At 61.8% G+C, this 57,456-nt stretch carries 54 protein-coding genes (2 of these 54 only partly in view); 24 read left to right on the top strand and 30 right to left on the bottom strand.

What is annotated here, in order from left to right; genetic code table 11:
* The 10 genes from CLV41_RS09070 to modA all read right to left on the bottom strand — a co-directional run.
* A protein-coding gene (locus CLV41_RS09070) for a TRAP transporter large permease (RefSeq protein ID WP_103221975.1) crosses the window boundary here: on the bottom strand, positions 1–383 show its 5' end (the start). 1,021 nt of this gene lie to the left of the window's left edge; only the first 383 of its 1,404 coding nucleotides appear in the window; the start codon lies at positions 381–383; its stop codon lies beyond the left edge, outside the window.
* 10 nt (positions 384–393) lie between these two features.
* Positions 394–1,014, bottom strand: coding sequence for a TRAP transporter small permease (locus tag CLV41_RS09065; protein ID WP_103221974.1), 621 nt, complete (start codon positions 1,012–1,014; stop codon positions 394–396).
* A gap of 158 nt (positions 1,015–1,172) precedes the next feature.
* Entirely contained in the window at positions 1,173–2,180 is a 1,008-nt protein-coding gene (locus tag CLV41_RS09060; protein ID WP_103221973.1) for a DctP family TRAP transporter solute-binding subunit, read from the bottom strand.
* A gap of 257 nt (positions 2,181–2,437) precedes the next feature.
* A complete protein-coding gene (gene sigJ / locus CLV41_RS09055) occupies positions 2,438–3,352 on the bottom strand; it encodes an RNA polymerase sigma factor SigJ (RefSeq protein WP_103221972.1) in 915 nt (304 codons plus the stop codon).
* The gene (locus tag CLV41_RS09050) at positions 3,353–3,784 is read right to left on the bottom strand and encodes a carboxymuconolactone decarboxylase family protein (RefSeq protein ID WP_103221971.1); all 432 of its coding nucleotides are present in this window, start codon (positions 3,782–3,784) and stop codon (positions 3,353–3,355) included.
* A 97-nt stretch (positions 3,785–3,881) separates the two neighbouring features.
* Positions 3,882–5,216: a sigma-54-dependent transcriptional regulator gene (locus CLV41_RS09045; RefSeq protein WP_103221970.1), complete on the bottom strand. Its 1,335-nt coding sequence runs from the start codon at positions 5,214–5,216 to the stop codon at positions 3,882–3,884.
* An 11-nt stretch (positions 5,217–5,227) separates the two neighbouring features.
* A complete protein-coding gene (locus tag CLV41_RS09040; protein ID WP_208987389.1) occupies positions 5,228–7,048 on the bottom strand; it encodes a sensor histidine kinase in 1,821 nt (606 codons plus the stop codon).
* Between the two features lies 1 nt (position 7,049).
* Positions 7,050–8,156 carry a molybdenum ABC transporter ATP-binding protein gene (gene modC, locus CLV41_RS09035; RefSeq protein ID WP_103221969.1) on the bottom strand — a complete coding sequence of 369 codons (1,107 nt, stop codon included), beginning with the start codon at positions 8,154–8,156 and terminating at the stop codon, positions 7,050–7,052.
* Positions 8,149–8,856: a molybdate ABC transporter permease subunit gene (modB, locus tag CLV41_RS09030; protein ID WP_103221968.1), complete on the bottom strand. Its 708-nt coding sequence runs from the start codon at positions 8,854–8,856 to the stop codon at positions 8,149–8,151. The genes modC and modB overlap by 8 nt, the downstream gene beginning before the upstream one ends.
* 91 nt (positions 8,857–8,947) lie before the next feature.
* Positions 8,948–9,709, bottom strand: coding sequence for a molybdate ABC transporter substrate-binding protein (gene modA / locus CLV41_RS09025; protein ID WP_103222039.1), 762 nt, complete (start codon positions 9,707–9,709; stop codon positions 8,948–8,950).
* Positions 9,710–9,875: 166 nt separating this feature from the next.
* Between modA and CLV41_RS09020 the strand changes: the two genes are divergently transcribed.
* The 3 genes from CLV41_RS09020 (at position 9,876) to CLV41_RS09010 (ending at position 12,673) form a co-directional block, all read left to right on the top strand.
* Complete coding sequence (locus CLV41_RS09020; protein ID WP_103221967.1) at positions 9,876–11,042, top strand: hypothetical protein; 1,167 nt, start codon at positions 9,876–9,878, stop codon at positions 11,040–11,042.
* 101 nt (positions 11,043–11,143) lie between these two features.
* Entirely contained in the window at positions 11,144–11,608 is a 465-nt protein-coding gene (locus tag CLV41_RS09015) for a DUF1203 domain-containing protein (protein WP_103221966.1), read from the top strand.
* A 231-nt stretch (positions 11,609–11,839) separates the two neighbouring features.
* A complete protein-coding gene (locus CLV41_RS09010; RefSeq protein ID WP_103221965.1) occupies positions 11,840–12,673 on the top strand; it encodes an isocitrate lyase/PEP mutase family protein in 834 nt (277 codons plus the stop codon).
* A 5-nt stretch (positions 12,674–12,678) separates the two neighbouring features.
* Here the strand turns inward: CLV41_RS09010 and CLV41_RS09005 are convergent, their stop codons facing one another.
* Together CLV41_RS09005 and CLV41_RS09000 are read right to left on the bottom strand one after the other, a co-directional pair.
* Entirely contained in the window at positions 12,679–13,572 is an 894-nt protein-coding gene (locus CLV41_RS09005) for an AEC family transporter (RefSeq protein ID WP_208987388.1), read from the bottom strand.
* Positions 13,573–13,667: 95 nt separating this feature from the next.
* Positions 13,668–14,858 (bottom strand): citrate/2-methylcitrate synthase, encoded by a 1,191-nt coding sequence (locus CLV41_RS09000; protein ID WP_208987387.1) that lies wholly within the window; start codon positions 14,856–14,858, stop codon positions 13,668–13,670.
* A gap of 46 nt (positions 14,859–14,904) precedes the next feature.
* On the opposite strand from CLV41_RS09000, the gene CLV41_RS08995 reads away from it, so the two are divergent.
* Positions 14,905–16,008, top strand: coding sequence for a citrate synthase/methylcitrate synthase (locus CLV41_RS08995; RefSeq protein WP_170107152.1), 1,104 nt, complete (start codon positions 14,905–14,907; stop codon positions 16,006–16,008).
* A 115-nt stretch (positions 16,009–16,123) separates the two neighbouring features.
* On the opposite strand, the gene CLV41_RS08990 is transcribed toward CLV41_RS08995, so the two are convergent.
* The gene (locus CLV41_RS08990; RefSeq protein ID WP_103221962.1) at positions 16,124–16,867 is read right to left on the bottom strand and encodes a tellurite resistance TerB family protein; all 744 of its coding nucleotides are present in this window, start codon (positions 16,865–16,867) and stop codon (positions 16,124–16,126) included.
* Between the two features lie 115 nt (positions 16,868–16,982).
* Positions 16,983–17,456, bottom strand: a complete 474-nt coding sequence (locus tag CLV41_RS08985; protein WP_068408625.1) for an Lrp/AsnC family transcriptional regulator — start codon at positions 17,454–17,456, stop codon at positions 16,983–16,985.
* 128 nt (positions 17,457–17,584) lie between these two features.
* Here CLV41_RS08985 and hppD point away from each other — a divergent pair, with 128 nt between their 5' ends.
* Positions 17,585–18,697, top strand: coding sequence for a 4-hydroxyphenylpyruvate dioxygenase (hppD, locus tag CLV41_RS08980; protein WP_103221961.1), 1,113 nt, complete (start codon positions 17,585–17,587; stop codon positions 18,695–18,697).
* A 525-nt stretch (positions 18,698–19,222) separates the two neighbouring features.
* Here hppD and gshB read toward each other — a convergent pair.
* From gshB to rsmI, 3 genes are all read right to left on the bottom strand, one after another.
* Complete coding sequence (gene gshB / locus CLV41_RS08975; RefSeq protein ID WP_103221960.1) at positions 19,223–20,167, bottom strand: glutathione synthase; 945 nt, start codon at positions 20,165–20,167, stop codon at positions 19,223–19,225.
* A gap of 183 nt (positions 20,168–20,350) precedes the next feature.
* On the bottom strand, positions 20,351–20,740 hold the full coding sequence (locus tag CLV41_RS08970; protein ID WP_103221959.1) for a YraN family protein: 390 nt from the start codon (positions 20,738–20,740) through the stop codon (positions 20,351–20,353).
* Entirely contained in the window at positions 20,741–21,655 is a 915-nt protein-coding gene (gene rsmI, locus CLV41_RS08965; RefSeq protein WP_103221958.1) for a 16S rRNA (cytidine(1402)-2'-O)-methyltransferase, read from the bottom strand.
* Positions 21,656–21,923: 268 nt separating this feature from the next.
* Between rsmI and CLV41_RS08960 the strand changes: the two genes are divergently transcribed.
* Both CLV41_RS08960 and coaBC read left to right on the top strand, forming a co-directional pair.
* Positions 21,924–23,135, top strand: coding sequence for a penicillin-binding protein activator (locus CLV41_RS08960; protein WP_103221957.1), 1,212 nt, complete (start codon positions 21,924–21,926; stop codon positions 23,133–23,135).
* A 34-nt stretch (positions 23,136–23,169) separates the two neighbouring features.
* Positions 23,170–24,393, top strand: a complete 1,224-nt coding sequence (coaBC, locus tag CLV41_RS08955) for a bifunctional phosphopantothenoylcysteine decarboxylase/phosphopantothenate--cysteine ligase CoaBC (protein WP_103221956.1) — start codon at positions 23,170–23,172, stop codon at positions 24,391–24,393.
* A 112-nt stretch (positions 24,394–24,505) separates the two neighbouring features.
* On the opposite strand, the gene CLV41_RS08950 is transcribed toward coaBC, so the two are convergent.
* The 3 genes from CLV41_RS08950 to CLV41_RS08940 form a co-directional block, all read right to left on the bottom strand.
* Positions 24,506–25,291, bottom strand: coding sequence for a dioxygenase family protein (locus tag CLV41_RS08950; protein ID WP_103221955.1), 786 nt, complete (start codon positions 25,289–25,291; stop codon positions 24,506–24,508).
* 175 nt (positions 25,292–25,466) lie between these two features.
* Positions 25,467–26,048, bottom strand: a complete 582-nt coding sequence (locus CLV41_RS08945) for an OmpA family protein (RefSeq protein WP_103221954.1) — start codon at positions 26,046–26,048, stop codon at positions 25,467–25,469.
* 22 nt (positions 26,049–26,070) lie between these two features.
* Positions 26,071–26,487, bottom strand: a complete 417-nt coding sequence (locus CLV41_RS08940) for a hypothetical protein (RefSeq protein WP_208987385.1) — start codon at positions 26,485–26,487, stop codon at positions 26,071–26,073.
* 194 nt (positions 26,488–26,681) lie between these two features.
* Between CLV41_RS08940 and dut the strand changes: the two genes are divergently transcribed.
* From dut to cysK, 3 genes are all read left to right on the top strand, one after another.
* Positions 26,682–27,131 carry a dUTP diphosphatase gene (gene dut, locus CLV41_RS08935; RefSeq protein WP_103221953.1) on the top strand — a complete coding sequence of 150 codons (450 nt, stop codon included), beginning with the start codon at positions 26,682–26,684 and terminating at the stop codon, positions 27,129–27,131.
* Between the two features lie 17 nt (positions 27,132–27,148).
* Positions 27,149–27,808, top strand: coding sequence for an HAD family hydrolase (locus tag CLV41_RS08930; RefSeq protein ID WP_103221952.1), 660 nt, complete (start codon positions 27,149–27,151; stop codon positions 27,806–27,808).
* A gap of 157 nt (positions 27,809–27,965) precedes the next feature.
* Positions 27,966–28,925 (top strand): cysteine synthase A, encoded by a 960-nt coding sequence (gene cysK, locus CLV41_RS08925; RefSeq protein WP_103221951.1) that lies wholly within the window; start codon positions 27,966–27,968, stop codon positions 28,923–28,925.
* A gap of 167 nt (positions 28,926–29,092) precedes the next feature.
* Here cysK and CLV41_RS08920 read toward each other — a convergent pair whose 3' ends face one another.
* Positions 29,093–30,040 (bottom strand): homocysteine S-methyltransferase family protein, encoded by a 948-nt coding sequence (locus CLV41_RS08920; protein WP_103221950.1) that lies wholly within the window; start codon positions 30,038–30,040, stop codon positions 29,093–29,095.
* Positions 30,041–30,558: 518 nt separating this feature from the next.
* Here CLV41_RS08920 and CLV41_RS08910 point away from each other — a divergent pair.
* The gene (locus tag CLV41_RS08910) at positions 30,559–31,173 is read left to right on the top strand and encodes a TetR/AcrR family transcriptional regulator (protein ID WP_103221948.1); all 615 of its coding nucleotides are present in this window, start codon (positions 30,559–30,561) and stop codon (positions 31,171–31,173) included.
* Positions 31,174–31,261: 88 nt separating this feature from the next.
* Here CLV41_RS08910 and CLV41_RS08905 read toward each other — a convergent pair whose 3' ends face one another.
* The 3 genes from CLV41_RS08905 to CLV41_RS08895 all read right to left on the bottom strand — a co-directional run bounded on the left by CLV41_RS08905 (position 31,262) and on the right by CLV41_RS08895 (position 34,253).
* Positions 31,262–32,233, bottom strand: a complete 972-nt coding sequence (locus CLV41_RS08905) for an agmatinase (RefSeq protein WP_103221947.1) — start codon at positions 32,231–32,233, stop codon at positions 31,262–31,264.
* Positions 32,234–32,353: 120 nt separating this feature from the next.
* Positions 32,354–32,593, bottom strand: a complete 240-nt coding sequence (locus CLV41_RS08900) for a BrnA antitoxin family protein (protein WP_103221946.1) — start codon at positions 32,591–32,593, stop codon at positions 32,354–32,356.
* Between the two features lie 133 nt (positions 32,594–32,726).
* Entirely contained in the window at positions 32,727–34,253 is a 1,527-nt protein-coding gene (locus CLV41_RS08895) for a YifB family Mg chelatase-like AAA ATPase (RefSeq protein WP_103221945.1), read from the bottom strand.
* 340 nt (positions 34,254–34,593) lie between these two features.
* Here CLV41_RS08895 and CLV41_RS08890 point away from each other — a divergent pair, with 340 nt between their 5' ends.
* Positions 34,594–35,079, top strand: a complete 486-nt coding sequence (locus tag CLV41_RS08890; RefSeq protein WP_103221944.1) for a DUF305 domain-containing protein — start codon at positions 34,594–34,596, stop codon at positions 35,077–35,079.
* Positions 35,080–35,115: 36 nt separating this feature from the next.
* Here the strand turns inward: CLV41_RS08890 and CLV41_RS08885 are convergent, their stop codons facing one another.
* The 3 genes from CLV41_RS08885 to CLV41_RS08875 all read right to left on the bottom strand — a co-directional run bounded on the left by CLV41_RS08885 (position 35,116) and on the right by CLV41_RS08875 (position 37,640).
* Complete coding sequence (locus CLV41_RS08885) at positions 35,116–35,340, bottom strand: hypothetical protein (RefSeq protein ID WP_103221943.1); 225 nt, start codon at positions 35,338–35,340, stop codon at positions 35,116–35,118.
* A gap of 130 nt (positions 35,341–35,470) precedes the next feature.
* Positions 35,471–36,646, bottom strand: a complete 1,176-nt coding sequence (locus tag CLV41_RS08880; RefSeq protein WP_103221942.1) for an MFS transporter — start codon at positions 36,644–36,646, stop codon at positions 35,471–35,473.
* Positions 36,606–37,640 (bottom strand): hypothetical protein, encoded by a 1,035-nt coding sequence (locus CLV41_RS08875; RefSeq protein WP_146048539.1) that lies wholly within the window; start codon positions 37,638–37,640, stop codon positions 36,606–36,608. Before CLV41_RS08875 ends, CLV41_RS08880 begins: the two co-directional genes overlap by 41 nt.
* Positions 37,641–37,805: 165 nt before the next feature.
* On the opposite strand from CLV41_RS08875, the gene CLV41_RS08870 reads away from it, so the two are divergent.
* The 3 genes from CLV41_RS08870 to CLV41_RS08860 all read left to right on the top strand — a co-directional run bounded on the left by CLV41_RS08870 (position 37,806) and on the right by CLV41_RS08860 (position 42,434).
* The gene (locus CLV41_RS08870) at positions 37,806–38,714 is read left to right on the top strand and encodes a LysR family transcriptional regulator (protein WP_103221940.1); all 909 of its coding nucleotides are present in this window, start codon (positions 37,806–37,808) and stop codon (positions 38,712–38,714) included.
* A gap of 275 nt (positions 38,715–38,989) precedes the next feature.
* Positions 38,990–40,927, top strand: coding sequence for a methyl-accepting chemotaxis protein (locus CLV41_RS08865; RefSeq protein WP_103221939.1), 1,938 nt, complete (start codon positions 38,990–38,992; stop codon positions 40,925–40,927).
* Between the two features lie 367 nt (positions 40,928–41,294).
* The gene (locus CLV41_RS08860; protein WP_170107151.1) at positions 41,295–42,434 is read left to right on the top strand and encodes a PepSY-associated TM helix domain-containing protein; all 1,140 of its coding nucleotides are present in this window, start codon (positions 41,295–41,297) and stop codon (positions 42,432–42,434) included.
* Between the two features lie 3 nt (positions 42,435–42,437).
* Here CLV41_RS08860 and polA read toward each other — a convergent pair whose 3' ends face one another.
* From polA to CLV41_RS08845, 3 genes are all read right to left on the bottom strand, one after another.
* The gene (polA, locus tag CLV41_RS08855) at positions 42,438–45,434 is read right to left on the bottom strand and encodes a DNA polymerase I (RefSeq protein ID WP_103221937.1); all 2,997 of its coding nucleotides are present in this window, start codon (positions 45,432–45,434) and stop codon (positions 42,438–42,440) included.
* Between the two features lie 56 nt (positions 45,435–45,490).
* Entirely contained in the window at positions 45,491–46,522 is a 1,032-nt protein-coding gene (locus CLV41_RS08850; protein ID WP_103221936.1) for an acyltransferase family protein, read from the bottom strand.
* A gap of 140 nt (positions 46,523–46,662) precedes the next feature.
* Complete coding sequence (locus CLV41_RS08845; protein WP_208987383.1) at positions 46,663–47,184, bottom strand: FxsA family protein; 522 nt, start codon at positions 47,182–47,184, stop codon at positions 46,663–46,665.
* Between the two features lie 235 nt (positions 47,185–47,419).
* On the opposite strand from CLV41_RS08845, the gene CLV41_RS08840 reads away from it, so the two are divergent.
* The 9 genes from CLV41_RS08840 to CLV41_RS08800 all read left to right on the top strand — a co-directional run.
* Positions 47,420–48,142 (top strand): Tim44/TimA family putative adaptor protein, encoded by a 723-nt coding sequence (locus CLV41_RS08840; RefSeq protein WP_103221934.1) that lies wholly within the window; start codon positions 47,420–47,422, stop codon positions 48,140–48,142.
* 113 nt (positions 48,143–48,255) lie between these two features.
* The gene (gene mltA, locus CLV41_RS08835) at positions 48,256–49,371 is read left to right on the top strand and encodes a murein transglycosylase A (protein WP_103222036.1); all 1,116 of its coding nucleotides are present in this window, start codon (positions 48,256–48,258) and stop codon (positions 49,369–49,371) included.
* Positions 49,372–49,374: 3 nt separating this feature from the next.
* Positions 49,375–49,947 carry a Smr/MutS family protein gene (locus CLV41_RS08830; RefSeq protein ID WP_103221933.1) on the top strand — a complete coding sequence of 191 codons (573 nt, stop codon included), beginning with the start codon at positions 49,375–49,377 and terminating at the stop codon, positions 49,945–49,947.
* A 4-nt stretch (positions 49,948–49,951) separates the two neighbouring features.
* Complete coding sequence (locus tag CLV41_RS08825) at positions 49,952–50,323, top strand: helix-turn-helix domain-containing protein (RefSeq protein WP_103222035.1); 372 nt, start codon at positions 49,952–49,954, stop codon at positions 50,321–50,323.
* A 219-nt stretch (positions 50,324–50,542) separates the two neighbouring features.
* Positions 50,543–53,377, top strand: coding sequence for a [protein-PII] uridylyltransferase (locus CLV41_RS08820; protein WP_103221932.1), 2,835 nt, complete (start codon positions 50,543–50,545; stop codon positions 53,375–53,377).
* A gap of 33 nt (positions 53,378–53,410) precedes the next feature.
* Entirely contained in the window at positions 53,411–54,973 is a 1,563-nt protein-coding gene (gene murJ, locus CLV41_RS08815; protein ID WP_103221931.1) for a murein biosynthesis integral membrane protein MurJ, read from the top strand.
* Positions 54,974–55,094: 121 nt separating this feature from the next.
* On the top strand, positions 55,095–56,174 hold the full coding sequence (gene trpS, locus CLV41_RS08810; protein WP_103222034.1) for a tryptophan--tRNA ligase: 1,080 nt from the start codon (positions 55,095–55,097) through the stop codon (positions 56,172–56,174).
* 153 nt (positions 56,175–56,327) lie between these two features.
* Complete coding sequence (locus tag CLV41_RS27495; RefSeq protein ID WP_146048538.1) at positions 56,328–56,717, top strand: hypothetical protein; 390 nt, start codon at positions 56,328–56,330, stop codon at positions 56,715–56,717.
* Between the two features lie 128 nt (positions 56,718–56,845).
* Positions 56,846–57,456: the 5' end (the start) of a PAS domain-containing hybrid sensor histidine kinase/response regulator gene (locus CLV41_RS08800; RefSeq protein ID WP_103222033.1), read on the top strand. It continues 1,840 nt past the right edge of the window; the window shows 611 of its 2,451 coding nt (coding positions 1–611); its start codon is at positions 56,846–56,848; the stop codon falls past the right edge of the window.

The following is a 57,456-nucleotide window of genomic DNA, read 5'->3' as shown; positions in this document are numbered from 1 at the left end:
TGACGCATGCCGGCGATGGCGATGGTGCCGATGGCGACCACGGTGGCGGGAGACGAACCGGACAGCGCCGCGAACAGCATGCAGGAGAAGACCGCCGCGATGGCCAGACCGCCGCGAATATGGCCGACACAGGCAATCGCAAAGCGGATGATGCGACGGGCGACACCGCCGGTCGACATGAAGGCGGAGGCCAGGATGAAGAACGGGATCGCCAGAAGGGTGTAGTTCTGCGACGCCGTGAACAGCTGCAGGGCCACCGAGGAGATCGAGTCATTGGAGAAAAGGGCAATCGCCAGAACGCTCGAAAGGCCCAGCGAAATGGCAATAGGGACGCCCAGGAACAAAAGCCCGAGGACGAGGATAAAGAGAATTGCAGCTTCCATCGGTCCCGCCTCAGTCCTTCAGAATGTCTTTGTTTTCCGCAACGAGGTCTTCCGCCTCGTGCGCGGCGATCATCAGCTCGCGCTCGCCGGTGACGATCTGCCAGGCGGCCTGAAGGCAGCGGAACAGGAACAGAGCCAAGCCGATGGGCAGGATCAGATAGGCGATCCAGCGCTGGACGCGTTCCTGGGTTCCGAAATTCTCGATGATGGCCTGCGGATAACGCAGATCGTCGAGGCCGATGCCGATCTTGTACATCTTCTGCCAGTAGTCGATGGCGCCGCCACGGGTGTTCAGTCCGAAAATGTGCAGCCATTCGGAATGCAGCAGGGTGAGGGCATAGACCGCGCCGCACAGCGCGCCGAAGACGGCGACCACGCGGAACATCGGCTTGGGAAACAGGCGGATGACCGCGTCGACGCCCAGATGGGAGCCGATCTTCACGCCGTAGCTCATGCCGAACAGGATCAGCCAGGCGAAGAGGATGCGTGTGAACTCCAGGGCTCCGGTCCAGCCGGAATTGAACCCGTATCTCGCCACCACCTGGGTGAAGGATACGATGGTCATCGCCGCCAGAAGAAAGGCCAGAACCCCCTCCTCGAAGCGCGTGACCCAATTGTCGACGCGTTGCATGCGTTCCCCCCAAATAGGCCTACCGGCCCTTATGCGTCTCCGTGACCGCGTAGCCGCGGCGGCGGGACCTTTGAAGGAAGGGCCGGACAGGACCTCCCGCGTTCAGATGAATACAGGATGCTCCCACCGGCCCTCCGGAGTTTCGTGGCGGCCCGCGATCAGCTGGCGTTGTTGGACGCAACGGCGGAGTCGATCAACTCCTTGCCGATATCACCTTGGAACTTTTCCCAGACCGGTTTCATCGCATCGACCCAGGCCTTGCGCTGCTCGGGGTTGAGTTCACGGATGGTGGATCCGGCCTCCACAATGCGGCCCCGGTTGGCCATTTCCTTTTCGGCAACCGCGCCATTGGCCTTGGCTGTGACTTCCTCGACGATGGTCACGAACTGGTCGCGGACGTCCGGATCCAGGCTGTTCAGCCACTCATCGGATGTGACGAGCAGATAGGCCAGCAGTTGGTGATTGGTTTCCGTGATGCCGTCCTGAACCTCGAAGAATTTCTGCGTGTAGATATTGGACCAGGAGTTTTCCTGACCATCCACCACACCCGTCTGCAGTGCGCCGTAGACTTCCTTGAAGGCCAGTTTCTGCGCATTGGCACCCATGGCTTCGATCATGGCGACCGCAACGTCGGAGGTCTGCACGCGGAATTTCAGGCCCTCTGCATCGGACGGCACGAGGAGCGGCTTGTTGGCAGAGAACTGCTTCAGGCCCGAGCTCCAGTAGCCTAGCCCCAGGAAGCCGTAGTCGGTCATGGAACCCAGAAGCTTCTTGCCGTCCGGACCGGTGGTGAAGCGCTCGACCGCGTCCAGATCCTGGAACAGGAACGGCAGGTCGAACAGGCGGAACTTCAGCGTATAGGCCTCGAACTTGGACAAGGACGGCGCGGCAAGCTGAACGTCGCCCAGAAGCAGGGCTTCCATCACCTTGTCGTCGTCGAAGAGCTGCGAGTTGGCGAACACCTGCATGCAGGCCTTGCCGTCCATTTCGCTGTTGACGCGGTCGGCCAGCATCGTTGCTGCGTCGCCCTTCGGGTGACCGGTCGCGGCTACCACGTGGCTGAACTTGATGACGATTTCACCATCATCGCAGGCGTCGGCCGCATGGGCGGTCGCGGACAGGGCAAAAGTCGCCGCGGTTGCAGCGGCGAGAACGAATTTTTTCATCGGATGTCCTCCCAGACATTTCGGAATGACGGCCGTTCAGACCGGACAGCACGGTGGCTGGTCGGCACATTTATCGCAAAGTCCGTGCCATGCATCGCCAGCTTCTGAAAAAGTGCCTGTTCCCGCAGAATATCAAACTTCAGGGGCCGATAACATCCGGGCCGTTTCGAAAAAATGGGTAGGGTCTGACACATGACCGGGCACGGATGTGTCGAAATCGACACATCCCTTCTGTCTGAACGCAGCCAGAACTGGCGTCAATGCCAGAGCGCACCGCTCCGCGGGTCATGACGGAACGGCGCGGCCAGTCTTTGCAGCTTGTCCGGATTGCGGATTATGTAGACCTGATCGATCTTTCCGTCCTCGGAATAGCCCAGCGTCATCGCCGTCTCGATTTCGGAACCATTGAACAGTGCTAGGCCGCGAATACCGTTGATATCAAGAATTTCCCGGCGGCCCTGCGCCCACAAACGGCCGAGAATGCGCGACACGAACCTGTTGATGATATCCGGCCCTTCCAGAACGCGCCTGAGGGCCGCCGTCTTGCCGCCACCGTCGGACTGAAGCCTGACCGACTCGGCCAGGAGCCCGGCAAGATGATCGGTGGACCCGGTCTCAAGGGCGCTGACGAAGGCATTGAGATGGCGGCTTTGATGCTCGGCCGTCGGGATGAACCGCGCCGCCGGGCTTTTGAGGTGGCCTGCCGCCCGGGACACCAGTTTCCGGCAGGCGGCCTCGCCGATGTCCAGCGTGGCAGCGACCTCCGGATAGGACTTGCCGAACACCTCGTAGAGCAGATAAGCGGCCCGTTCCTTCGGCGAAAGGCGTTCCATGAGCAGCAGGAAAGCCGTTGTCAGCGACTGCGCACGGTCCAGGTCGCCTTCAGGTGTTGCCTCGGCCTCGATGTGAAGCGGTTCGGGAATCCACGGGCCGACATAGTCGACCCGCTTCCTGTGGGCGGATTTCAACAGGTCCAGACAGCGATTGGTGCACACCGCTGTCAGGAAGGCATCGGCACTGGCGATCGACGCCTTGTCCACGCCCTGCCATTTGACGAAGGTGTCCTGAACCGCATCCTCCGCGTCCGCCATGGAGCCCAGCATGCGATAGGCCAGGCCAACGAGGCGCGGACGGACGGCCTCGAAGAGGTCGCTGTCTGAAATCCCGTTCATTTAATGGTTCGACACCTGCATCCGGTTCCAGAGATTGATCATGGCGATGGCCGACGTCATGGCGCTGATTTGAGCATCTTCGAAATGCTCGCGCAATGCGCCGCGCAGGCTTTCATAGTCGGTTTTGACGTCCAGACTGGTCAAGGCCTCCGTCCAGGCGAATGCCGCCTTTTCCGCCGGTGTGAAATCCGTCACATGCCGCCAGACGGTCAGGCGTTCGATGCGTTCGTGACTGTCGCCGGCCTCGAGCGCTTCCTTTGTGTGCATCTTCACGCAATAGGCGCATTGATTGATCTGGGAGGCCCGCAGATCGATCAGGTGGCGCAGCTTCGGCTCAAGTTCCGTCTTGCCGATTTCTCCACTCGCGGCAATGAAACTCTGCACGACCGAGGGGATGAATTTCTGATAGTTGATGGACGTCGCGTTGGTCATGAATGTCTTCCATGTTCAAAAGGGGGTGACATTCCATAGACGCGCGAAGAGCGCTGTTTGTGACATGGGGCTCAAGGTTCATGGACCCAGTCAGAATCTAACCGAGGGCCGCTTCTTCCTTGCCGAGCCCGTATTTGCGCATCTTTTCGTAAAGAGCCTTGCGGGAGATACCTAGATGTTCATAGGTCGGTTTGATGGCGCCGTCGTTGCGCTTCAGCTCGGCGGCAATGAGCGCCCGCTCATAGGAGGCGACCTGGTCGAAGAGGGACGAACCGCCGGCCGTAGGCGGCGCGCCGGCCGGCTCCAGACCCAGCACGAAACGGTCGGCGATATTGCGCAATTCCCGGACATTGCCAGGCCAGTCGCGTGTCATCAGTCCGGCCAGGAACCCCTCGCCGATATCGGGAATCTCGCGCCGGTAGCGGGCGCGGGCCTCCACGGCCAGATGGCGGAACAGCAGAGGTATATCCTCCAGGCGCTCACGCAGCGGCGGAATTTCGACATTCACCACGTTGAGACGGTAGAAGAGATCGAGTCGGAAGCGGCCCTCCTTGCCGGCGGCTTCCAGATCCTCCTTGGTTGCCGCGATGAAACGGACATCCAGTTCGATTGGCCGGTTGGAACCGAGCCGCTCGATCGTCCGGGTTTCGATCACCCTGAGAAGCTTGACCTGCAGCTCCAGCGGCATGGATTCGATCTCATCGAGAAACACCGTGCCGCCATGGGCATGCTCGAGCTTGCCGATCCGCTGGCCGCTGGCGCCGGTAAAGGCGCCTTTCTCGTGACCGAAGAGTTCGGATTCGATGATTTCCGCAGGAAGCGCACCGCAGTTCAGCGCAACGAACGGCCTTTTGCGGCGCGGACCTTCGTCGTGCAGCGCCCGGGCGACGACTTCCTTGCCGGATCCGGTTTCGCCCAGGATAAGGATGTCGGCATCGGTGGAGGCCAGCGCCATGACATTGCGGCGCAGCAGATCCATGGCCGGCGTCCGCCCCACCAGTCTGCTTTCCAGCCCCGTCCTGTCGGCCAGTTCCTCGCGCAGCTTGCGGTTTTCCAGAACCAGCCGGCGCTTGTCCAGCGCACGCTCGACCACGGAGGCGAGCCGGGACACGGAAAACGGCTTTTCCATGAAATCATATGCGCCGGCGCGCATGGCCTCGACCGCCAGCGGCACGTCGCCGTGGCCGGTGATGAGAACGACAGGAAGGGCCGGATCGATTTCAAAGGCACGCTTCATGACCAGAAAGCCGTCCGTGCCGGGCATGCGGATGTCCGTCACCAGAACGCCGTAAAAACCCCGGTTGATACGTTCCAGCGCCGCTTCCGGCGTGCCGGTGGCGAAGACCTTCTGGCCGGATAGCTCCAACCCCTGGGAAAGCGACCCGCGCAGGTCCGCTTCATCGTCAACCAAAAGCACGGTCGCCTGGTCCATCTGGATGTGCCTTATTCCGCCGCCAGCATCTGTTTGTCCGCGATCGGCAGCCGCATGGTGAATTCAGCACCGCCGCCGTCCCGGTTCGCCGCCTGCAGCGACCCGGAAAAGTCATGGACGATCTTATAGGCAATCGACAGGCCGAGCCCAAGTCCCGCGCCGACATCCTTGGTGGTGAAAAACGGATCGAAGATCTGCGGCATGACCTCCTCATCGATTCCTGACCCGTTATCCCGGATCCGCAGCACGGCATCCTTCCCCTCCCGGCGAAGCATCAAAGCGACCTGAGGGCGCTCCCTGCCGCCAACCGCGTCCAGCGCGTTGGAGAGCAGATTGATCATCACCTGCTCCAGCCGGATCTGCCCGCCCTTCACGATGATGTCTGTCCCGGGCAACTCGGCGATCACCTCGACCGCGCTCTGCTTGATCTGTGGCTGGAGCAGCAGCAGCGTCTCGTCGATCACCTTGCGCATGGAGACGGGTCGGATGTCGGTCCCGGATTTGCGGGTGAAGCCTTTCAGGGTCTTGGCGATCTCCGCCATGCGGGCGACCATTCCGCCGATCCGGGTGAGATTGGCCTTGGCTTCTTCGGCGCGGCCGCGCTCGATCAGCATTTCGGCGACTTCCGCGTCCGAGCGTATGGCCGCCAGAGGCTGGTTGTATTCGTGGCTGAGAGCCGCCGACATCCGCCCCAGCGTGGCGAGCTTCGCCGCCTGCACCAGTTCGGCCTGAGCCAGACGCAGGCTGGTTTCGGCCTGCTCGCGCTCGCGCACTTCCTCTTCCAGAAGTTCATTGGCCTTGCGCAACTCGGCCGTCCGGCTGCGGACCCGCCGTTCCAGGCGCAGGGCAGCGGCCCTGTCGCGGCGGATCTGCCGACTGAATTCCTCCCGCCGCAGCAGTATGATCCACAGACCGCCGGCGGCAATCACACAGCCGAGGAGCGCGGCCACCATCGCCCAGGCGGATTGCTGGCGCGCCTCATCGACACTCACCAGCGTCTTGACGGTCCAGCCGAGAACGGGGAGGGCCGCGGTCAACTGCATGTGGTTGTTCGCCCCGCCGGAGGAAGGCAACATCAGGCTGAGCCGGGAGAGACCGGACAAGCGGGCGATGTCCCGGCCGAAATCCAGATCGGAGACGAACTTCCCGCGCCATCCCGGCACATTGGTCACCACGACGCGGTCATCACCGTCCAGCGCAAGGATCGGATCCTTGCTGAGCGCCCAGGCCTGTTCGACATCCTCCAGGCTGACGCGCACGGCCAGGATGCCGATGAGGCTCTCGCCGTTGCGCAGCGGCGACGCGAACACATAGCTGGCGGCCGACTGCGGGTTTCCGGGAATGAGTTGCCGCCCGAGCTGGCCCTGCCTTGCCTGCTCGAAGGCTTCGGAAATGGCGGCGCCGCCGCCGATCGCTCCGAAAGGGACGCCGTGCTGGCTTGTGACGATGACGCGGCCAAGCGGATCCATCAGCCAGACCTCTTCCGCGCCGGACATCCCGGCCGCGACGGAGGTGATGGTCCGGTCCAAAGCAATGTCGAGGCCGGACACCAGACGGCCCGTTTCGGGTCCGCGCGCCAATAGCGGCGACAGCAGCCGGAACTTGTCCAGAAGCCGTTCCAGCACCGCCGCCTGAACCGCAAGGTTGGCTTCCGCACGGGTCTGAACCTCGGCCAGGGTGAGGCGCAGGCTGGCCAGTCCGGTCAGCCACAGGATCGCCAGGCTCGCCGCAACCATGGCCACCGCGATGCCCAGTTTCAGATTGCGCCATGCCCGGCGACGGGATCCGCGTGTCATGGCGCCAGTATAGGGCAGCTGCCTCTTTGCCAGCAATTCAGGTCTCCCCGGATGCCGGTGGCGCGAGGGTGCTCTGCCCCCGGTCGATCGCGACGCTCTTGATCAGCGCGGTCACGGCCATGCCGGGTTTCAGTCCCAGATCCGAAACCGAGGCCCGGGTGATGCGGGCACGGATCGTCTGGCCGGCCAGAGAACACAGGATTTCCGCGTAAGGACCCGGCTCCCCGGTAATGCTCTCGATCGTCGCCGCAAGAGCGTTGCGGATGGACAGACCTTCCGGCGGGACGGACGCAAGCGCGACGTCGCGGGCGAGGATGCGCAGGCGGACGGTGTCGCCCGGTTCGGCCGCCAATCCGGGTATCTGCAGCACCGGCCCACCGATATCGACATGGACGAGATCCCATGCGGTGTCGATCCGGGTGACGGTGCCGCTCAGAAGCGCGCTCGCCTCGCGTCGGCCGGTCACGCGGACCAGATCTTCGCGGGCCAGCATCGCGGCAACCGGGCCGAAAGCCTGCGTTCTGCCCTCCGACAGGAGCACCAGCGTATTGGAGAGGCGGGTCACTTCCTCGATGGAATGGCTGACATAGATGATCGGAATGCCCGCTTCGACGCAGAGCCGGTCGAGATACGGCAGGATATCGTTGCGGCGGGCGTGATCGAGATTGGCCAGAGGTTCGTCCATGATCAGCAGCCGCGGGCCGGAAAGCAGAGCCCGGCCGATGGCAACCCGCTGTCTTTCACCGCCGGAAAGCGTCTCGGGCTTGCGGCCGAGCAGGTCTTTCAGCCCGAGCAGATCGATGACTTCGCCGAAATCCCGCGTCCCGGATCTGCGGCCCGCCCAGCGCGCATAGGTGAGGTTGGCGCGGACGCTCAAATGCGGAAACAGCCGCGCATCCTGAAAGACATGACCGATGCGCCTTGCCTGAACCGGCAGATTGATGCCCTTGTCCGCGTCGAACAGGACCGTGCCGTTGACCGAAATGCGTCCCGAGGAGGGCGTCGCCAGACCGGCGATCATGTTGGTCACGGTGGTCTTTCCGGCACCGGACGGTCCGAACAGCGAGGTGACGCCGCCGCGCCCCTCAAAATGGGCCACTATTTCCAACCGGCCGACATGGCCCCTGATGTCGACGTCAATCATGGCCGCCGCCAATTCTCCCGCGCAGGCGGCGGGCGAAAACTTCGGAGGCGATCAACGCGGCGAACGCCACGACGGCGGCGATCAGCGTCAGGCGGAAAGCGGCCAGATCGCCGCTCGGTGTCTGCGTCGCGGTATAGAGCGCGAGCGCCAGAGTGCGGGTTTCGCCGGGAATATTTGAGACAAAAGTAATCGTCGCGCCGAACTCGCCCATCGCCTTGGCAAACCCGAGGATCGCGCCGCCGAGAATTCCCGGCACGGCGAGTGGCAGCGTCACCGTGAGGAAGGCGACCGCCCGATGGGCGCCGAGGGATTTGGCCGCCGCCTCCAGCTTTGGATCGACCGCCTCGAAGGAAATGCGGATCGGGCGGACCATCAGGGGAAAGGCCATGACCCCGGCCGCGAGTGCCGCGCCGGTCCAGTTGAACGCGAAGCTGATGCCGAAGGTTTCGGAGAGAAACGCACCCACGGGTCCCTTGCGGCCGAAGGCCAGAAGCAGCAGGTATCCGGTTACGACCGGCGGCAGGACGAGCGGCATATGCACGAGCGCATTGACGATACCGTGTCCCGGAAACCGGTAGCGAGCGAGCAGATAGGCGACCAGAACGGCAAGCGGCAGCGCCACGAACAGGGCCGCGGCGGCCACTTTCAGGGTGAGGACCAGGGCCTGCCATTCGGCGGGTTGAAGATGAAAAAAGTCCACGTGCGCTCAATCTGCCGGGTTTCAGACCGGCCGGAACCCGGCCGCTCAGGGCATCCCGCTTTCAAGTGATCTCTTGCGAAGGCAGAATGCTTTAATCCACCTTATCGGTCAGAAACCCCAGCGAGTGCAAGATTTCCCGTGCGCGCGGCGCGGCCAGGAACTTCAGGAAGGCGGGTGCGGCGGGATGCGACTGAACGCTGGTCAGCGCCGCAAGATAGCGGATCGGCGGGTGGCTCTCCCGTGGCAGGTCCGCCACCACGGCAACCGCAGGTTCGACCAGGGCGTCTGTCCGGTAGACCAGTGCGAGCGGTGTGTCTCCGCGGGCGACCGAGGCAAGCGCGATCCTGACATTTTCCATCGGTGCGAGCTGTGCTGAAACGGTGGACCAGAGGCCGAGGTTTTCCAGCGCCGCCTTGCCGTAGCGCCCGGCGGGAACTGTCTCTGGGTCGGCTATGGCCAATCGTTCGCCCTTCAGCGCCGCATGCAGGCTGTCCGGCGTCAGCTCAATGGCTGGACTGTTTTCGGGGCCGACCAGAACCAGCGCGTTGGAGGCGAACTCGAAAATGGCGTCCGCCCTGACGGCATCGTGATTGCGAACATAGTCCATCCATGCGGCATCGGCGGAGACAAACAGGTCCGCGGGCGCTCCGGCCTCCACCTGCCGGGCCAGGGTTCCCGTGCCGGCGAAGGAAAAAACGACTTCCGTGCCGGTTTGCTCCTCGAACGCACCCCCGATGCCTTCCATCGCTTCCCGCATGCTGGCAGCGGCAAACACGGTCAGCGGCCGTTCGGCGGCGGCCGGCAGGATAGCTGCCGTGAGCAGGCACAAGACTATGATCAGGCGCTGAAACATCAAACCCTCGGTATTGCATTGCATCCAGATACCGTAACTACGCCGGCCCGCCCATCTCTTCAATAGACCGCGCCCGCCAGCGGCCACCGGCCGCACCGCGAGTGTTTACGAAATTCTTACAATGAAATGCGACAACCCGGGACAATCAATCGGGGAGTTCCAGCCAGTGCCCAATCTTGCCCAGCGCAGCCTGGAGGCAATGTTTCTCTTCGTCTACGGGACCCTCTGCCAGCTCTACAGACCGCTGCGTTCCTGGATCGGGGCGGGCATCTTCTGCGTGTTCATCGCCATGACGGCGGCGGTCGTTCACGTCTTCCCGCTCTCCAACTGGGACATGTTCGCCTATACGGCGACGGTCCTCGAACCCGAGATAAACGATCCGGTCGAGCTGCACAGGCAGAGCTATGCCTTCGTGAAGGACAATGTCTCCGAAGGGGAATATCTGACCCTGACACAGGATCGCGCCTACCGTATCCGCCAGGCGGAAGACCCGGCCGCTTTCACGACCATGCTCGGCTTTTACCGGATCAAGATCCTCTATGTGGAAACCGCGCGCCTGCTTTCCGATTTCATGGATCCGGTAAAGGCATTGCGGATGATTTCGCTCGCCTCGGCTGTCGCTGTCGGAGCCATTCTGCTTGTCTGGATGGCGCGGACCGGAACGCTGATGTACGGGCCCGTCGCCGCGGCCCTGCTGGTCATGTCGGCCTTCGGGGATGCGGCGCAATTGCTTTCGCCGGACCTCTACGCCACCTTTTTCCTGGTGCTGGCGGCCTATCTCTATCTCGAACGGCTGGATTTACCGGCGGCGGTCAGCCTGTTCGCCGCCTTTCTCGTGCGCCCGGATCATCTGGCGTTTATCGGCGTCTTTTTCGTTTTCGCCGCGATCTACGGGCCCGGGCGATGGAGCATGACGGCCTGCTTTGCCGCGAGTTTCGCCGCCTATCTCTGGCTGACCGGTGGCGCGGACCACCCCGGCTGGTGGATCCACATGTGGTTCACCCATGTGGAATACGTGCCGACCCTTGAAGGATTCGACCCGCCATTTTCCGTTTCCGGATATCTGCTGATGCTGGTGCGTTCCACGGTCAGATCGCTGATGAGCCAGACCTGGCTCGCGCTTCTGTTCGCGGAAGTGCTGTTTTTCGCCAAGTGTATTGCACCGGCGAAACTGAACGATCGGGCCAGGGTCCTGCTCTATGCGGTGTTTGCCTCGATCTGCGCCAAATACCTGGTGTTTCCGCATTACGAAACCCGCTTCTATCTGCCCTATCTGGTGATCATGGGCATGATTCTGCTGGTCAGCTGGCACCGTCAGCAGGAACGGGTCTAAGAGGCTCTTACGCGAGATTCCCGCCACGCTCGCAAATCGGGTCGTTTCCCAAAGCGCACGGGTCCAGGGTCGCTTCAAATCACTTGAGGAGACCCTGGACCATGTTTCAGATCCACCCGCTTCCCGCAGCCGATTTTTCCTATCTGGACGTCCTGCCGGAGAGCGAACTCGCAGAGCGGAATATCCAGATCCAGATCTCGGACGGCGCATTTCCCTGCCGTGTGTCACTGGCCGATGCCGAAGCGGGCGAACGGGTGTTCCTGCTCAATTTCGAGCACCAGCCGAACGAGACGCCCTACCGCGCCAGCCACGCCATCTTTGTCAGGCAGGGCGCGAAGGAAAGCCGTCCGGAGCCGGGGTCGGTCCCGCACTCCATTTCCAGCCGTCTCCTGTCCGTGCGGGCCTTCAACGCCCGGCATGAAATCATCGATGCCGAAGTCGTCGAGGGAAAGAACGCCGCGGATCTGATCTCGAGATTTTTCGCCAACCCGGATGCGGACTACATCCACCTTCATTACGCCCGCCGCGGGTGCTTTGCCGCGAAAGTCACTCGGGCGGGCCGGTAAAGGCCTGTCAACAAGACCGCCCTGCGGGAGTTTGCGGGCAACTTTCCGCGGGGATTCCGGCAAATTCCGGCTTTGCGCGCGCCATCCCCCAACTGGCGCCATGTTTCCCGATAAACTGGTTCTTCCGGAAGCGGCCGTCCTCGGGGATTGTCGCCGGACATGAATTCCATGGGCCGATTTAAACTTTAGATATATATTATCCTTGCAAACCACTTATGGGAGAACCGCGCCATGCCGACCGCCGCCAACCGCCGTGCAGCTTTCAGGGCCTTGCATGAAAAAGGCCGGGCTTTCCTGATGCCCAATCCCTTCGACATCGGCTCGGCGCGCATCCTGGATGGAATGCGGTTCGATGCGATCGCGACTTCCAGCGCGGGTTATGCCTGGACGCAAGGGGTCAGGGACGCGGAGGGCCTGATCAGCCGGGACGCCGCGCTCTCCCATGCCGCGGACATCATCGCCGCAACCAGCCTGCCGGTGAACGGCGACCTGGAGAACGGTTTTGGCGACAGCCCGGAAGAGGTGGCGGAAACGGTCAAGGGCGCCATCGAGGTCGGCCTGGCGGGATGCTCGATCGAGGACTACACCACCGATCCCGTTCATCCCCATTATTCCCTGGACCTGGCCGTGGAGCGGATCAGGGAGGCAGTCGAGATGAAAAACAGGCTGGCCCCGGATTTCGTGCTGACGGCCCGCAGCGAGGGGCCGGTGCAGACCGAGTATGAACTGGCGGAGACCATCAAGCGGCTCAACGCCTTCGTGGAGGCCGGCGCCGACTGCGTTTACGCCCCGGAAGTAAAGGAAAAGAACCAGATCGCCGCCATCTTGAAATCCGTGGAAGCCCCTCTCAACATCCTGGCCGGCCGCCGGAATTTTCATCTGACCCGAAAGGAACTGGGCGACATGGGCGTCACCCGCGTTTCCATCGGCTCCGGTCTCGCCCGGGTTGCCTACAGAGCCTTTACCGAAGCGGCCGTGGACATCAAGGATGGCGGAGCATTCGGAAGTTTCGACCGCATGAACGACGCGGTCGATTTCGAATCCTTCCTGAAATCCAGGCCGTAAATGATTTACCCCGTCGTCCAATAGGTCAGCACAACGGGGAGCGTCACGAGCGTCAGAATTGTCGAAACGAAAATGAACCCGGCCACGCCCGGCGCCTCTTCCTGTTGATACTGGGAAATCGCCAGATAGGTCGCGACCGACGGCGGCATGAAGCAGAGCACGATGACGACGCTCTCTATTTTGCCATCGAGGTTTAAAACCCAGGTCAGAACGAATGCCGTGAAAGCCGACATGGCGATGTGAATGACGGACAGCAGGACCGCCCGTGTCAGGCCGCCGAGTTTCAAAGTCGCGAGACTGAAACCGAGGGTCAGCAGCATGATGGGAATGGCAAGGCCGGCGAGAATTTCAAGGCTCTGATCGATGGGCCCGGGTATTTTCCAGCCGCTGGCCATGAGCGCGATGGAACCGAAGGCCGCGTAGATGACCGGTTGCCGGGCAAGAGTGGAAAAGTCCGGGCGGCCCATCGGCAAGGCGATGCCGATCGTGAAAATCGCCACCAGCACAACGATGACGAACCCGATGGCAACGGCGGCTCCCTCCGGTCCGAATGCAAGCGTCGCGACCGGAAGCCCGATGTTGCCGACGTTGGAGAGCATCATCGGCGACAGGTAGGCTTTCACCGAAATGCGCAGGAGTTTGAGGACGAAAAACCCCAGAACCGCGCCTATGACGATCGATCCCGCGGCGGCGGCCAGCACTGTCAGAAAGGTGTCGAGTTGGATGTGCTGCTTGGCGAGATGAAACAGGATCAGAGCCGGATAACCGACATAGGACACAAGACTGCCGAGCATTTTCTGGTCGAAGGGCGCCTTGGCGACCGCCAGCCCGTAACCGACCAGCACGCACAGCAGTACAGGCAGCATGACATTGACAACATGTGTGAAAATCTCCGCCACCCGCCAGTCCCCCGATCCGAATCCCTGCCAGACACGTTAAATCTGCCGAGGACACAAAATCAATCTCCCCTCCGGCAAGGCGTTTGCCTCAGGATTTATCGCTCGCCCACATAGGCGGCTCGGGGCCGGATCTGCTCGGGGGAGGAATATTGTTCGAGTGCGTGGGCGATCCAGCCGGTCATCCGCGCCGCGCAGAAGATGATCTTTCCGGCATCCTTTGGCAGCTCGTAGGTTTTCTGCACCGCCGCCAGAGCGAAATCGATGTTGGGCGCGCGGCCGTAAAGATCGTCGGCGACACCGATCAGCAGCGGCAGGCGCTCGACGAACGGGTGGTTTCGTTCGTTACGGATCAGCATCTCCAGCAGGCAGTCGGCGCGCGGATCGCGTTCCCGGTACACGGAGTGGCCGAAACCGGGCAGGCTTTCGCCCCGGCCGAGCCTGTCCGACAAAATTGCCTCGATATCGGTTGCCGGCGTCAGATCCGCGAGCCAGGCGGTCACCCGGTCGGACGCCGCACCGTGGCGCGGGCCGGCAAAGGCGCCGAGACCGGAGAGCAGGGCCGCATGCAGCGGCGCGCGGGTGGACGCCGCGCAGCGCACCGCAAAGGCGCTGGTGTTGAGTTCATGATCGGCGCACAGCACCAGAGCGGCGCGGATCGCGCTCCTGCCGGCGGTGGAAACGCCAAAAGCCTCGGCGAATTGCGTATGGATCGGAACCGCCACCGGCTTCCTATTCAGGAGCGCGGCGGTTCCGTAGCGCAGAAGCGCGGCGCCCTTGATCTGCAGAAGTTTCGGGGCATGGGTGAAGGCGGCCCTGTCCTGCAGAGGCCAGGCGGCAAGCGCCATCATCAGCCGGTCCAGCGGGCCAAGTCCCTCCGGCAGGTCAGGCGCTTTTTGAGGCGCGCTTTCCGCGAAAGGATCCTCCTCCGATCCCCAGAGCAGGGTCGCCACCGTTTCCAGCGACGAGTTTTCCGCAAGATCCGTCGCGCGGCGTCCCCGGTAGACCGGCCCGTCTTCGGAAATAAGCGTCAGTTCGGTCTCCAGAACCGGATCGCCCGTCAAGGGCCTCAAGCCGGCCTGGTCTTCCGCCTTGCGGCCCTTCAGACGGCGGACATCCGCCGCATCGTAGCGGCGCTGTTTGCCAGGTCCGGCCACGGACGAAATCAGCCCGCGGCTGACATAGGCGTAAAGGGTCGCCGGCTGAACGCCGAGTTCGGCGGCGGCTTCGCGGGCAGAGAGATAGATCGGCTTGCTCATGCATTGATTGTATTTATCAACGTTGATCAATGCAAATACTTCTCCCTATCTGGCGCAAACAAATAAGGAGATGACCATGACCGAAGCGCCGAATCCCGCCCGCATGACCCCGGATCCGACCGCCGGACTGGAGGGCGTCGTCGCCGCCAGTACGAAACTCAGCCATGTAGACGGCCAGAACGGCGTTCTGATCCTGCGCGGCAAGACAATTGAGGATCTTGCCGGGCAAATGCCGTTCGAGCCGGCGGTTCAGCATCTGTGGCATGATTTCGACCTTCCCGGCGGCCCCCCTCTGCGCATGGCGTTCGGAAAGGCCCGCATCGCCGCATTCGCGGTCGTGCCCCTGCTTGAAAATGCCCCGAAGGAGCTATCGGTCTTCGAGCGCATGCAGCTCGGACTGGCGGCCCTGCCGCTCAAAAGCGGTCTGGCCGATGCGGTCGCCATCACCGGCGCCCTGCCCGTGTTTCTGGCGGCGTCGCACAGGATCGCGTCGGGACTGTCCCCTATCGCGCCGGACAGTACGCTGAATACGGCCACGGACCTGTTGCGGATGCTGACGGGCACGCTGCCGCCGGAAGGCCATGCGGATGCGCTGAACCGCTATCTGGTGACCATTCTCGATCACGGGCTGAACGCCTCCACCTTCACCGCCCGGGTCATCGGCTCCACACAGGCGGACCTGAAGCAGGCGGTTCTCGGCGCCATGGGCGCCTTGAGCGGCCCGTTGCACGGCGGCGCGCCAGGTCCGGTGCTGGACATGATCGACGCGATCGGCCAACCGGCAAACGCGGAAGCCTGGATCGGGGAAGCGCTTGCCCGAAAGGAACGGCTGATGGGGTTCGGTCACCGGATCTACCGGACGCGCGATCCGCGCGCAGATGTCCTGAAGGCGGGGCTGAAGCTGATCGGAGCGGAAAATCCCAAAGTAAAACTGGCGGAAGACATCGAAGCCGCGGCGCTGGCCGCCCTGAAACGGGCCAAGCCGGACCGGCCACTGGAAACGAATGTGGAGTTCTATACAGCCGTCCTTCTGGATGCGATCGGCATCGACCGGACCCTGTTCACCCCGCTGTTCGCGGTCGGGCGCACGCCCGGCTGGTGCGCCCATGTTCTGGAACAGCAACAGACAGGCAAGCTGATCCGGCCGTCATCGCTGTATGTGGGGCCGGAAGCGGAGTGAGGAGGCTGCTTCGCCTCAAGCACACTTAGGTTGGCATAGCTCCGAGATACCGGATTCCGGCGCGGTCCCGGCTCAAGGCCGGGACGGCATCGGATGATTTATCCGCTCGAAAAGCCTATTCCGCGACTTCCGCTTCGCGCACGGCGAATTCGATCTCTTCCACCAATCCGGCATCCAGCTCCAGCCGGGCGGCCAGCATCTGCAGATAGGCCTTTTCGGCCGGATGATCCGGATCGATGGCGAGGCGGGAGGCGGCATAGAGTTCCGCCGCCGTTTCCTGGCAGGTGGCACTGGCGACGACCTTGTCGAGGTCGAGCGGCGAGCGCAGTTCGTCCATCAGGAAAGCCTTGGCCTCGCTGTCGAGACCGGCCTCGTCGATCTTGGAGAAAATCCGGTCCTGTTCCTCCCGGTCGATATGACCGTCCGCCTTGGCGGCGGAGATCATCGCCGTCAGGAGTGCCACAGCCACCTGGTTTTCACCGCCCGGCTGTTCGCGCGGATCGAAAGCGGTGCCGCGCGCGTCCTCCACCGGGATCGGCGCGTCGGCCGGATATTGCGGGCGCGGCGCGTTCTGCTGGTTGGCCTTGTGGCCCTGATAGGCCTTGTAGGCGAGACCTGCCACCAGGGCGAGACCGCCATAGGTGACCGCCTTCTTGCCGATTTTCCGGCCCGACTTTGTGCCGAGCATCAGTCCGGCGAGACTGCCGAGCGCCAGTCCCCCGCCTTGCGACGACAGGAAGTCCTTGCCCTGGGAGAGAAGGTCTCCGGACCCTCCGCGCTGAGAACCGCCCCGGCCGCCGGACTGGTCTGAAGCCTGGCCGCCCAGAAACTGATCCAGCAAGGATTTTGCGTCGAACATGAGTGTCTCCCTGAAATAACCCCGAAGGGGGTGAATGTCTGTCGTCCTATCAAATGGGATTTTCTGCAAATCGCGCAAGTTCACAATACAAATCGCCATAAACCGGCCGCGCGGATCATCTGCGGGCAAGCGGCAGCAGGTTGTCGTCCTTCAACGTTTCCATGGCAATTGACGACCGCACGTGATGGACGGCTTCCTGGGGCAGCAGGTCGTCGTTGATGATGCGGCTGAGGGCCTTCAGGTCCGGCACGACGATCTTCAGCATGTAGTCGACGTCGCCCGTCAGGGTGTGCGCTTCCTGGACTTCCGGCATGGCCTTGACCATGTCCCTGAACTTGCCGGCGTTTTCCTTGCTGTGCGCACCGAGCGTCACGCCGACATAGGCCGTGACATTCAGCCCGAGGGCCTCCGGATCGAGCGCCGCCCGGTAACGGCGGATGATCCCCGCCTCCTCAAGCTTCTGACGACGGCGGGACACCTGACTGGCGGAGAGCCGGATCACATCGCCGAGCTCGGCATTGGTGAGCGCGGCGTTTTCCTGCAGGGCAGTCAGAAGTTTCACGTCATAAACGTCCAACGCAATTGTCATGCATGTCTCATTGGTTTTTTACACATTTCGCGCAACATCTTACGCAATTTCACGTGCTTTGCACACCTGCTGCGCGTCTTTGGCGGCATATTTGTCCCAATACTCGAACACACAGAGGAGAGCTCGCCTTGGGACCGTTTCCGCACGACGCACCGGTTGCGAAAATCACCGAAGACAATCCTGCCGGCACGGACGGGTTCGAATTCGTCGAATTCGCCCATCCGGAGCCTGAAAAGCTGGACGCGCTGTTTCGAAAGATGGGCTATGAGCCGGTCGCGAAGCACAGGACGAAGAACATCACACTTTATCGTCAGGGCGACATCACCTATGTGCTGAACGCGGAAGCAGGCAGCCACGGGATGAATTTCGTCGATACGCACGGTCCCTGCGCACCGGCCATGGCCTGGCGGGTGGTCGACGCTCAAAAGACTTTCGAGCACGCCGTTTCAAAGGGCGCGACACCCTATGAAGGCGACGACAAGACCCTGGACGTCCCGGCAATTGTCGGGATCGGCGGCTCGTTGCTCTATTTCATCGACACCTATGGCGAAAAAGGCTCGGCCTATTCGAAGGACTTCGACTGGCTGGGCGAGGTCGATCCGAAACCGAAGGGCGTCGGCTTCTATTATCTCGACCATCTGACCCACAACGTCTTTCGCGGCAACATGGACAAGTGGTGGGATTTCTACCGCGATCTCTTCAATTTCAAGCAGATCCACTATTTCGACATCGACGGGCGCATCACCGGTCTCGTCAGCAGGGCGATCACCAGCCCGTGCGGCAAGATCCGCATTCCGCTGAACGAATCCAAGGACGACACCAGCCAGATCGAGGAATATCTGAAGAAATACAACGGCGAAGGCATCCAGCATATCGCCGTCGGCACGGACGACATTTACGGCAGCACGGACAGGCTGGCCGAGAACGAGTTGAGGTTCATGCCCGGTCCGCCGGACACTTATTACGAGATGTCCCACGAGCGGGTCATCGGCCATGACGAACCGATCGAGCGCATGAAACGCCACGGCATCCTGATCGACGGCGAGGGCGTTGTCGACGGCGGCATGACCAAGATCCTCCTGCAGATTTTCTCCAGGACGGTCATCGGGCCGATCTTCTTTGAATTCATTCAGAGAAAAGGCGACGAGGGCTTCGGCGAAGGCAATTTCCGCGCGTTGTTCGAATCCATCGAGGAAGACCAGATCCGCCGCGGCGTAATCAAGACGGAAGCGGCTGAGTAGGGGCGGTTGTTCTCCTCTCAGGTGTCATCAACTCTGTTGAGTGAACTGAGAAGCTGAGTACCACCACCCTCGGCTGTCACCCCGGCCAAGCGCAGCGCTGAGCCGGGGCCCACTCGTTCGCAGAGGCTCTGTTGGATGTCTCCAAGGCCGCTTCACACACAGCCCACGGGGACAAACATACGGCGCGCAGCCCGGAGCGGGTAGCGACCGCCGATGAACAATAGCCCTTGCTTCAGCAAGCGGCACCGCGAGTGGGCCGCGGGTCTCCGCTTCGCTGCGCCCGGGGTGACACCCGCTGCAAGGGAGCGTTGCCAAATCAAGAACGTAACCGCCCGGGCTTCCACAGAAGACCGGGAAGCCTCCTCCGGATACCGTTGACCCGATTGCAGCAGCAGCCCACGGCTGTCATCCTCGGCTTGACCGGGGATGATCTTGGGTAAAAAGGCTACACGGGCTCTTGTTGAGCAATGCCACCTGTGTCTGACACGTCGCTGTGTCCACGCGGAAGCTCGTGCCCTCTGCGGCTCAGCCCTTCACCTTCGCTTCCAGCACGTCCCACACCATTGCCGCCACGTCCGGACCGCCGAGTTTGCGGATGGCGCGGATGCCGGTGGGGGCGGTGACGTTGATTTCGGTGAGCCAGCCGTCGATCACGTCGATGCCGACCAGGATGAGGCCTTTTTCGCGCAAGGAAGGGCCGAGGCGGGCGCAGATGTCGCGCTCGCGGTCGGTCAGGTCGCTGTCGGTGGGGGCGCCGCCGCGCACCATGTTGGAGCGCAGGTCGCCGGCCGCCGGCACCCGGTTGACCGCGCCGGCGAATTCGCCGTCGACCAGCAGGATGCGCTTGTCGCCATGCTTCACATTGGGCAGGAACTGCTGGATGACCCAGGGCTCGCGGAAGGTGGCGGCGAAGAAATCATACAGCGAACCGTAGTTGAGATCGTCCCTCGTGAGGCGGAAAACCGCCGCGCCGCCGTGGCCGAAAAGCGGCTTCATGACGATGTCGCCGTATTCCTCGCGGAACAGATCGATCTCCGTCTTGTCCCGGGTAATCAGGGTCGGCGGCATCAGGTCGGCGAATTCGGTGACGAACAGCTTTTCCGGCGCGTTGCGGACTTCCATCGGGTCGTTGACCACCAGTGTGTCCGGGTGGATCTTCTGGAGCAGGTGCGTCGCGGCGATATAGGCAAGATCGAAGGGCGGGTCCTGGCGCATCAGCACCACGTCCATCTCGCGCATGTTGAAGCGCGACTCCTCGCCGAAAGTGAAGTGGCTGCCTTTTTCATCGCGCACCTTCACCGGTTCCATCGTGCAGAACACCTCGTTGCCGCGCATGGCGAGCCGGTCGGGCGTATAATGATACAGCTCGTGGCCCCGCGCCTGTGCTTCCAACATCAGCGCGAAGGCGCTGTCGCCTGCAATGTTGATGGTCGAGATATGGTCCATCTGGACCGCAACTTTCAAAGCCATGGGGCAACTCCCGGCGGGGGCGCGGATTTTGCGCCAAGGAATACAAGAACGGTTGGTCCAGATATGCGGTGCGGGGTCGGCTTTGTCCAGTGGGACACGGGGCTGCTCCCATACACGGCGTCATCGCCGACTTGATCGGGGATGACTTCGGCAGGAGGTGAGGGCGGAGTGGAAAAGGAACGTCTATTCCCAGGCCTCGAAGGCATTCTCGATCCGCTCAGGCAGGGCCCAGGGGCGAATCACGATCACGTCGAAGCGGAGGGTGAAGAAACCGGCTTTCGGATGTTCGGCAACGAATATCCTGGCGGCTCTGGAAATACGCTTCTGGCTTGCCGGCGTCACCGCCTCGAACGCCGCCCGGCGGGTCTTCCTGGCCTTGACCTCGACAAAGACGACGGTTTTCCGGCGTTTGGCGATCAGGTCGATTTCGCCCGCCTTCGTCTTGTAGCGGCGTTTGAGGATCCGCCAGCCGGTCAGGCGCAGATACCAGGCCGCGAAGGTTTCGGCGGACAGGCCGAGCGCGTGGGCACGGCGGCGTTGTTCGGTGTCCGGGCCGCCGCGTCCGCGCGCCATTCAGGCGTCCCCCGATTTCAGGTCCAGCGCCCGTTTATAAACCTCGTTGCGGTCAAGTCCGGTTGCCTTGGCAACCTTCTTGGCGGCCGTGCTGACCGGCATGTCCTCAAGCGCTTCCAGGAGCAGCGCATCCAGATCGGCGCCTTCGTCTTCCGGCTTTTCTTCCGCCGGGCCGACCAGAATGACGATCTCGCCCTTGACCTGCCGGTCCGCAAAGCGTTCCGCCAGTTCGGCAAGGGTGCCGCGCTCGAAGGTTTCAAAGCGCTTGGTCACCTCCCGCGCCACCACCGCGTCGCGTTCCCCGCCCAGGGTTTCGGCCATCAGGGCAAGGGTCGCGCCGGTGCGGTGGGGGGATTCAAAGAAGATCAGTGTTGCCGGAACCCGGGCAAGCTCCGCCAGGCGCTTGCTTTTCGGCCCGCCTTTTTGCGGCAGGAAGCCGGCAAAGAGAACGGTGTCACTCGGCAGGCCGGAAGCGACCAGCCCGGCGAGCGGGGCAGAGGCTCCCGGAACGGGAATGACGTTGTAACCTTCCGCCACCACGTCGCGGACAAGCCGGTAGCCCGGATCGGAGACCAGCGGCGTGCCCGCATCGGAAACGAGGGCGACGGCCCGTCCGGCCTGAAGCTCCGCCAGGATCCTCGGCCGCTGCCTGTCGGCATTGTGCTCGTGATAGGCAAGAAGCGGCGTCTTGAGACCGAATTTCCGCGTCAGCGTGGCGGTCACTCTTGTATCTTCGCAGGCGATGACGCTGCTGGCAGCCAGTGTCTCCAGCGCCCGCACCGTGATGTCGCCGAGGTTGCCGATCGGGGTGGAGACGATGTAGAGCCCCGGCTCCAGATTGGGCGCGGAAAAGGCGTGTTCGGAGAGGCTGTAGCGGTTCTTGTCCGCCGCCGGCGGGGGACTGTCGGTTCCCATCGGGCGTCCTTTCACGCTGGTCCGGATCTCCGGCCATCCTGCGCAAGCCCTGACGGCAAGGCGACCTGAACAGCGACTGCGGCAACCGGCGAATCCGGTCTCCGGGTTACGGATTTCTTCCTTGCGCTACCTGCTGGGCGCAACCGATGCAAGGCAAATCCACTGTTGATCAGGCGGATACGGCATTGAAACACCGCTAAAACTGGACATGCCTGCAGTGAATACGTAAGTCTTCTGGTAAGGGTGACGACGGAACAGGGCAAGTGGAATGCGGGTCAAAAACGTGCATCGGAGCAGACGGTTGGTTTTGAAATCGGTGCTGGCGGGCGCCAGTGCATTGCTGCTTGCCGGATGCATGGGCTCAACTCTCGGCTCGCTGCCGGGCGACCAGGTGCAGCCGGGCGCCCAGCCGCAGGTCACCGGCGAGGTGATCGGCACAGGCAGTGTCCGCGTCGGATTGCTGCTGCCGCTGTCGAGCAATGGCGGCAACGCTTCCATCGGAACGGTTTTCAAGAATGCCGCCACGCTGGCGCTGCAGAATTTCCCGAGCGCCGATGTCCAGCTGCTGGTGAAAGACACCAACGGCACCGCCGAGGGCGGCCGGGCCGCAGCGCAGGCGGCAATTTCGGAGGGCGCGGAACTGATCCTCGGCCCCGTGTTCGCCCCCGCCGTTTCCGGCGCCGCCACCGCAGCGCGCGCGACGGGCGTGCCGGTGATCGCCTTTTCGACGGACACATCCGTCGCCGCGAGGGGTGTCTATCTACTGAGCTTCCTGCCGGAGAGCGACGTCAAGCGCACGATCAGCTATGCCAACAGCCAGCAGAAGAGCTCCTATGCCGCGCTCATTCCCGAAGGGTCCTACGGCGCTGTCGTGGAGGCCGCGTTCCGCCAGGAAGTCGGGCAGGGAGGTGGCCGCATCGCCACCATCCAGCGTTACAAGCTGAACGGCACCGATACGTCCGATCTGATCGCCAAGACACAGGCGCTGCAGCCGGTAATGAACAACATCGACGCCCTGTTCGTGCCGGCAGCCGGCGGCGTTCCGGGGCTTGTCGTGCAGACGCTGGTCAGCCAGAACGCCAATCTTGGCCGGGTCAAGCTGCTGGGTTCGGGCCAATGGGACACCGCGCAGGAGAAAAGCAATCCTGTGCTGGCCGGTGCCTGGTTCGCCGGTCCGGAGGACAAGAGCTTTCAGGCGTTCGCCCAGCGCTACCAGAGCGCCTATGGATCGGTGCCGCCGCGCAATGCCAGTCTCGTCTATGACGGTGTGACACTCGCCGCGGGCCTGATCCGCTCCGCCGGGCAGCAGCGCTTTCAGCAGAGCATCCTGACCAACCGTGACGGTTTCATCGGCATTGACGGATTGTTCCGCTTCCAATCCAATGGCCTCAACCAGCGCGGCCTTGCGGTCTACCAGATCACCGGCAGCGGCGCGCAGGTGATCTCCCCGGCACCGAGGGATTTCCGGTCCGGGTTCTGACTTTAACCGCCATCACCGGGAGTATGGGGTCAAGATGCTGAGCGGCAAACAGATCGTGCTGATCATCAGCGGCGGTATCGCGGCCTACAAGTCCCTCGATTTGATCCGGAGGCTGAAGGAACGCGGCGCCCGTGTCATTCCGGTCATGACCGGTGGCGCGCAGGAATTCATCACCCCCCTGGCCGTCGGCGCGCTGGCGGCGGAGAAGGTGTTCACCGGTCTGTTCGACCGGGAAGCCGAGCATGATGTCGGCCATATCCGCCTGGCGCGGGATCACGACCTGATCCTGGTTGCCCCGGCGACGGCGAACCTGATGGCCAAGGTTGCCCATGGCATCGTCGACGATCTGGCGACAGCGGTGCTGCTTGCGACGGACAAGCCGGTTCTGGCTGCCCCCGCCATGAACCCGAAAATGTGGCAGAACCCGGCAACCCGGCACAATCTGGCGGTTCTTGAAGACCGCGGCATCCGCTTTTGCGGGCCTGCCGCAGGCGAGATGGCGGAAAAGGGCGAGGCCGGAACCGGCCGGATGAGCGAACCGCTGGAGATCGTGGCCGCCGTACAGGACGTGCTGCGCGACAAGGACCTGGAAGCCGGGCGTCTGCCGCTTGCCGGAAAACATGTGCTGATCACGTCCGGCCCGACCCACGAGCCGATCGATCCGGTGCGGTATATCGCCAACCGGTCTTCCGGCAAGCAGGGACACGCCCTGGCGGCGGCAGCTTATGCGGCCGGCGCGCGGGTGACACTGGTGTCAGGACCGGTCACTCTGCCCGCCCCGGCCAATGTGGCTGTGATCCAGGTGGAATCGGCCACCGAGATGCTGAAAGCGGTGGAGGCCGCGCTGCCGGCGGATATCGCCATCATGGCCGCTGCCGTCGCAGACTGGCGCATGGCGAGCGAAGGCACGCAGAAGATCAAGAAGGATGGCAGCGGCAGACCACCGGCGCTGGAGCTCACGGAAAATCCGGACATCCTGGCCACCATCGGCCATCACAAAAGCCTGCGGCCGAAGCTGCTGATCGGATTTGCCGCCGAAACAACCGATCTGGTCGACAACGCCCGCGGCAAGCTGGAGCGCAAGAACGCCGACTGGATAATTGCCAACGACGTCAGCCCGGCAACCGGCATCATGGGCGGGGATGCCAACACAGTCCGCCTTGTCAGCCGCAGCGGCGTCGAGGACTGGCCGCAAATGTCCAAGGCGGACGTTGCGCGGCGGATCATCGCCCGGGCGGCGGAGGTGCTGAAGACCTGAAGAAGGTTGGTGGCCTGTCTTGAAGGACGGGCGGCAAACCCGGGACAAGCGGCTCATGCTTCGAGACAGCGCTTGCGCGCTTCCTCAGCATGAGGGTGGAGGACGGTAACGGCTACACCGAACTTCCGAAATCGAAATAGCTCATGCTGATCGTGCCGTATTCGTAGCTGCGGTGCAGAAGGTCCGGTTTCGCATCCGGTCCGCCCGCCCCGAAGGCGAAGAAGAGGGGCAGGAGGTGTTCCTCGGTCGGGTGGTTGCGCCGGAAATCCGGTCCGGAGTCGAAGTCGCTGATGCTGTCGATCGAACCCGACTGCAGCCCCTCGTCCAGCCAGCCATCGAATTTTGTCGCCCAGTCCGGCACCGCCGAGCCATGCGGCTGGATCTCTCCGAGATTGTGGGTCGTGCTGCCTGAACCGACAATCAGGACACCCTGGTCCTTCAGGGGAGCAAGGCTCTGCCCGAGGGCGAATAGCGTTGATGGAATGCTGTCGCGGGGAAGCGACAGGGCGCTCACCGGGATATCGGCCGCCGGGTAGGCGAGCGAAAGAGGCACCCAGGCGCCGTGATCCAGACCCCAGCTGTTGTCCGGCTCGAAGTCATGGCCCCCGGCTTTCAGCAGGTGCGCGACCTCGCCGACCTGAGCCTCGCCGGCCACGGCAGGATAGGAAATCTCGTAAAGGGCTCGAGGAAAGCCGCGGAAGTCGTGATAGGTGCGCAAGGGACCCGGCGCGGAGAGCTTCAGCCCGTCCGTTTCCCAATGCGGAGAGAGAATGAGGATCGCCTTCGGTGGTGGACGGCCGGCGGCAAAGGACTTCAGGAACCGGCTCGCCGCCGTATCTTCAAGTGCCAGTGTCGGCGCGCCGTGAGCGAAAAACACCGCGCCGCCACCGGATTGCATGTCTGTCACTGTGCCACTCCCTGGATCTCCATTTCTTCGTCGTTTGAAGATAGAGACTTCAGAGGTTCCCGGTAGATGTCATTCCGGAGATTATTTGTTCCGGATTTTTGAACAATCGACCGGGAAACACTTGCTTCGTTCAGGCTTTTTACGGCCCGACCCTGACTTTGGCCGTTTATTTGTAGCCCAGGTTGATCAACTGGACGCGCCGGTTGACTGCCGCGTCCGGCTTGGACGGATCGCGAAGCTGTTCCTCGCCAAGACCGACGGCGAACAGATACTGGCCCGGCACCTGGAAGGTCGTGACCAGCGCCTCACGCACCGCTTGCGCGCGTTTGATGGAGAGGTCCAGGTTATATTGGCGCGGGCCCTTGGCGTCGGTGTGACCGACGATAACGAAGGTCTGACCCTGCAGATACGGCGTGTGAAGCGCATCGGCGATCAATCCGACCGTCTCGTATGAATCCGGGCGGATACGGTCGGAATCGAATTCGAAGGTGATCTCGACGTTGAACTGGCGCAAGGTCGCCAACTTGGCCGACAGAGGCATGTCGTGCGGAGAATTGGCTCCGGGATATTTCCGGATGTTCTCGATCGCCGCCTTCTGCATCTGGTCGGCGGTCAGGTCCACTTCCTGCTGCGCCCCTTGCAGGGAGTTGATGATTTCATTGCGGTTCAGTTTGGTTTGTGCGGCAGCGCCGACGCTGGAAACAGCGAGAATTGCCGCCGAAAGACCGGCCAGAAGATATGTTTTCATAAGAATTCTCCAAAAACCGGTGTTAGCGGTAACCGGCCAGATCAATGGCGGTGTTGCATTTCGCGCTGACGGAAGGTTGGGCTTTCAACAGGCAGCGAAGAATATGTCCCGCGCCTTCCTTGACGCCCTTGCAGTATTGCGCCGAGTCACGGCTGCAGATCTGCGCGACCGATGCCTGGGCAGCCAGCCGTTCCCGAATCAGCGAAAGAACGGTCACCCGGTCGGCATTGCATTTCGCCGAGACTTTCGCCTTGTTCTTTTCAAGACAATTGGTGATCCCGTTGTTGGCAAGAGAAGCCGACTTGCAGTAGGTCTCGATGTCCTTGCCGCAGCTCGCGCCCAGCATCTTGATAGCTTCGGCGAAGCCGACGGTCTGTGCGACGGCCGGCGCCGATGCAAGCATCGCAAAGGCCGTAATCGCAAATATCAATTGTCTCATATTGCTTGTCTCCCAAATCGGCCCGAGGCCGTGGCACCATCGTTATGCGCCGGAGTGTTTCAGGAGAACGCCGCGACCGCAAGTAGGTGCTGCCATTTCCTCTGCCGGGATACTTGCTGCAATTGCCGCCCGGTTCTTGACAGGAAGCGCCGAATATCGTCACTCAGCCGGGACCTCACAGCCGGAAACCGACGATGCAAATTTCCCTGGAACTGAAGCGCCTTGACCACGGCAGGGATCTCCCGCTTCCCGCCTATCAGTCCGATCTGGCCGCGGGGCTCGATCTCCTCGCCGCTGTCGGCGAATCGCTGGTTCTTGCGCCGGGAACGAGAGCGCTGATCCCCACCGGGCTTGCCATGGCCCTGCCGACCGGTTTCGAGGCGCAGGTCCGGCCGCGCTCCGGCCTTGCCGCCAAACATGGCGTCACGGTTCTGAACACACCCGGCACGATCGACGCGGATTATCGCGGCGAGGTGAAGGTCATCCTGATCAATCACGGTGACGCGCCATTCGAAATCAGCCGCGGCGACCGGATTGCCCAGATGGTGATCGCGCCCGTGCTCCAGGCGCAAATTCTGGAAGTCACCGAGTTGACGGACACGACGCGCGGGGCCGGCGGGTTTGGCTCGACCGGCAGAAGCTGAACCGCCGGGGACCTCTGATGAAACCAGGCCTTGTCATTTTCGATTGCGACGGCGTTCTCGTCGATACCGAACGCATGGCGAACCGAACCATGGCCGCCATTGTCACCGACCTCGGCTATCCGATGACCGGACCGCAATGCCAGCAGCAGTTCATGGGCCGGACACTGGAAAACGTGCAGGAGCTTGTCGAGGAACTGACCGGCAGGACCTTGCCGCCAGACTGGCCGGATCAGGTGCGCGACCGGGATCTGGAAGCCTTCAAGGCCGGCGTGGATGCCATTGACGGCATCGAGGCGGTTCTGGACGATCTGAATCGACGCGAGGTGCCCTATTGCGTTGCCTCTTCCGGCAAATACCGGAAAATGCACACGACGCTCGGCAGCTCCGGTCTCTTGCCGCGGCTGAGCGACAGATTGTTTTCGGCGGAAGACTGCGAAAAAGGCAAACCGGCCCCGGATGTCTTTCTTCTTGCCGCCCGGACAATGGGCCACCGGCCGGAAAGCTGTGCCGTCGTCGAGGACAGTGTGCCGGGCGTTCTGGCCGCCAGGGCGGCGGGCATGCGCGCCTTCGCCTTTGTCGAGGACCCGGCCTGCGACCGGGACGCGATGCGCGCAGCGGGCGCGGTGCTTTTCGAGGCCATGGCGGAGCTTCCGGACCTGCTGTTTTCCAAAACATGAGCTTTTCGGGGAAAAAGGTTTTACCGGCGTGGCGGTAAAGGCATCTCACACCCCTTAAAACTTTCCAATGGCCGTATTATCTTAGCCCACCAACCAATCAGGATTGCACGGCTTTCCTGTGCTGCCAATGCCAACAGGTTGCTTCAGGGAGACATCGATGACCATCAAGACCAGCGGCCGGGGAAAAATCTATTCCTCCATCACGGATACCATCGGCGACACACCGATCGTCAGACTGGACCGTCTCGCGAAGACCCATGGCGTCAAGGGTAACCTGCTGGCCAAGCTGGAGTTCTTCAATCCGATCTCCAGCGTCAAGGACCGTATCGGTGTCGCAATGGTCGAGGCGATGGAAGCCGACGGCAGGATCGTGCCCGGCAAGACTACGCTGGTGGAGCCGACATCCGGTAATACCGGCATTGCACTAGCCTTTGTTGCCGCCGCCAAGGGCTACCGGCTGATCCTGGTGATGCCGGAGACCATGTCCGTCGAGCGCCGCAAGATGTTCAAGATCATGGGTGCGGAACTGGAGTTGACCGAAGGCCCGAAAGGCATGAAGGGCGCGATCGCCCGCGCCGAAGAGCTGCTGGGCGAGATCGAGGGCTCGGTAATGCCGCAGCAGTTCGAAAATCCGGCCAACCCGGAAGTTCACCGTAATACCACGGCGGAAGAAATCTGGAACGACACGGACGGCAAGGTGGATGTCTTCGTTTCCGGCATCGGCACCGGCGGCACCATCACCGGGGTTTCCCAGGTGCTCAAGACGCGCAATCCCGATGTGCATGTGGTTGCGGTAGAACCGGCGGACAGCCCGATCCTGTCCGGCGGCCAACCGGGTCCGCACAAGATCCAGGGCATTGGCGCGGGCTTCATCCCGGCCATTCTGGACACGTCCGTCTACGATGAAGTGCAGACCGTTGCCAACGAGGACGCCTTTGCGTTGGCGCGCGAGATCGCCAGGACCGAGGGCGTGCCGGTCGGTATATCCTCCGGCGCCGCCCTGAGCGCCGCCATCCGGGTCGGTCAGCGGGACGAGATGGCGGGCAAGAACATCGTCGTGATCATCCCGTCCTTTGCCGAACGTTACCTGTCGACTGCGCTGTTCGAAGGCCTGTAGAGCATGTCGCGTTAAATCGAATTCAGAAAACCGCCCGAACGCATTTGCCACGCAAACGCCGCCTCGGGCGTCTTCCTGAAACCATGAATCTGCTTAAACGTGACACGCTCCAGGACCCGGCCCAATAAATCGGGCTGAAATGACGCGCAGGGTGCCGACGGTCATGGTCATGCCGGCACCGGCTGGGGCAGGTGCCGCGCGATTTCCTCCAGATGGACGTGACCGGTTCCGCAGCAGCCTCCCCAGATGTCCATATGCGGATGGCGCCTGAAGACATCGGCCATCAGCCGGCCGAGCTCTTCCGGGTCGCCTTCCTCCAGATGGCCGAGCTTGCAAAGCGCGATCTTGTCCATCTTCGCGGCGTTCGGCCGGATGGAGCGAAGGCGGGAGGTCCAGTTCCAATCCTCGAGCGCCGGTTCGAATTCCTGGGGGTGGGAACAATTGAGGGAGTAGAACGCGGGATAACCGTTTGTGGCTTCGTCGACGATTGCGATCGCCCTCGACAAAGGAAACCCGGATTTGAGGCGGTGCGTGCTGTCGAGAGAAAAGGACACCGCGACCGGCAGGTTCAACCGGCGGGCCGCCCGGACGACACCGATCGCCTCCGCCGGATTGTTGAAGGTCAGCGCCCAGACAAGATCCACTCCGGCCCGTGCGAGGGTTTCGATCTGCACCGAATGATACTCCTCGGCAGACTCCTCCGTGACCGACATGTTCAGCCCGTAGGCGTCGCCGCGCGGTCCGACATATCCGCTAAACAGCATTGACGGTATATCCGCTTCATATTCGGCGGCCACATCCTTCAGAAACTGGATCGATCGCAGGTTCGCCTCGGCCAGCGCACTCGCGGAATAGCCGAGCTTTGCACCCCAGTCCGGGCTCGCCCGGTAGTCGAAACCGCCGATAAGGGCCGAATGGCCGTATCTCGCCACGACATCGAGATAGCGCCGGTACATACCGCGGATGACATCCGCGGACTTCCGCTTTTCAAGCAGCGGAAACATTGCGAATTCCGGGAGCTCGAAGCCCCATTTGTACATGATTTCGGTCTCTGTACCGCCCTCGGTCAGGTAGTATCTGCCGGGGATCGGCGACGGAAAAGTCTTGCCGCTCATGGTTTTAGTCCTCATGGAAGTTGAAAATAGACAGGGAATGTGCGTCCGGCCGCAGGCCGAGGTCGCGCAGAAGGTGCGGGTCGAGCCCTTGCAGACTGCCCTTCACAGGGCGGGATCGAGGTTTCTTCCTGAAAAAACGGCCAATCCCGGCGACGAAACCGAAGCCGGGACAGAGCCGCGCAGGGCGGGGAAATATTGTCATCTTGAAATCACCAGCAAAAATGTTCTTGCGAAGGAACGGAAGTTCCCGTTTACGCCGTCATAGATGGAGGAAGGCGGCGTCCGGCGATAGAAGACCCGTGGTCAAGTTTCCGGATTGCGCAAATTGTCTATTATTATCAGATATTTATGGATCCAGCCGGGAATAAGGTCCGGCCGGGTCGTCCCGCGACTTGACCGCCGGTACAGTGGTCATGCCCCGCGCCGGACGCTAAGCCGCCTTGACGTGCTGCGGTCACGGCGCACAATTGTGCGGTTATGGAACGAGAATTGAAAAATGAAGTGGTTCGAGGCGGAAGATGGCCAAGGCGCAGTCGAAACGTGAGCTTATCCTCGATATTGCCGAGGCGAGCGTTCTATCGAAAGGCTTCGGTGGAACCTCCATCGACGAAATCATTTCCGCGGCGGACATCACCAAGAGCGGATTTTTCTACCATTTCAGGGACAAGAACCAGCTCGCCAGGGCACTGCTGCAAAGATATCTCGATACCGAAAACGCGATCCTGGACGATATTTTCGACCGCGCCCGCGACCTGCACGGGGATCCGCTGCATTCCTTCCTGATCGGACTGAAACTGTTCGCGGAACTGATGGAAGACCTGCCGAACGGTCACCCAGGCTGTCTTGTGGCAACGGTTGCCTATTCGGAACGCATGTTCGACCAGGAGGTGCGCGACCTGAATCGACAGGCTATTCTGACCTGGCGGGAACGCTTTCTCGGAGTGTTGAAGGAAATCGCCGCCATTTATCCGCCCCGGGACGACGTGGACCTTATGACGGTTGCGGACATGATCACCGGGACCGTCGAGGGTGGCATCGTCCTGTCCCGTGCGGTCGGGGAGACCGCCGTTCTCCCGCAACAGATCGTTCTTCTGCGGTCCTACATCAGGCTCCTCTTTTCACCTGCTCTTTGACGCCCGCCCTTTGGTTCCTCCCAGGGCCCGGATCATGAATACCGGTCCTTTACCGAGCAGCCGGATCATCGTAGGGGCCACCACCCGGTTATCCTTCCCGGTGGTGCAGGATCCTGCCGATGGTGTTCATGAGAAGCTGCGCGGCAAGGGTGCTGGTGGAGCCGGTCGGATCGTAGTCCGGTGCGACCTCCACCAGATCCAGGCCCGCGATGGTCCCGCGTCTGGCCAGCCCGTCGATCAGTTCAAGCACCTCGTAATACAGGAACCCGCCATGACTGGGGGTTCCCGTGCCCGGCGCGATGGAAGGATCGAAGGCGTCGATATCGATGGTCAAGTAGTAACGGGCGCCTTCCGGAATACGGGCCAGCATCCCTTCGACCCCGAGCTTGCGCACATGGCGCACGGACTGGATGTCGGACCCCATGCGGCGGGCATCCTCATAGCCTTCCCGCGCCGTTGACGAGACGTTGCGGATGCCGATCTGGGAAAGTCCGGTCACATAGGGTTTTTCCGCCGCGCGGCGCATGGGATTGCCGTGGCCGTAACGGACCCCGTGGCGTTCGTCGACAAAGTCCAGATGCGCATCGATCTGCACCACATGCACGGGTTCCTGCCCGTCGAAGGCGTTGATGCAGGGAATGTTCACCGAGTGATCGCCACCCAGGACCACCGGCAGGGCGCCAGCTTCCAGGATCTTGCGCACACCGAATTCGATCCGCTTGTGGCTTTCCATTGTGTCGGTGTGGACGATATCCGCGTCGCCGATATCGACAATGCGCGTCGTTTCCGCCGGCAGATAGGTGATGTCATCCTCGAAATCATAGGCGCCGCCATGGCCGAAGGAAAACAGCGTCGAGGCTTCGCGGATGGCGCGCGGACCCATGCGGGCGCCGGAGCGCCACTGGGTGCCCATATCGAAAGGTGCACCCATGACGGCGACATCCGCGTCGATGGCATCCCAATCCGGCTGATAAGGGTATTTTCCGAAAGTGCAGATACCGACAAAAGGCAGATTCAGCCGCCCGCCTTCATAGCCGTGTGACGCCCCGTCCGATGACATACCACGCACTCTCCTGATCTGATCCGAAGCGCCACTACAACACCGATCAGGAGCCCGGGAAAGTATCTGCGCCGTTCAATGCGGCGCGGGTGCCGCATGCCTGTTCATTGCAAACCACCCCTAGCTCAGACCTGCGGCTTTTCTGAGCGCTGCGTTGATACGGTCCTGCCAGCCGGGGCCGTCCTCCTGAAAGTGCGCCAGAACATCACGGTCTAGGCGCACGGACACCGTTTCCTTGCCCACGGGCACCGCCGTTCTGCCGGACTTGGGCGCCTCTTCGACCGGTTTTGTCGTTGCCGACTTGAACAGGGACTCCGCCCTTTCAATGGCGCTGGTATGTCGGCGGGGCGGTTGAGCCATGTTGTGATTCCAATGTTTGAGTATGTGGCGCCCAGCATAGCCGGAAAACACAAAGATACAGACTCTAAATTGTGTTTTCTGGCTGTCGTTACCTTGCTGATCGCAAGGTCAAAGGCCTGGCGGGCAGGACCCTTTATGCCGCCCGGCGCGACATGTCCTGACCGCGATAACTCATCGCCTCTGCAAGGTGGATACGGCTGACGCTGTCCTGGCCGTCGAGATCGGCGAGTGTGCGGGCGAGTTTCAGGACACGGTGATAACCGCGGGCGCTGAGTTGCAGCGTTTCGGCGGCCTGACGCAGAAAGGCGACGCCCTGGTCGTCGGTCCTGGCCATGGTCTCGACGATGGCGGCCGGGGCCTGGGCATTGGTCCGGCAGGAAACGCCGAACTCCAGAAAACGCTGTCCCTGTATTCTGCGGGCCTCGGCGACGCGCTCCGCCACCGTTGCGGAGGGTTCGGCCTCCGCCGGACCGATCAGGTCGGCCGCGGTGACGGCGGGCACTTCGATCCTCAGGTCGATCCTGTCGAGGAACGGACCCGACACGCGGGCCTGATAGTCGGTGACGCAACGCTCGCCCCGGCGGCACTGGTGGCCGGGTTCGCCGGCATGGCCGCAGCGGCAGGGATTCATGGCGGCGATCAGCTGGATGCGCGCCGGGTAGGTGACCCGGTGATTGGCGCGGGCGATCACCGCCTCGCCGGATTCCAGCGGCTGGCGCAGGCTGTCGAGCACCTGCGGATTGAATTCCGGCAATTCATCCAGAAACAGCACGCCATTATGAGCGAGCGAGACTTCGCCCGGCCGGGCCTTCAGACCCCCGCCGACAAGGGCCGCCATGGAAGCGGAATGGTGCGGCGCGCGGAACGGTCTTCGGTCGGTCAGCTTGCCTTCGGCCAGTTCACCGGCCAGCGAGGCGATCATCGAGACTTCCAGAAGCTCGCGCGGGGTGAGCGGCGGCAGGATCGACGGCAGGCGGCTCGCCAGCATGGATTTTCCCGACCCCGGAGGACCGGTCATCAGCAGATTGTGGCCGCCGGAGGCAGCGATCTCCAGGGCGCGGCGGGCGCTTTCCTGTCCCCTGACCTCGGCAAGATCCGGCATGTCACCCGCACGCCCCTGAAGTTTCGCCGCGGGACGGGACAGGACCTGGGTGCCCTTGAAATGATTGGCGAGCTGAATGAGGGAACGAGGCGCCAGAATATCCATGTCCGGATCGGCCCAGGCGGCTTCGCCGCCGCTCGCCTCGGGGCAGATGAGGCCCTTGCCTAGTGCGTTCGCACCCATGGCGGCGGGCAGAACACCGGCGACGGGCGCCAGCGTGCCGTCGAGGCCGAGTTCCCCGAGCACCACGAAGCCTGCCAGGAATTCCGCCGGAATCGCGCCGATGGCCGCCATGACGCCCAGCGCGATCGGGAGATCGTAATGCGAGCCTTCCTTGGGCAGGTCGGCCGGCGCCAGATTGACGGTCACGCGCTTGGCCGGCAGCGCCAGGCCCGAGGCGGACAGGGCGGCGCGGACACGTTCACGGCTTTCGGCTACCGCCTTGTCCGGCAGACCGACAATGGTGAAGGCAACCATGCCCGGCCCGACATGCACCTGCACATCCACAGGCACTGCCTCAATTCCCTGAAACGCGACTGTCGTTACCTTGCTGACCATGCCCCAAATCTTCAAAAAGGCTCATGAGGAAAGTAGATCCCAAACAAGCACACAAGGGCAAAAGGCGCAAGAACAAATGTGGAACGGATGGACTTCCGGCGCGGCTGGCGCGTCCGGCGGCATGCCGGAATTCAACATCGACTGGAACCTGACCGGTCCCCTGGCCGTTAAGTCTCAAGACCTTCGGGACGGGTCGATCCTGCCACTGTCAAGATTACCCGACGATCGCGGCGGACAGATTCAGGAGACCCGTCATGAGCGGTATCCACCGTCACATAAAACGAGGAGCTCGCGTTGCTCGCGATGGCTCTCATCCGTTCGTTACAAGAGGACCGGCACCATGAAAAATTCCTACCTGCGCTTCCTGGCGATGATCGCCGCTTCGACAGCGGTCATGTTCGGGCTGATGTATCTGAATACCTACGCGGCCGATCACATCTATTTCAGTGAAACGCGGCTTTTCATGGCACTCTATATGGGCGCGGCCATGGCGGTGGTCATGCTTGCCTTCATGCTGAACATGTACCGCAACCGCTTCGCGAATATTGCGATCCTGGCCGCAGCGGCGATCCTCTTTTCCGCTTCGCTCTATCTGGTGCGCAGCCAGGAAACGATCGGTGACGTTGCCTGGATGAAAGCCATGATCCCGCATCATTCCATCGCCATCCTGACCAGCCGGCGCGCGGAGATAACCGATCCCCGTGTGCGCGACCTTGCCGACGGCATCATTGAGGCTCAGGTCCGGGAAATCGCGGAAATGAAACAGCTGATACGGGATCTGGAAAGCACTTCCACCAGGGTCAGCATACTAAGCGACCGACCGTGACAAGGCGGAAAGGGCGCAGGTACTTTAGGTGTCAGGTTACGACGCCAGGTTACGACGCCAGGTTCCGGTATAGCCATTGGCGCGGGTAAGCATGTCGTCCAGATACCTGGGAACGCAGAACCTGTCGCTTGTGGCGAGCCGGTTGACTTCCAGCCATTCGGAAACCAGCTCGATCATCCTGTCCGGATCCTTTTCGAACATGGCCCGGCAAAGCGCCATATCGAGTTGAACGTCTTTTTTTCTCTCAGAGGATACGATCATGGGTTCCAACCGCGATTTCCTTATCAATCATTGCGTGCTTGAATGAAGCCTACAATCTTTAAGAAATCCAGCAAATAGCGGTTATACGGATGGTCGACACCATAATGCGGTGTTATGCCCGACTTTCTGCTTATTCCGGTATTTTGAACAACGTCAATCCGCAGCATAGAACGCCGGCCGCGACAAACAGCGCCGAGTGACCGATCACCGGTATCAGGAATCCGCCGACGACCGGGCCGACACCCTGGCCCAGAGAAAGCAGGAAGAAGGTAAATCCAAAGCCGATGGATGGGGTTTCCCGGAAAATCCGCATGCTCCACATGCCGAACAGGGCGGTCATCACAATGAACCCGGTGCCGAAGCTGGCCGCAGACACGTAGATACCGAGCCGGGTACCGATGAGCAGCGGCAAGGCGCCAATGGCCGCCCCGACGGCAAGCGCCAGCACCAGATAAGTACGGCGCAAACCCCACCTGTTGACGAGCCCTCCGGCAAAACAGCCGGTCACGCCTGCAATTCCGAGAACGATCCAGAACAGGACCGCGTCACGGGGATTTCCTGTAAGCGTCCATAACAATTCGACGGCATAGGTCCAGAAAACCGCCGTGATAACCCCGAAAAGAAGTGCCGCGAGAAACAGCGGTCTGGCGGCCCTGTGAAACAGAAAGCCGAGCGAAACCCTCATCGCCGTCTTTCCCGGCAAATTGTTGCGCTTCGGCAGCGTCGCCATGTTCCAGAAGGTGACGGCCAGCGCAACGGCGGCGAAGATCAGCCAGGCCAGACGCCAGTTTTCGCCCGCATAAAGGGCCAGCGGCCCCGCGAAGGCCACGCCGAAGCCGGTTCCGGAATTGATCCAGGCATAAACGGAATTCTGCCGGCGCTGTTCGGTGTAACGGACAATGACGTCAGAGAAGGGCGGATAAGAAAGCCCCGGGCTCGTTCCGGCAATGAAGACGCCGAGCGCAAGGGTCAACGGATCCGGAGCCGCGCCGATGATCGCCATGCCCGAAGCCGCGGCGAAGCCGCCCAGAACAATCGGCAACCGGGGTCCGACAGCGGTGGACAGCCAGGATCCGGCAAAGGTCGCTGCCAGATAACCCATATAGGATGCCCCGGCAATCAGACCGATCATCTCCGGTGACAGGCCGAATTCCAGACGTATTTCCGGCAGGAACAGTCCGAAGCAATAGCGCGCCAGGCCGTATGTCACGGCCACGATGGCGAGACCCGGCGCGGTCACGCTACGGGTCATCGCGGCGTTGCCGCTATCTCCGGCGCGAGAGCTGGAAATGAAGTGTTTCGTCATCGGTCAGGGCCTCGCCGGCAATCTCGAAATATCCGCCGTGCCGCCGATAATGACGGTACTGCTCAAGGGTCAATTTCAGGCAGAAGTTGGAAACGTGCAGATTTCTTCCTTTGATTGTATCTGAAAATTCTTCTCCCAGGATAGCCACCCTGGCCGTCCGGCCGTCCTGAAAGGGCACCGGAAGCAGAAAGAACCTGTTCAATGTCGGTGCGACGCGGTCGATCGCCTGTTCGAAGGCAATGCGCGAAAATCGCTGCATGGCGGGATGGGCGTAAAATCCCGGTATCTTCTCGATCTGCGGGTCCGCATAAAGCTGGCTTTCCGATAACAGCAAGTCACCGGGGCGCACGATGTCCCGAAGCCAGCCGTTCACCGTGTCAGGGTCATCGTTGCCTTCCTGAAAGCCCAGCATGGTTACAAGCGCGGCCGGGCCGCCGGCCTCGACGGCATCGCTCAGACGGAAGGCGTCAAAACTTGTGGTGATGAATTCCAGAGGCGTTTCGGGCAGAATTTCCCGCAAGGCAGGACGCATATGCGAAACCGACATCGGATTGATATCGACCGCGACATACCGGTCTATGACGACGCCCAGTTCCATAAGCGTCCTGAGAATGAAGCCGGTCTTGACCGGCTCCGGCCCGAGTTCGACATAGACCAGCGGACCGGAGCCAACCGTCCCGGCGATTTGCGCGCAGATCTGCAGAAGTGCGTCCCGAAAGGAATTCCCCTTTTCGTTCAGGCGGCCCAGCGTCGGGGAGCCGATACCGGTCAGGTTCAGCTCCCGCATGAGCCTGAACACTTCGTCGAGATGGTCGGTGGCGCTCTCCCGCCGGCCGGCATTTGTGTATTTCACCCTGTTGTCCTGCGTGACGATACGGTCGAGGCTGAACTCGGTGTGCCAGGCAATCGTCCGGTGCACTCTTTGCTGCAGCGACAAGAGGGGTTCGTTTGCTTCCCGATAGTCCGTTTGGCCGGCTGAAAGCGCTAGAGTCATATCGAATACCCACATTGACGAAAGAGACTCCCGGATTACGGGATTTTTTTTCGATAGATAAATTTATAATTGCAGCGCCCCATAATAGAACGTTATGCTTGAGTGGAACTGGATTGCAGAGTTCAGCCGAACCGCGGTTTTTCGTTGAAACGGAGATATTGAACCATGACTATCGGCCGTTTTAATATCGAGTTGCTGGAAGCCTTCGTCGCGGTAGCTGAAGCCGGCAACGTTACCCACGCCGGATCGAAGCTGAACCGCACGCAGCCCTGTGTCAGCACCCAGCTCAGACGCCTGGAGGAGCGGGTCGGCAAACCGCTGATCGAACGCAATGCCCGCACCATGAACCTGACGGCAGCCGGGCGAATACTCTATCAGCACGCGACCGACATACTCAAATCCCATGACGAGGCACGCCTGCGCCTGTCGGCTCCCGAACTGACCGGGACCGTCCATGTCGGTCTGCCGGAGTGGTACGCGACCGGTCAGCTGCAATCGATTTTCTGCAATTTCGTAAAGATCCATCCGAATGTGAAACTGGAAATGACGGTCGCGGACAGCGCAACGCTGCACGAGATGCTTTCGAACAACGAGATCAATCTGGCGATCGCGCTGGTCTCGCCCTCCAGGGCCAAACCGGCGGGGGTCGTCGAGGAACCCCTGCACTGGGCGGTGAGCGAATCCTGTCCGTTGACGGATCCGCTTCCCCTGATCCTGTTCCCCGAGCCCTGTCCTTTCCGTGAGCTGGCGTTCAGCGCCCTGGCCCGCGCCGGCAAGCAATGGTACGAGCGCATCACGACGACAAGCGTCGCCGCCGCGCAGGTCGCGGTTCTGTCCGGAGCCGGGATCAGCTGCCTGCCTTCGGGCGCTATTCTGGACGGGTTCAAGATTCTCAAGGAGCACAACGGCTTCCCGAGCCTGCCTTCAACGGAACTGGCAATCTATACCCAGTCGAAAACACAATCGCCCATCGTCGACTATCTCGAGGTGCACCTCAACGACCTGCTGGAAAGCGCGATTGCGCCCCGATCGGCGCTCGCCGGCAAGATGCAGCCGGACCTTCGGGTGGTGTGATCTGCCTGCGGCGACCGTCGACAGCCAGACAGGCAACCCCTCCGGCTTTCTGACGAGCTGAAAAGCGAATCAGTCGCGTTGTCCGGGGCAGAATGCTGGCAGGCAGGGCCTATTTTCTCCCTTGGCCGCTAGACACACATCTTATTATTCGCATGTTTGAAATATTTTTCTCCGAAGAAACACGTAGATACTGGCATTTCTCGAGTCGGCATTCGTATCATTAACAATTCATTCAACACCTCTTTCCACCTTTACAACAAAGGATTGGAGAGATCATGAATACAATCAGGGCAAAATTGACGGTACTATTTGTTGTTCTGGCGCTGCTTGGCGCCGGATCGGCATTTTCCCTCAGCGAATTTCTGACGAACAAACTCACCGACATGGCGCTGGCTCGCGAGGTGACCGCTGCCGAACGGGCTCTTCAATCGCGCATCCAGGCGGACAGCAGGCAGGCCTTGCTGATGGCAACCGTCGTCGCGGGCCAGAAGGGTGTCCAGGAAAAACTGGCCGCAGGGGACCGGGATGGACTCGCCGCCGAATTCGTTCCGGCCTTCGGCGCCCTGAAAACAACCTACGACATCCGCCAGTTCCAGTTCCACCTGCCACCGGCGGAAAGCTTCCTGCGGGTTCACAAGCCGGAAAAATTCGGCGACGACCTGTCCGGCTTCCGGCACACGGTCGTGGCGACAAATACCCGCGGCGCACCCATATCCGGACTGGAAAAAGGTGTCGCGGGCCTTGGAAACCGCGGGATCGCTCCAATCGTTCACGACGGGTCCCACGTCGGTTCGGTGGAATTCGGCCTGAGCTTCCACGAAAAATTCGTGGAGCAGTTTACAACGGAAACCGGCGTGCCGCTGGCGGTGGTGATCGACACCCCGGATGGCACGAAGGTGATCGGATCTCAGCTCCCCGAAGGCCTGGACCCGGAAGCCGCCCTGGCGGACATTGCCGCAGGCTCAGTGACGGATGCGAGTGGCCGGTATCATCTCGACGCCATCACCCTCACGGATTTTTCCGGTCAGGACGCCGCATCGGGTATTCTCGCAATCGACCAGACCCCCTACACGGCCATCCGCAACTTCGGCCGGATCCTCGGCGCCGGCGCGGCAATTGCCCTGCTGGCCATTGCCGCGGCCGGTATCTTTTACGCAAACCGCAATATGTTCGCACCGCTGCAGGTTGTTACGAGCCAGATTTCGGAGCTGGCCGAGGGCAATGCCAACCAGGATATCGAGGGAATGGCGCGGACCGACGAGGTCGGCAATATCGCCCGGGCCGTGGACGTGTGCTGCGCCAACCGGCGAGCGCAAGTGGAGCTCGAAGGGGCGAAATCCCGCGAGGACGAAAACCAGAAGCAGCGCCAGAACACGGTTGACACCCTCATCGCCGATTTCAGGACAAGATCGGCGGAAATGCTGTCAGCGGTCACTCAGGTAAACGGTGAGCTGCAGGATACCGCCACGCTTCTGGAAAGTGTCGCCTCCTCGAGTGCGAGCCAGGCGGAAGGCGCAACGCATGCGTCGGAGGAAGCGGCCTCCAATGTGGAATCGGTCGCCGCCGCCACCGAGGAACTGGAATCGTCAACCAAAGAGATTGCCCAGCAGGTCGAGCGCACCACGGGTGTCATCGGCCAGGCAACCACCGGTGTCCAGGACACCAACGACACGATTTCCGGCCTGGCGACCGCCGCGGGCAAGATCGGCGAAGTGGTTACGCTTATCCAGGCGATTGCCGAGCAGACCAACCTTCTGGCGCTGAACGCGACCATCGAAGCGGCGCGCGCCGGTGAAGCCGGCAAGGGCTTCGCGGTGGTCGCCGCCGAGGTCAAGGAATTGGCGACGCAGACCTCAAAGGCAACGGAAGAGATCTCAAGCCAGATCGGCGGCATTCAGGCTTCGACGGAGGCCGCTGTCGGCGCGATGAAGGGAATTTCGGAAACAATGAACGATGTCAACGAATATACCTCGGCCATTGCCAGCGCCGTGACGGAACAGACGGCCGTGACATCGGAAATCAGCCGCAACATTCAAGGCGCCGCGCAGCAGACCAAGTCCATGGTCGGCAATATCAGCAAGCTGGACCATGCGGTCGCCGAAACGAACTCCTCTTCGGAAACCGTGAAGGCAAAGGCCGGCGAAGCCGTTCACATTACCGAGGAAATGCGGACGGAAATCGAGCGCTTCCTTGCCGCCGTCGCTGCCGCGTAGATCCACGTTCAGGCAGGTTAAACGGAACGACAAGCCGGGCTCTGATCTCCAGCGTGCGGTCGGGGGCCCTCTTCCTTCAGGGCCTGGCATGCCTCTTCCGGCGGCAGGCGACCTGGAAATGTATTCCGCCCGATACAACCGCCCGCAATCCCTGTAGCACATCATGGGATTGTCCCGGCAATCGGGTGCTTAGGCCCGATCAGGTATTTCCGGTCTCCGGGACCTGTGACATTCGGTTACAATTTCGCACCGGCAATGCCGCCTCGGGGCTTTGACGCCAGGGGAACATAAGGCTAGCCCTGTCATGGTGGGCCTTCAGCGAAGACAACCCTCTCGTCTTCAACCGGAACAGGACAGTTGTGACCTCATGTCGTTCAAACGCATTGTTTTCTGGGCGCATCTCATCGTCGGCATCACTTTCGGCCTCGTCATTCTCTTGATGTCGGCAACGGGTGTGCTGCTGACCTACGAACGGCAGATCATCGCCTACATGGAACAGCGCGCGGTGGACAGGACGCCAGGCGCCCAACCGCTCACCGCGGACGAGATGGCGCGGAAGGTTCTCGAAAGCGGTGCTCAAGTCGGCAATTCTCTGGTCTTTTCGAATGCCGACGGCGCACCAGTCGAACTCTCCGTCAGCCGGCGGGAGACCAGCCTGCTCGACCCTTATTCCGGGATCCCTATCGACGACGCGGCGGAGACAACAAAAGCGTTTTTCGGCACAATCACCGTTCTGCACCGGTGGCTGGCCCTCCCGGGCGAAAGCCGCCAGGCCGGCCGGGCCGTCACCGGCGCCGCCAATCTCGGCTTTCTCTTCATCCTGGTCTCGGGGCTTTATCTGTGGTGGCCGAGGAAATGGACCTGGAGAGTGGTGAAGCTCAACGTGCTATTTCGCGGCAACCTGCCGACCGCCAAGGCTCGCGACTACAACTGGCACCACGTCTTCGGGATCTGGTCCCTTGTGCCACTGTTCGCAATTGTGCTTTCCGGCGTGGTGATCTCCTATCCTTGGGCAAGTGACCTGGTGGTCGCCGCGTTCGGGCCCGCCTCACCTCTCGAGGCAGGCCGCACTGCTCAGGGCGGTCCTCAGGGCCAACAACGGGCTGACGGCGATCCGGTCAGTCTTCAGGACATCGTGGCGACGCTCAAACAGGCAGAGCCCGCCTGGCGAACCGTTTCCATCAAACTTCCCCGGGAGCAGGCTGCGCGTGTCGTTGTCACTGTCGACACGGGCAATGGCGCGCAATTGTCGCGCCAGAAAACCTATACTGTTTCCCGCGTGACAGGCGATGTCCTTGGTGTCAGCGGCGTGGACGACCAGTCGCCCGGCCGGCGTGCCCGCGTGTTTCTCCGCTTCCTGCACACGGGCGAGGTTTACGGTCTTCCCGGACAGACTCTTGCGGGTCTCGCTTCCCTGGCCTCCGTCTTCCTGTTCTACACGGGTTTCGCACTGGCTTACCGCCGGCTGATCCAGCCGATTTTCCGGCGGCGTTCCCTGAACGCCTGATCCCTAATGCGCCTCGTCCCAGTTGTGGGCCGCGCGGGCGTCGACCTGGAGCGGGACGGAGAGTTTCAGCACCGGCTCGCAGGCGTTTTCCATGACCTCCCGGATCACCGGGATGGCGGCATCCACCTGATCGTCGGGGACTTCGAAGATCAGTTCGTCATGCACCTGCAGCAGCATCTGCGCGTCCAGCTTCGAGCCGTCCAGCCTCTCCTCCATGCGCACCATGGCGCGGCGCAGGATGTCGGCGGCCGAGCCCTGGATCGGCGCGTTGATGGCGGCGCGCTCGTAAAAGGCGCGGTGGTTGGGGTTGTTGGTGTTGACCTCCGGATAATGAGCCTTGCGGCCGAAGATCGTGGTGACGAAACCATCCGCGTGAACCTGTCTCTTGATCGCCTCCATATATTCCTTGATGCCCGGGAAGCGTTCGAAATAGGTCTTGATGTAGTCCCCCGCCTCGCCGCGGCCAATGCCGAGCTGGTTGGCGAGGCCGAAGGCGGAAATGCCGTAGATGATGCCGAAATTGATCGCCTTGGCCCGGCGGCGGACCATCGGGTCCATGCCCTCGATCGGCGTGCCGAACATTTCGCTCGCCGTCATGGCGTGAATGTCGAGGCCGTCATCGAAGGCCTTCTTCAGCTGCGGGATGTCGGCCATATGCGCCAGGACCCGGAGTTCGATCTGGCTGTAGTCAGCCGAAACCAGCTTGTGGCCCTTTTCGGCGATGAACGCCTTGCGGATCTTGCGGCCCTCTTCCGTCCTGACGGGAATATTCTGCAGGTTCGGCTCGGAAGAAGACAGGCGCCCGGTGGTTGTTGCCGCCAGGGCGTAGGACGTGTGCACCCGGTTGGTCTCGGGGTTGATATAACCGGGCAGGGCGTCGGAATAGGTTGATTTCAGTTTGGAAAGCTGGCGCCAGGCGACAATCTTCGACGGCAGCTCGTGACCTTCGGCGGCGAGATCGTCCAGCACCTGTACGGATGTCGACCAGGCGCCGGTCTTGGTCTTCTTGCCGCCCGGCAGGTTCATCTTGCCGAAGAGAATATCGCCGAGCTGCTTGGGAGAGCCGATATTGAAGCTTTGGCCGGCAAGCTCATGGATTTCAGCCTCCAGTGCCGCCATTCCTTGGGCGAAATCACCGGAAAGCCGCGACAGCATCTGCCGGTCGACGGAAATGCCGCGTTTTTCCATGCGCGCCAGCACCGGCACCATCGGCCGTTCCAGCGTCTCGTAGACGGTTGCCATGTGATCGCCGGAAAGCCGCGGCTTGAGGATTAGCCACAGGCGCAGGGTCACATCGGCATCCTCCGCCGCATAGGCGGACGCCTTGTCGACGGGCACCTTGTCGAAGGTGATCATCGACTTGCCGGAGCCACAGACCTCCTTGAAGGGGATCGGCTTGTGGCCGAGCCAGCGCTCGGACAACTCGTCCATGCCGTTGCCGCCCTTGCCCGCATCGACCGTGTAGGACAGCAACATGGTATCGTCATAGGGGGTGATGTCGATGCCGTAACGGGTCATCACCAGCCAGTCGTATTTGAGATTCTGCGCGATCTTGAGGACCGAACGGTCCTCCAGCACCGGTTTGAGAACCTCCAGCGCCTCATTCAAGGGGATCTGACCCGGCACCAGGCCGCCGCCGCCGAGAAGATCGCCCTCGCCGTCCACATGGGCGAGCGGCACGTAACAGGCCTTGCCCGGTTCGGTCGCCAGCGACAGACCGACGAGTTCCGCCTGCATGGCGTCAAGAGATGTGGTTTCCGTGTCGAAGGCCACATAGCCCTTCTCGTAAGCCGCCGCGCACCATTCCTTCAGCCGGTCAAGGCTGGTGACGGTCTCATAGGTGCCGGAATCGACCGGAATCGCCTTGATGCCATGGGCGCGGGCTTCGACGAGGGTCTGCGGCACCATCATGCCGTCGGGCCCCGTTCCGGCCTTTTCCGCTCCGGTTCCGCCCGGGCCAGCCGCCGAAGTGCCGGCACTTGAGGCACTGCGCTCCAGAATACGGCCCTTGTGGTCCGGAACATCCCAGCCGGGCACCTCGATCTCCACCGCTTCGACGGCGTCCGCCTCCGCACCGGCGGTCTCCGCGACACGCCTGGTCAGCGTGGTGAAGCCCATGGCCTTGAGAAAGCCGACAGCCTTCGGTCCATCCAGCACGGTCACCGAAAGATCCGTCACCGGCACTTTCACCGGCACATCCTGCTTCAGCGTGACGAGCTGCCGTGAGACGCGGGCCTGGTCGGCGAATTCGATCAGGTTTTCCCGGCGCTTGTTCTGTTTGATGGTTTCCGCTTGCGCCAGGAGAGTTTCCAGATCGCCAAACTCGTTGATCAGCAGCGCCGCGGTCTTGAGGCCGATGCCGGGCACACCGGGAACGTTGTCGACACTGTCGCCGGCCAGGGACTGGACCTCGATGACCTTGTCCGGGCCGACACCGAACTTTTCGAAGACCTCCGCCTCGCCAAAGGTCTTGTTCTTCATCGTGTCGATCATGCCGACATGCGGACCGATGAGCTGCATCAGGTCCTTGTCGCCGGAAACGATCGTTACGCGCGCGCCCATTTCGGCCGCCTGGCGGGCATAGGTCGCGATCAGGTCGTCGGCCTCGAAGCCTTCCTGCTCGACGCAATGCACGGAAAAGGCCCGGGTCGCCTCACGGATCAGGCCGAATTGCGGCACCAGATCCTCCGGCGGATCGGGACGGTGCGCCTTGTATTGCGGATAGATTTCATTGCGGAAAGTTTTTGCCGAGTGATCGAAGATCACCGCGAAATGCGTCGGCTCGTCGCCCTTTTCCGGTGACGGGCCCTCCTGCAGCAGCTTCCACAGCATGTTGCAGAAACCGGAAACGGCGCCGACCGGCAGGCCGTCCGGCTTGCGGGTAAGCGGCGGCAGCGCGTGGTAGGCGCGGAAGATGAAGGTGGAACCGTCGACCAGAATGAGATGGTCGTCAGCGGTGAGGGCGGGGGTGGAATCTTGCGTCGACATGGCGCGGATCATGCCCGCACCCGGAGCATGAGAAAAGTCCTAAAGAAAAAATTTCCTCACCGGCCCTCTCACTCCGCCGCCTGTGCCTGGCGTTTGCTGCCGGATGTGCCTTTCAAATAGGCCCATTCAGGCCGCCGGAACAGGAACCAGCCCTTGTCCGTCCTGCGGATCAGCCAGAAAAGTATCATCGGGCTGACGGAGGCAACGACTGTAACGATCAGCGAGGTGGTGCCGATATCCAGAAGGCCGAGTTTCAGGAGAATCACTCTGGTGACCCCCATCGGGAAAAAGAACGCCAGATAGATGACGATCGAGTTTTCGCCGCAATGGCGCAGGATATCGAGCCTGGCCGCCTTCACCAGCAGCGCGCTGGTGAGGATAATGGCGCCGGCACCCGCCGCGCCGAGGACCAGCGCGACCCCGGGCAGGGCCGACCAGCCGAGAGCGACCAGGCCGCCGTTCACCAGACCCCAGATCAGCAGATAGCCGAGGCTGAACCCGATTCGCTCCCGCGCCCAGGCGGCAAGGGCGAAGATCCGCGGCGCGAAGATATAACCGGCGTAGAAGAAGACGAAGCGCGAGGCGAATTCGTCGACGAGAAGCCAGCCGGTGTGGATGGGAGCCATCTGCAGCAGCGCGGCGGCGCAGAGCATCGCCTGCCAGGGCACGCGCCGGTCATGGGCAAGTTTCGAGACCACGAAGAAGACCGGCAGCATGTAAATGAACCACAGCGTGCCAAAGGGCTGGATGAAACTGCGGAGATAGAATTCCAGAGTGCCGGCAGCGCCCATGTCGGCGACGAAGACCGGCGCCTTGACGGCGAACTGGATCGTCATCCAGAGCACGTAGAAGTAAGCGAAATGAACGACCTTGCGATCGAGATAGAGCTTCCAGTCCCTGGCGATGACATTGGCGAGAAAGAGGCCGGAAATCAGGAAGAAATCCGGCATGCGGAACGGCGCGGCGAAGGCGACGACCGCGTGCATCCAGCCGGTTTCGCCGGCGGCTGCCTCTACACCGAGCACCGAATGCATCATCACGACGAAGACGATGCAGATGCCCTTGGCCGTATCGACCCAGTCAACGCGACTTGTGCCCATCTTCCATTGCCCTGTTTCAGCCCGGGCACGCCCTGCGATTCAGGTCGGATGCATGCCGCTTGCGCAGGATTTAAACCGCACCGGTTAAAATTACGCATACAGGGCCGGTCACGATTTGGTGACCGCAAGGGCTGAAATCCTCAGGATCCGGGCTTGCCGGAGTCATCCTGCCAGGGGCTGATTCTCGGCTGGCCGGACCCCGCCGCACCTCCGGATCTGCCGCCATTCTTTTCCGACCAGTCCTCCTCATCCAGGTCGACGACTCCGTCGTCGGGCCTGCGGGCGGCCGTACCGCCTTGAACGATGACCACATTCGACCGCGATAGAATGAAGCGGACGAGGGCCTCGCGAACCGGTGGAATGAACAGCAGAAGGCCGATGGCATCGGTCACAAAGCCCGGTATCAGCAGCAAAATACTCGCCACGACAATCATGGCGCCCTGCATCACCTCGTTTCCGGGTGCCCGGCCGGCGTCGAGCTCTTTCTGCATGCGCATGAGCAGCGACAGGCCCTGCTGGCGCAGCATAAACGTGCCGGCCAGGGCGGTGATCACCGTCAGCAGGATCGTCGGGAAAACGCCGATCAGGCCGCCCACCCAAATGAAGACTGCTATTTCGATAAGCGGCAGAAGAAGTATGCCGGCAATGATATAAAGTCCCACGGGGCCTCCATCGTCTGATAGTCTGTTAGTCCTTAAGGTAGACATTCGGTCACAAAAATGCGAGCAGGCGTTCCAGGAAAGACGGTCTTAGCCAGATTCAGTCTTGCTCTTGGGTCTGGATGCTGGTTCAACGGCCCCTAAATTATGAACACAGTAGGCATTGAGCGTTGGGCGGCGCTCACCTGACCAAACAAGGGGCGGCTTCTAGGCCTTAGAAGGGTAGCCGGAACAAAAAATGAATGAGATTTTTGACCCAGTAACGCTCCTCCTCATGGGACTAGCGGTATTCATTCTGTTCAAGCTGCGCTCGGTCCTGGGCAAGCGCACCGGCAGTGAACGCCCTCCTTTCGATCCCTATTCGAAACCGGAACAGCCCAAAGGCAAGCCCAACGGCCAGGACAATGTGATCCCGCTGCCGAACCAGACGTCCGAGCAGTCGGATGCTCTGGATGCGGCAGGCCCGGGCGGGGATGTGGTCATCGACAAGGTGGCGCCCGCCGGATCCGCGCTCAACAGCGCGCTGAAGCAGATCCTTTCCGTCGACCGCAGTTTCGAGCCAGAACCCTTTCTCCAGGGCGCGCGCGCCGCGTATGAAATGATCGTCATGGCCTTTGCCGACGGCGACAAGAAGGCGCTCAAGAACCTGCTCTCGGGGGATGTCTACGAAGGTTTTGTCTCTGCGATAGACGATCGCGAGAAACGCGGTGAAACCATCGAATCCACCTTTGTCGGAATCGACAAGGCCGAGATCGTCGAAGCGGCCCTCAAGGGCAGTACGGCCCAGGTGACCGTGAAGATCCACAGCCAGTTGATCTCCGCGACACGGGACAAGGCGGGAGAAGTCGTGGACGGCGATCCGTCCAAGGTGACAGAAGTGATCGATATCTGGACCTTCGCGCGGGACACGTCTGCCCGCGACCCGAACTGGAAACTGGTCGCGACCGAATCCGCAGAGTAATCATGAAGCGCAGGGGACGGACCATGCGGCCACCGCTGGCCCCCCTGCTCGCCGTTTTTTTGAAAGGCGCGGTCCGGACCGCGCCGCTTTTTTTTGCAGGAGCGGCCACAGCCATGCAGCCAGGCCCGCAGTTGCCGGAGCAATTCCAGCAAATTTCCTTTGCCGGCCTCGCTGGTTGGGACCAGGACGATCATTCGGCGGCTCTTGCAAGTTTCCTGCGGTTCTGCGATCCGTCAGATGCCCTTTCTGAAGGTCCGCAAGCCCTTCGGCTGCAGCCGGACGAGCTGGCGCGGCTTTGTTCGGCGGCACAGACCGGCAACGACGGGTCCGCCGCCGCGCGGCGGTTTTTTGAAAGCCGCTTCACCCCGTTCCGCATCACCGAACCCGGCTTCGTCACCGGCTATTACGAGCCGGAAGTCGCCGCGTCCCGCCGCAAGAGCGAAGTCTTTTCCGTACCGCTGCACAAGAAACCCGCCGGCCTTGAAATCCTGATGCCGGAAAACCGGCCCGAAAACTGGCCGGCGCATCTCAGCCATGGCCGGCGCACAGGACAAACGCTGAGCGAACTGCCGGACCGGGGCGCGATCATGGACGGGGCGCTCGATGGCGAGGAGCTGGAGCTCGCCTGGCTGGCGGATCCGGTCGATGCGTATTTCATTCACGTACAGGGTTCCGCCCGTCTGCGCATGACCGACGGTTCGGTGATGCGGGTCGGTTATGCCGGAAAAACCGGCCATCCCTATACCGGCATCGGACGCCTCCTGGTCACGCGCGGCGAGGGCACGCCGGAAGATTTCACCATGGCCGGTTTGCGCGCCTGGCTGGCGAACCATCCAGACCGGCGCGATGATCTCTTCCGGGAAAACCGCTCCTATATCTTTTTCCGGGAAGTAACGGAAACCGGCCCGGATGAGGGTCCGGTCGGGGCCGCCGGTCTGCCCCTGACACCCGGTCGCAGCCTCGCGATCGATCCCCAACATCTTCCCTACGGCGCACTGGTGTTCGTTGCTGCGGGATTTGAGGATCCGGACAGGGCCGGCAAGACCTTCGCGCGCCTCGTGGTGGCTGACGACACCGGCTCCGCGATCAAGGGACGGGCGCGCGGCGACATCTTTACCGGTTCGGGCGAAACTGCCGGGCAAATCGCGGGCGCGATCCGCCACAAGGCGGAGTTCACGGTGCTGGTGCCCAATTCAAGACTGTCCGGCAACGCGGCGGCGACGGACTGAACGATGGCGAAGCGGGGGAAAAGGGGCACGCTGTCACCGGAGGACCGGGACCTGTGGGGCAAGGTTACCCGCACGCTGACGCCGATGCACCCCGAACGCGCCACCGAGCTTGAAAAAGAACTGGCGAAATCCCTGGAGGCGGCGGCGCCTTCCGGAAGCGGAAAGAAAACGAAAACCGCAACGGCGATCAAGGTGCCGCCCGCGGAAAAGCAACCGGCGCCTCCCCAGCCCCTTCACCAGCTGGAACACCGTTTCCGCAGGAAAATCGTCCGGGGCGTTCAGGCGATCGATTCCCGGATCGACCTTCACGGTCTCACGCAGCACCAGGCCCATGACAGGCTCCGCGGGTTTTTGTACCAGGCCCAGGCCCGCCAGCATAAAGTCGTTCTGGTGATCACCGGAAAAGGGGGAGGTCCGGATCGTGCCTATATGGACGAACGGGGAATTTTGCGCAGAATGGTTCCGCAGTGGCTTTCCTTGCCTGACCTGCGTTCCGTCGTGATCGGATACGAGGAAGCGCATGCCAGCCATGGCGGAGCTGGCGCTCTTTACGTCCGCATTCGAAGAAAAAGGTAGAACCGTGACACCGCTTGGCGCGAAAATCCGGGAACTCAGGACGAAACGGGACGTTTCGCTGAAGGAAATGGCCGCGGCGCTCTCCGTCTCCAGCGCCTATCTCTCCGCGCTCGAACACGGTAAGCGCGGCAAGCCCACCTGGTTCCTGGTGCAGCGGATCATCACCTATTTCAATGTCATCTGGGACGAAGCGGAAGAAATCCAGCGGCTTGCCGAATTGTCCGATCCCCGGGTCACCATCGATACGGCGGGAATGAGCCCGAGAGCCACCGAACTCGCGAACCAGCTTGCGCAAAAAATCGGCGGCCTGTCGGATGACTCGCTCGCGGCGCTCCTGCACCAACTGCGGGTCGCTGCGGCGAAGGACGATATCTGAGGGCGTTCCGTCCCTGTTTCATGCGCCTGCAAATTTGCCTTCTTGCTCAGTGCGGGACTTGACCCGGCAATCCAGGCCACGACGTGGCCACAGACAGGTCGAAGGGGCGAGGCACCAGCGCTACCTTGAGCGCATCAAACAGATTTACGTGTCCTTATCCTGCGGCATCTATATAAACGGCATCTGACTTGCGGCTGTGGAACGGAATTCTTGATCAGTATGAAGCTTTCCCAGGAAGAACTCGCCGAAATTTTCGACTCGGCGGCCCTGCGGGCCCGTCTGACGGCGCTGACGTCGGAGAGTGACGGAGACGGCTCGGACAGCAAGGTCCGGGCAGCGGTTCTGGCTGAACTGAAAACAGACGTCAAGACGGCCCGGGACAAGGTTGAAGCCCTGCTTAACGAGGATGGCGGCGGACTGGCCTGCGCAAGGCGTCTTTCGTTCGTGCAGGATGAGCTGATCCGTGTGATCTACGATTTCGCCCTTCACCATGTCTACCGGGTCAAGAACCCGTCCGCCGCAGAACGCATGGCCGTCGCGGCGGTCGGCGGCTACGGGCGCGGGACGCTGGCGCCGGGGTCGGACATCGATCTCCTGTTCATCCTGCCCTACAAACAGACGCCCTGGGGCGAACAGGTGGTGGAATACATCCTCTACATGCTCTGGGATCTCGGCTTCAAGGTCGGTCACGCCACACGCAATATCGACGAATGCATCCGGCTGGCGCGCTCCGACATGACCATCCGGACCGCCGTCCTGGAAGCCCGCTATATCTGGGGCGACGAACCGCTTTACGAAGAGCTGGTGAAACGCTTCGACGCGGAAGTGGTGCAAGGATCAAGCTCGGAATTCATCGCCGCCAAGCTGAAGGAAAGGGACGACCGCCACAAGCGCCAGGGCATGTCCCGTTACCTTGTCGAACCGAACATCAAGGAGGGCAAGGGTGGATTGCGCGACCTCAACACGCTGTTCTGGATCGCCAAATACCACTACCGGGTCAACAGACAGTCGGAACTCGTCAAGAAGGGCGTCCTGACCCGCTCGGAATATCTGCGATTCAAGAAGACCGACGATTTCCTGTGGGCCGTGCGCTGCCACCTTCATTTCCTGGCCGGCCGGCCCGAGGAACGTCTGTCCTTCGACGTGCAGCGTGAAATCGCGATCCGCCTCGGCTACACCCAGCATCCCGGCATGAAGGATGTGGAACGCTTCATGAAGCACTACTTCCTGGTTGCAAAGGAGGTCGGCGACCTGACCCGCATCATCTGCGCGGCCCTTGAGGAAGAGCATGTCAAGGAGCCGGAAGGCAAGGGAATTTCCGGCATGATGCGGCGGCTGCGCGGCAACCGGGGATCCCACGCGGTCAAGCCGGTGGAGGGCGCGCCGGGTTTCGTGGTTGAACACAACCGGCTCAATGCCACAAGCGGCTCGGTTTTTGAAACCGACCCGACCAATCTCCTGCGGGTGTTCCAGATATCGGACAAGCATAACTACAACATGCATCCGCGGCTGACCCGGCTGATCCAGCATTCGCTCAAACTCGTGGATGCCAAACTTCGGAGCGACCCTGAAGCCAACCGCCTGTTCCTGTCGGTGCTGACCTCGCGAAATTACCCGGAAAGAACCCTCCGGAAGATGAATGAAACCGGCGTCCTCGGCCGGTTTGTCCCGGAATTCGGCAAGGTCGTCGCGATGATGCAGTTCAGTATGTATCATCACTATACCGTCGATGAGCATCTGATCCGGTCGATAGGCGTTCTCGCGGACATCGAACGGGGCGACTCCGGCGACGATCACCCCCTGGCCACGGATCTGATCCGCACGCTGCAGAACCGCAAGCTGCTTTATGTCGCCATGTTCCTGCACGATATCGCCAAGGGCCGCCTGGAAGATCATTCCATTGCCGGCGCCCGGGTCGCCCGCAAAATCTGCCCCCGCTTCGGGCTGAACGAAGCGGAGACGGGAACGGTTGCCTGGCTGATCGAACATCATCTGGACATGAGCATGATCGCCCAGTCGCGCGATCTCTCGGACCGCAAGACCATCACCGATTTCGCGCAAACCGTGCAATCGCTGGAACGGCTGAAACTGCTCCTGATCCTGACCGTCGCGGACATTCGCGCCGTCGGGCCGGGTGTGTTCAACGGCTGGAAGGGCCAGCTGCTCAGAACTCTCTACTACGCCACCGAACCGCATCTGTCCGGCGGCCACACGAAATTGTCCCACAGCCAGACGATCCGGGACGCAAAGGAAGAGCTCTCCGGCAAGATCAGCCACTGGAAGGACAAGGACAAAAAGGCCTATCTCAATCGCCACTATCCGGCCTATTGGCTGCGGACAGAATCCGACCGCCTCGCGGCGCACGCGGACTTGTTCCACAAGGCCGATCTGGAACACAGGCATCTGGCCTTCCAGGTCATTCCGCGCGCGTTCGAAGGGGTCACCGAGCTGACGATCGTCGCGCCGGACCACCCCCGCCTGCTCTCCATCATCGCGGGTTCGTGCTATTCCACCGGCGCCAACATCGTCGATGCGCAGATCGACACGACCACCGACGGCTTCGCGCTCGACACGGTCTTCATCGGGCGGGAACTTCCAGATGACGAGGACGAACACCGGCGCGGCGAGCGAATCACCCGTCTCATCGAAACCGCCTTGCGCGGCGAGGAGCGCCTGCCTGACCCGGTAACAAGAAAAGGCACCGTCAAAGGCCGGATGAAGGCCTTCAAGGTCGCCTCGGAAGTGCTGATCAACAATTCCCTTTCCGACGTCTATACCGTTCTGGAAATTACCGGCCTGGACCGGCCCGGCCTGCTTTACGACCTGACCCGATGCATTGCCACGCTCAACCTCAATATCGGCTCTGCCCATATCTCGACATTCGGCGAGAAAGTCGTCGATGTTATCTACGTTACCGATCTCACCGGACAAAAGATCGCCAATATCGGCCGTCAGGACATCATCCGCGAGCGCCTGGCCAATGCGGTCGAAGGCAAAGTGGAACTGGACCCGGCGGCGCCGGTCGCCCGCAAGGGCCAGCGCCAGGCTTCCTGAACCGTTCAAACCTCCAACCGGAGCCCCTCTGGCATGAGCCTTGTCCGCAACTTCGCAACGGTCGGTGGCGCAACGCTTCTAAGCCGCCTGCTCGGTTTTGTGCGGGACGTGTTGCTGGCGGCGGCCGTGGGCGCCGGACCGGTGGCCGATGCCTTCGTGGTGGCGTTCCGCCTGCCGAACCTCTTCCGCAGGCTATTGGCCGAAGGCGCCTTCAACTCGGCCTTCATTCCGCTGTTCGGAAGGACGGTGGAAGAAGAGGGCGATGAAAGCGCCAGAAGATTCGCCGGTGAGATCGGCGCCGCGCTGCTCTTCTGCCTGCTTGCCCTGACCGCGCTCGCACAGATCTTCATGCCATTCGTGGTCTGGGCCCTGGCGCCGGGTTTCCTGGGGGACCCGGAAAAATTCGATCTGACGGTCATGATGTCACGGATCGCGTTTCCCTATCTCATCTTCATTTCCCTGTTGGCCTTTATCGGCGGGATTCTGAACACCTATCAGCGCTTCGCGGCGGCCGCTTTCGCGCCGGTCATGCTCAACGTGGTGATGAGCGCCGTGCTCGGGGCTGTGCTGATGAACGGTATCGAGGACAGCACGACACTCGGCATCATCCTGGCGGTCGGCGTGACGGTAGGCGGTATCGTGCAGCTCGTTGTGGTGATGATCGACCTCAAACGGCTCGGCTTCCGCATCCCGGTCTTTCGCCCCCGCTACACCAAATCGGCGAAACGCCTGCTTACACTCGGCATTCCGGGGGTCGTCGCGGGCGGCGTCACCCAGATCAATATCGCCGTCGGACAGATCATCGCCTCGCTGCAGGAAGGCGCGAATGCGCTGCTCTATTATGCCGACCGCCTTTACCAGCTTCCGCTGGGTGTGATCGGCATCGCCATCGGTGTGGTTCTTCTGCCGAGCCTGACCAGGCAATTGCGCTCCGGGCATATGGTCGCCTATCAGCACAGCCTCAACCGGGCGCTGGAGTTTTCCCTCGTGCTGACCCTGCCGGCCGCCGTGGCGCTTGCCGTACTTCCGCAGGAAATCGTCGCGGTGCTGTTTCAGCGGGTGCGGTTCGACGCGGCCGCCGTTGAGGGAACCGCCGCGGCGCTCACCGCCTTTTCCTTCGGCCTGCCGGCCTTCGTGCTCAACAAGGTGTTCTCGCCCGGCTATTTCTCCCGGGAAGACACAAAGACACCGATGATTTTCGCCGCGATAGGCATGGTGGTGAATGTCGGGCTGTCGATCGCCCTGTTCCCGCTCCTGCAGCATGTTGGTATCGCCCTTGCGACTTCGGTGGCCGGATGGGTCAACACGGGGCTGCTGATCTACTTCCTGGCGCGGCGCGGCCATTTCGCGCCGGACATCAAGTTGCTCCGCAGGCTCGTTCTGGTCCTGCTGGCGAGCCTTTTCATGGGCGCGGTCCTTCACTTTGCAGCGCTTTACCTCGCGCCTTACCTCACCGATAGCTGGCTGGCTATCCGGGCGGCGAGCCTCGCGCTGCTGATCCTGCTCGGCATGGTCACTTTCGCCCTCTTCACCCAGCTCAGTGGCGGTGCGGATCTTGCCGGAATGCTGAAAGCGTTGACACGGCGCAACACCTGACAGCGAAACGCCCGGCAGCCGCCCATTGCCGCTTGCATAGCGATCCCGTGCAGATTACACCCGGCGCGCCCAAATGTTCACAGCGCCCTTCCAACCGGCCGCACCAATAAAGGGATTCGCAATGACGGAGTTCCAGCCCCGTGTCTTTTCCGGCGTCCAGCCGACCGGCAACCTTCATCTCGGAAATTACCTCGGCGCCGTCTCGCGCTGGGTTCCGTTGCAGGATCAGATGCCGACCATCTTCTGTGTCGTCGACTCTCACGCCATTACCGCCGGATTTCCAGATCCGGCCGAACTGACCAACGCGACGCGCGAAGTGACCGCCGCCTATATGGCGGCCGGCATCGATCCGAAGAAATCCATCATCTTCAACCAGTCCCAGGTCCGCGAGCACACGGAACTGGCCTGGATCTTCAACTGCGTGGCGCGGATGGGCTGGCTCAGCCGCATGACCCAGTTCAAGGAAAAGGCGGGCAAGAACAAGGAAAACGCCTCCGTCGGCCTGTTCGCCTATCCCAACCTGATGGCAGCCGATATTCTGGCCTACCGCGCGACCCATGTGCCGGTCGGTGACGACCAGAAACAGCACCTGGAACTGACCCGCGACATCGCCGCGAAATTCAACAACGATTTCGGTGACCGGATCAGGGAACTGGGTATCGGCGTGCCGAACCCCACGCCCTCGCCGGAGCTGCCGGAAGAACTCTATTTTCCGATGACCGAGCCGATGATCGCCGGACCGGCGACGCGGATCATGTCGCTGCGCGACGGTACCAAGAAGATGTCGAAGTCCGATCCAAGCGACCTGTCACGCATCAACCTGACGGACGATGCGGACACGATCGCCCGGAAGGTGAAGAAGGCCAAGACCGACCCGGACGCCCTGCCGGGTGAAACGGACGGACTGGAAGGCCGGCCCGAAGCGGATAACCTCGTTGGTATCTATGCCGCCCTGAGCGGAACCACCAAGGAGGCCGTCCTTTCGGAATTCGGCGGCCAGCAATTCTCCGCCTTCAAACCGGCGCTGTCCGATCTGGCGGTCGCCAAACTGTCGCCGATGACCGACGAAATGCGCCGCTTGATGGATGACAAGGCGCAGATAGATGCCGTCCTGAAGGAGGGCGCGGAAAAGGCTTCCGCCATAGCCGCTCCCGTCCTGAAGGACGTCCGCAAGATCATCGGTTTCCTCGACGTCCGCTGATATCGGACATGGGTCCGGTCCAGCGCAACAAACGATTGGATCGGACCCATGTCTTTACCAGGACACGAATTTGCAATCGCCCGATACCATCCACGGGCGGTGGTCCCACTGGATCTCTGGACAGTCCCCCCTTTCACTTTCAAGGTATACGGATTGAGCGATCAGGGCCGCACTCTCGACGGCGATGAGGTGGCAGAAGCGCGAGTTCTGATTGCCGCACGGCTTGCGGATATCGAGGTCGAGCCCGGACAGCAATATCCCGGCTTCGTGATTCTCCATAAGGGGAGCGAGGGAATGACCCTCACCAGCCACTGGTCGGTTGAAGGGTGTATCCTGTGTCAGGACCTTCTCCGCCGTCCCTATAATGGTGAAGACCCGATCGCCGCCATTCGGCCCCATGTGGTCGGATGCATCTGGGAACTCGCCCTGATCAACCATGAACGGACCGTCTGGCAGAAGACCATGATGCCCATAAAACCCAATGTGGTGGCACCGGATCTGGAAGCTTATCTGCAAAGCTGGTTTGAAGAGGCCAGCGTCTGATCGCCCAGGCAGGGCTTTCCGCCACGGACGCGGCAACCGCAAACCTTCAGCAGTTCGGCAAACGAAACGGATTCTAAAAGTTTAAGCGGCACACTCTCTCCAACTGGATCTTGTAGAGAGTAGTGATCTTGGTCAGTCAGAACCGTGAACGTGCCGGAAAAGCCGCACCGGAAGCCGAAGAAACTCGGCACAAACGCCTGTCCGCGCGCTCAGCCCGTTCCGGTCCGGAAGGCGACCGCTCCTCATCATCCTTCGAAACGTCAGGGAGCGCAGATCCCGGTGAAGCCGGCCGGGATGCCAGTCCGGGACCCGACAGTCCGGGACGGCGCGCGACCGACACGCCGGTTTCCGCTCCAGCCAGACTGCTGCAGCATCTTGCCGTCGCGGGCCTGGTGCTGGGGCTTGTGGCAGCCTTCCTGCTGGTGGGCACCGGCGGAATCAACCGCTTTTTCGGTGTCGGTCTTGCCTTTTTCGCGGGCGGACTGGCCGTGTGGCGGCTTTTCGCGGATGACATGCACCGCTCCGTCACAGGCCTGCAGATCAAGGACGACAAGATCCGGCGCCTGATGGCCCGGTGCGAGGAGCTGGAAGACCGGGCCTGGGAACTTGGCGAATCCGACGAACGCCACGCCAGCATCCTGGCGACGCTCGGCGACGTCGTCATCCGGCGCGACCAGGACGGCACCATTACCTATGTGAACTCGGCGGCCGAAGATGTGTTCGGTCCGGAGCATCCTTT

Origin of the sequence: Roseibium marinum (assembly GCF_002906165.1) — a bacterium.
Lineage (GTDB): Bacteria > Pseudomonadota > Alphaproteobacteria > Rhizobiales > Stappiaceae > Roseibium > Roseibium marinum.
The sequence above is the reverse complement of the archived record's forward strand: the minus strand, read 5'-3'. Positions and strand labels throughout refer to the sequence as shown.

Bases quoted from the DNA above. Each gene is read 5' to 3' on its own strand.
- CLV41_RS09065 (WP_103221974.1), bottom strand. From the start codon at position 1,014: ATGCAACGCGTCGACAATTGGGTCACGCGCTTCGAGGAGGGGGTTCTG.
- CLV41_RS09060 (WP_103221973.1), bottom strand. From the start codon at position 2,180: ATGAAAAAATTCGTTCTCGCCGCTGCAACCGCGGCGACTTTTGCCCTG.
- sigJ (WP_103221972.1), bottom strand. From the start codon at position 3,352: ATGAACGGGATTTCAGACAGCGACCTCTTCGAGGCCGTCCGTCCGCGC.
- CLV41_RS09050 (WP_103221971.1), bottom strand. From the start codon at position 3,784: ATGACCAACGCGACGTCCATCAACTATCAGAAATTCATCCCCTCGGTC.
- CLV41_RS09045 (WP_103221970.1), bottom strand. From the start codon at position 5,216: ATGGACCAGGCGACCGTGCTTTTGGTTGACGATGAAGCGGACCTGCGC.
- modC (WP_103221969.1), bottom strand. From the start codon at position 8,156: ATGATTGACGTCGACATCAGGGGCCATGTCGGCCGGTTGGAAATAGTG.
- modA (WP_103222039.1), bottom strand. From the start codon at position 9,709: ATGTTTCAGCGCCTGATCATAGTCTTGTGCCTGCTCACGGCAGCTATC.
- CLV41_RS09015 (WP_103221966.1), top strand. From the start codon at position 11,144: ATGTTTCAGATCCACCCGCTTCCCGCAGCCGATTTTTCCTATCTGGAC.
- CLV41_RS09010 (WP_103221965.1), top strand. From the start codon at position 11,840: ATGCCGACCGCCGCCAACCGCCGTGCAGCTTTCAGGGCCTTGCATGAA.
- CLV41_RS08995 (WP_170107152.1), top strand. From the start codon at position 14,905: ATGACCGAAGCGCCGAATCCCGCCCGCATGACCCCGGATCCGACCGCC.
- CLV41_RS08990 (WP_103221962.1), bottom strand. From the start codon at position 16,867: ATGTTCGACGCAAAATCCTTGCTGGATCAGTTTCTGGGCGGCCAGGCT.
- CLV41_RS08985 (WP_068408625.1), bottom strand. From the start codon at position 17,456: ATGACAATTGCGTTGGACGTTTATGACGTGAAACTTCTGACTGCCCTG.
- gshB (WP_103221960.1), bottom strand. From the start codon at position 20,167: ATGGCTTTGAAAGTTGCGGTCCAGATGGACCATATCTCGACCATCAAC.
- CLV41_RS08970 (WP_103221959.1), bottom strand. From the start codon at position 20,740: ATGGCGCGCGGACGCGGCGGCCCGGACACCGAACAACGCCGCCGTGCC.
- rsmI (WP_103221958.1), bottom strand. From the start codon at position 21,655: ATGGGAACCGACAGTCCCCCGCCGGCGGCGGACAAGAACCGCTACAGC.
- CLV41_RS08960 (WP_103221957.1), top strand. From the start codon at position 21,924: ATGCGGGTCAAAAACGTGCATCGGAGCAGACGGTTGGTTTTGAAATCG.
- coaBC (WP_103221956.1), top strand. From the start codon at position 23,170: ATGCTGAGCGGCAAACAGATCGTGCTGATCATCAGCGGCGGTATCGCG.
- CLV41_RS08950 (WP_103221955.1), bottom strand. From the start codon at position 25,291: ATGCAATCCGGTGGCGGCGCGGTGTTTTTCGCTCACGGCGCGCCGACA.
- CLV41_RS08945 (WP_103221954.1), bottom strand. From the start codon at position 26,048: ATGAAAACATATCTTCTGGCCGGTCTTTCGGCGGCAATTCTCGCTGTT.
- CLV41_RS08940 (WP_208987385.1), bottom strand. From the start codon at position 26,487: ATGAGACAATTGATATTTGCGATTACGGCCTTTGCGATGCTTGCATCG.
- dut (WP_103221953.1), top strand. From the start codon at position 26,682: ATGCAAATTTCCCTGGAACTGAAGCGCCTTGACCACGGCAGGGATCTC.
- CLV41_RS08930 (WP_103221952.1), top strand. From the start codon at position 27,149: ATGAAACCAGGCCTTGTCATTTTCGATTGCGACGGCGTTCTCGTCGAT.
- cysK (WP_103221951.1), top strand. From the start codon at position 27,966: ATGACCATCAAGACCAGCGGCCGGGGAAAAATCTATTCCTCCATCACG.
- CLV41_RS08920 (WP_103221950.1), bottom strand. From the start codon at position 30,040: ATGAGCGGCAAGACTTTTCCGTCGCCGATCCCCGGCAGATACTACCTG.
- CLV41_RS08910 (WP_103221948.1), top strand. From the start codon at position 30,559: ATGGCCAAGGCGCAGTCGAAACGTGAGCTTATCCTCGATATTGCCGAG.
- CLV41_RS08905 (WP_103221947.1), bottom strand. From the start codon at position 32,233: ATGTCATCGGACGGGGCGTCACACGGCTATGAAGGCGGGCGGCTGAAT.
- CLV41_RS08900 (WP_103221946.1), bottom strand. From the start codon at position 32,593: ATGGCTCAACCGCCCCGCCGACATACCAGCGCCATTGAAAGGGCGGAG.
- CLV41_RS08895 (WP_103221945.1), bottom strand. From the start codon at position 34,253: ATGGTCAGCAAGGTAACGACAGTCGCGTTTCAGGGAATTGAGGCAGTG.
- CLV41_RS08890 (WP_103221944.1), top strand. From the start codon at position 34,594: ATGAAAAATTCCTACCTGCGCTTCCTGGCGATGATCGCCGCTTCGACA.
- CLV41_RS08885 (WP_103221943.1), bottom strand. From the start codon at position 35,340: ATGATCGTATCCTCTGAGAGAAAAAAAGACGTTCAACTCGATATGGCG.
- CLV41_RS08880 (WP_103221942.1), bottom strand. From the start codon at position 36,646: ATGACGAAACACTTCATTTCCAGCTCTCGCGCCGGAGATAGCGGCAAC.
- CLV41_RS08875 (WP_146048539.1), bottom strand. From the start codon at position 37,640: ATGACTCTAGCGCTTTCAGCCGGCCAAACGGACTATCGGGAAGCAAAC.
- CLV41_RS08870 (WP_103221940.1), top strand. From the start codon at position 37,806: ATGACTATCGGCCGTTTTAATATCGAGTTGCTGGAAGCCTTCGTCGCG.
- CLV41_RS08865 (WP_103221939.1), top strand. From the start codon at position 38,990: ATGAATACAATCAGGGCAAAATTGACGGTACTATTTGTTGTTCTGGCG.
- CLV41_RS08860 (WP_170107151.1), top strand. From the start codon at position 41,295: ATGTCGTTCAAACGCATTGTTTTCTGGGCGCATCTCATCGTCGGCATC.
- polA (WP_103221937.1), bottom strand. From the start codon at position 45,434: ATGATCCGCGCCATGTCGACGCAAGATTCCACCCCCGCCCTCACCGCT.
- CLV41_RS08850 (WP_103221936.1), bottom strand. From the start codon at position 46,522: ATGGGCACAAGTCGCGTTGACTGGGTCGATACGGCCAAGGGCATCTGC.
- CLV41_RS08840 (WP_103221934.1), top strand. From the start codon at position 47,420: ATGAATGAGATTTTTGACCCAGTAACGCTCCTCCTCATGGGACTAGCG.
- mltA (WP_103222036.1), top strand. From the start codon at position 48,256: ATGCAGCCAGGCCCGCAGTTGCCGGAGCAATTCCAGCAAATTTCCTTT.
- CLV41_RS08830 (WP_103221933.1), top strand. From the start codon at position 49,375: ATGGCGAAGCGGGGGAAAAGGGGCACGCTGTCACCGGAGGACCGGGAC.
- CLV41_RS08820 (WP_103221932.1), top strand. From the start codon at position 50,543: ATGAAGCTTTCCCAGGAAGAACTCGCCGAAATTTTCGACTCGGCGGCC.
- murJ (WP_103221931.1), top strand. From the start codon at position 53,411: ATGAGCCTTGTCCGCAACTTCGCAACGGTCGGTGGCGCAACGCTTCTA.
- trpS (WP_103222034.1), top strand. From the start codon at position 55,095: ATGACGGAGTTCCAGCCCCGTGTCTTTTCCGGCGTCCAGCCGACCGGC.